52 protein-coding genes (2 of these 52 only partly in view) are annotated in these 57,307 nt (G+C 72.4%); 37 read left to right on the top strand and 15 right to left on the bottom strand.

Annotation, left to right across the window (positions count from 1 at the left end; genetic code table 11):
- Window positions 1-329: the 5' end (the start) of a thioredoxin-like domain-containing protein gene (locus tag CHB94_RS08545; RefSeq protein ID WP_089336144.1), read on the bottom strand. 448 nt of this gene lie to the left of the window's left edge; only the first 329 of its 777 coding nucleotides appear in the window; its start codon is at window positions 327-329; its stop codon lies off the left edge, out of view.
- 162 nt (window positions 330-491) lie between these two features.
- Here CHB94_RS08545 and argS point away from each other — a divergent pair, with 162 nt between their 5' ends.
- The 24 genes from argS to CHB94_RS08425 all read left to right on the top strand — a co-directional run bounded on the left by argS (window position 492) and on the right by CHB94_RS08425 (window position 24,804).
- Window positions 492-2,153, top strand: a complete 1,662-nt coding sequence (gene argS, locus CHB94_RS08540) for an arginine--tRNA ligase (protein ID WP_089336143.1) — start codon at window positions 492-494, stop codon at window positions 2,151-2,153.
- A gap of 58 nt (window positions 2,154-2,211) precedes the next feature.
- Window positions 2,212-3,705: a diaminopimelate decarboxylase gene (gene lysA / locus CHB94_RS08535; RefSeq protein WP_089336142.1), complete on the top strand. Its 1,494-nt coding sequence runs from the start codon at window positions 2,212-2,214 to the stop codon at window positions 3,703-3,705.
- Window positions 3,706-3,778: 73 nt separating this feature from the next.
- Window positions 3,779-5,077: a homoserine dehydrogenase gene (locus CHB94_RS08530; RefSeq protein ID WP_089336141.1), complete on the top strand. Its 1,299-nt coding sequence runs from the start codon at window positions 3,779-3,781 to the stop codon at window positions 5,075-5,077.
- Window positions 5,074-6,153 (top strand): threonine synthase, encoded by a 1,080-nt coding sequence (gene thrC / locus CHB94_RS08525; RefSeq protein ID WP_217899227.1) that lies wholly within the window; start codon window positions 5,074-5,076, stop codon window positions 6,151-6,153. Before CHB94_RS08530 ends, thrC begins: the two co-directional genes overlap by 4 nt.
- Window positions 6,154-6,320: 167 nt before the next feature.
- Entirely contained in the window at window positions 6,321-7,244 is a 924-nt protein-coding gene (gene thrB / locus CHB94_RS08520) for a homoserine kinase (RefSeq protein ID WP_254920502.1), read from the top strand.
- A gap of 240 nt (window positions 7,245-7,484) precedes the next feature.
- Complete coding sequence (gene rho / locus CHB94_RS08515; RefSeq protein ID WP_089336139.1) at window positions 7,485-9,671, top strand: transcription termination factor Rho; 2,187 nt, start codon at window positions 7,485-7,487, stop codon at window positions 9,669-9,671.
- Window positions 9,672-9,890: 219 nt separating this feature from the next.
- Window positions 9,891-10,127, top strand: a complete 237-nt coding sequence (rpmE, locus tag CHB94_RS08510) for a 50S ribosomal protein L31 (RefSeq protein WP_089336138.1) — start codon at window positions 9,891-9,893, stop codon at window positions 10,125-10,127.
- A gap of 85 nt (window positions 10,128-10,212) precedes the next feature.
- The gene (gene prfA / locus CHB94_RS08505; RefSeq protein WP_254920501.1) at window positions 10,213-11,277 is read left to right on the top strand and encodes a peptide chain release factor 1; all 1,065 of its coding nucleotides are present in this window, start codon (window positions 10,213-10,215) and stop codon (window positions 11,275-11,277) included.
- Window positions 11,274-12,140 carry a peptide chain release factor N(5)-glutamine methyltransferase gene (prmC, locus tag CHB94_RS08500; protein ID WP_089336136.1) on the top strand — a complete coding sequence of 289 codons (867 nt, stop codon included), beginning with the start codon at window positions 11,274-11,276 and terminating at the stop codon, window positions 12,138-12,140. The genes prfA and prmC overlap by 4 nt, the downstream gene beginning before the upstream one ends.
- A gap of 148 nt (window positions 12,141-12,288) precedes the next feature.
- The gene (locus CHB94_RS08495; protein ID WP_254920500.1) at window positions 12,289-12,945 is read left to right on the top strand and encodes an L-threonylcarbamoyladenylate synthase; all 657 of its coding nucleotides are present in this window, start codon (window positions 12,289-12,291) and stop codon (window positions 12,943-12,945) included.
- A 168-nt stretch (window positions 12,946-13,113) separates the two neighbouring features.
- The gene (glyA, locus tag CHB94_RS08490; RefSeq protein ID WP_089336135.1) at window positions 13,114-14,409 is read left to right on the top strand and encodes a serine hydroxymethyltransferase; all 1,296 of its coding nucleotides are present in this window, start codon (window positions 13,114-13,116) and stop codon (window positions 14,407-14,409) included.
- 4 nt (window positions 14,410-14,413) lie between these two features.
- Window positions 14,414-15,667 (top strand): glycosyltransferase family 4 protein, encoded by a 1,254-nt coding sequence (locus CHB94_RS08485; RefSeq protein WP_089336134.1) that lies wholly within the window; start codon window positions 14,414-14,416, stop codon window positions 15,665-15,667.
- Entirely contained in the window at window positions 15,664-16,146 is a 483-nt protein-coding gene (locus tag CHB94_RS08480) for a Cg1360 family ATP-synthase-associated protein (RefSeq protein ID WP_089336133.1), read from the top strand. The genes CHB94_RS08485 and CHB94_RS08480 overlap by 4 nt, the downstream gene beginning before the upstream one ends.
- 16 nt (window positions 16,147-16,162) lie before the next feature.
- Window positions 16,163-16,489 (top strand): AtpZ/AtpI family protein, encoded by a 327-nt coding sequence (locus CHB94_RS08475; RefSeq protein WP_089336184.1) that lies wholly within the window; start codon window positions 16,163-16,165, stop codon window positions 16,487-16,489.
- Window positions 16,486-17,310: a F0F1 ATP synthase subunit A gene (gene atpB / locus CHB94_RS08470; RefSeq protein ID WP_089336132.1), complete on the top strand. Its 825-nt coding sequence runs from the start codon at window positions 16,486-16,488 to the stop codon at window positions 17,308-17,310. The genes CHB94_RS08475 and atpB overlap by 4 nt, the downstream gene beginning before the upstream one ends.
- A 94-nt stretch (window positions 17,311-17,404) precedes the next feature.
- Entirely contained in the window at window positions 17,405-17,632 is a 228-nt protein-coding gene (gene atpE / locus CHB94_RS08465) for an ATP synthase F0 subunit C (RefSeq protein ID WP_014742489.1), read from the top strand.
- A gap of 51 nt (window positions 17,633-17,683) precedes the next feature.
- Window positions 17,684-18,247: a F0F1 ATP synthase subunit B gene (locus CHB94_RS08460; RefSeq protein WP_089336131.1), complete on the top strand. Its 564-nt coding sequence runs from the start codon at window positions 17,684-17,686 to the stop codon at window positions 18,245-18,247.
- Window positions 18,247-19,119, top strand: a complete 873-nt coding sequence (locus CHB94_RS08455; RefSeq protein ID WP_089336130.1) for a F0F1 ATP synthase subunit delta — start codon at window positions 18,247-18,249, stop codon at window positions 19,117-19,119. The genes CHB94_RS08460 and CHB94_RS08455 overlap by 1 nt, the downstream gene beginning before the upstream one ends.
- Before the next feature lie 55 nt (window positions 19,120-19,174).
- Entirely contained in the window at window positions 19,175-20,812 is a 1,638-nt protein-coding gene (atpA, locus tag CHB94_RS08450; RefSeq protein ID WP_089336129.1) for a F0F1 ATP synthase subunit alpha, read from the top strand.
- Window positions 20,813-20,815: 3 nt separating this feature from the next.
- The gene (locus CHB94_RS08445) at window positions 20,816-21,790 is read left to right on the top strand and encodes a F0F1 ATP synthase subunit gamma (RefSeq protein WP_089336128.1); all 975 of its coding nucleotides are present in this window, start codon (window positions 20,816-20,818) and stop codon (window positions 21,788-21,790) included.
- Between the two features lie 57 nt (window positions 21,791-21,847).
- The gene (gene atpD / locus CHB94_RS08440) at window positions 21,848-23,290 is read left to right on the top strand and encodes a F0F1 ATP synthase subunit beta (RefSeq protein ID WP_089336127.1); all 1,443 of its coding nucleotides are present in this window, start codon (window positions 21,848-21,850) and stop codon (window positions 23,288-23,290) included.
- A gap of 303 nt (window positions 23,291-23,593) precedes the next feature.
- Window positions 23,594-23,776: a hypothetical protein gene (locus CHB94_RS08435; protein WP_089336126.1), complete on the top strand. Its 183-nt coding sequence runs from the start codon at window positions 23,594-23,596 to the stop codon at window positions 23,774-23,776.
- A gap of 187 nt (window positions 23,777-23,963) precedes the next feature.
- Window positions 23,964-24,353, top strand: coding sequence for a F0F1 ATP synthase subunit epsilon (locus tag CHB94_RS08430; protein ID WP_089336125.1), 390 nt, complete (start codon window positions 23,964-23,966; stop codon window positions 24,351-24,353).
- A 49-nt stretch (window positions 24,354-24,402) separates the two neighbouring features.
- Window positions 24,403-24,804, top strand: a complete 402-nt coding sequence (locus CHB94_RS08425) for a DUF2550 domain-containing protein (protein WP_089336124.1) — start codon at window positions 24,403-24,405, stop codon at window positions 24,802-24,804.
- A gap of 95 nt (window positions 24,805-24,899) precedes the next feature.
- Here the strand turns inward: CHB94_RS08425 and CHB94_RS08420 are convergent, their stop codons facing one another.
- A complete protein-coding gene (locus CHB94_RS08420; RefSeq protein WP_089336123.1) occupies window positions 24,900-25,505 on the bottom strand; it encodes a cob(I)yrinic acid a,c-diamide adenosyltransferase in 606 nt (201 codons plus the stop codon).
- Window positions 25,506-25,575: 70 nt separating this feature from the next.
- Here CHB94_RS08420 and murA point away from each other — a divergent pair, with 70 nt between their 5' ends.
- Entirely contained in the window at window positions 25,576-26,850 is a 1,275-nt protein-coding gene (gene murA / locus CHB94_RS08415) for a UDP-N-acetylglucosamine 1-carboxyvinyltransferase (RefSeq protein ID WP_089336122.1), read from the top strand.
- Between the two features lie 55 nt (window positions 26,851-26,905).
- Here murA and CHB94_RS08410 read toward each other — a convergent pair whose 3' ends face one another.
- Window positions 26,906-27,247, bottom strand: a complete 342-nt coding sequence (locus CHB94_RS08410; RefSeq protein WP_089336183.1) for a hypothetical protein — start codon at window positions 27,245-27,247, stop codon at window positions 26,906-26,908.
- A 171-nt stretch (window positions 27,248-27,418) separates the two neighbouring features.
- Between CHB94_RS08410 and CHB94_RS08405 the strand changes: the two genes are divergently transcribed.
- Window positions 27,419-29,473 carry a protein meaA gene (locus CHB94_RS08405; protein ID WP_089336121.1) on the top strand — a complete coding sequence of 685 codons (2,055 nt, stop codon included), beginning with the start codon at window positions 27,419-27,421 and terminating at the stop codon, window positions 29,471-29,473.
- 6 nt (window positions 29,474-29,479) lie between these two features.
- Here CHB94_RS08405 and CHB94_RS08400 read toward each other — a convergent pair whose 3' ends face one another.
- Window positions 29,480-30,193 carry a YqjF family protein gene (locus CHB94_RS08400; RefSeq protein WP_089336120.1) on the bottom strand — a complete coding sequence of 238 codons (714 nt, stop codon included), beginning with the start codon at window positions 30,191-30,193 and terminating at the stop codon, window positions 29,480-29,482.
- Window positions 30,194-30,265: 72 nt separating this feature from the next.
- On the opposite strand from CHB94_RS08400, the gene CHB94_RS08395 reads away from it, so the two are divergent.
- Window positions 30,266-31,039, top strand: coding sequence for an enoyl-CoA hydratase-related protein (locus CHB94_RS08395; RefSeq protein WP_089336119.1), 774 nt, complete (start codon window positions 30,266-30,268; stop codon window positions 31,037-31,039).
- 321 nt (window positions 31,040-31,360) lie between these two features.
- On the top strand, window positions 31,361-32,713 hold the full coding sequence (locus CHB94_RS08390; RefSeq protein WP_089336118.1) for a dicarboxylate/amino acid:cation symporter: 1,353 nt from the start codon (window positions 31,361-31,363) through the stop codon (window positions 32,711-32,713).
- A 63-nt stretch (window positions 32,714-32,776) separates the two neighbouring features.
- On the opposite strand, the gene CHB94_RS08385 is transcribed toward CHB94_RS08390, so the two are convergent.
- The gene (locus CHB94_RS08385; RefSeq protein WP_089336117.1) at window positions 32,777-33,634 is read right to left on the bottom strand and encodes a hypothetical protein; all 858 of its coding nucleotides are present in this window, start codon (window positions 33,632-33,634) and stop codon (window positions 32,777-32,779) included.
- Window positions 33,635-33,691: 57 nt separating this feature from the next.
- On the opposite strand from CHB94_RS08385, the gene nucS reads away from it, so the two are divergent.
- The 3 genes from nucS (at window position 33,692) to CHB94_RS08370 (ending at window position 36,557) form a co-directional block, all read left to right on the top strand.
- Window positions 33,692-34,363: an endonuclease NucS gene (gene nucS / locus CHB94_RS08380; RefSeq protein WP_089336116.1), complete on the top strand. Its 672-nt coding sequence runs from the start codon at window positions 33,692-33,694 to the stop codon at window positions 34,361-34,363.
- Window positions 34,364-34,467: 104 nt separating this feature from the next.
- Window positions 34,468-36,249 carry a 3-hydroxyacyl-CoA dehydrogenase family protein gene (locus CHB94_RS08375; RefSeq protein ID WP_089336115.1) on the top strand — a complete coding sequence of 594 codons (1,782 nt, stop codon included), beginning with the start codon at window positions 34,468-34,470 and terminating at the stop codon, window positions 36,247-36,249.
- A gap of 2 nt (window positions 36,250-36,251) precedes the next feature.
- Complete coding sequence (locus CHB94_RS08370) at window positions 36,252-36,557, top strand: Rv1322 family protein (protein ID WP_089336114.1); 306 nt, start codon at window positions 36,252-36,254, stop codon at window positions 36,555-36,557.
- A 161-nt stretch (window positions 36,558-36,718) separates the two neighbouring features.
- Here CHB94_RS08370 and CHB94_RS26085 read toward each other — a convergent pair whose 3' ends face one another.
- The 4 genes from CHB94_RS26085 to mce form a co-directional block, all read right to left on the bottom strand.
- The gene (locus CHB94_RS26085; protein WP_254920499.1) at window positions 36,719-38,041 is read right to left on the bottom strand and encodes a class F sortase; all 1,323 of its coding nucleotides are present in this window, start codon (window positions 38,039-38,041) and stop codon (window positions 36,719-36,721) included.
- A gap of 110 nt (window positions 38,042-38,151) precedes the next feature.
- The gene (locus tag CHB94_RS08355) at window positions 38,152-39,309 is read right to left on the bottom strand and encodes a coiled-coil domain-containing protein (protein ID WP_089336113.1); all 1,158 of its coding nucleotides are present in this window, start codon (window positions 39,307-39,309) and stop codon (window positions 38,152-38,154) included.
- A gap of 226 nt (window positions 39,310-39,535) precedes the next feature.
- On the bottom strand, window positions 39,536-40,867 hold the full coding sequence (gene ccrA / locus CHB94_RS08350) for a crotonyl-CoA carboxylase/reductase (RefSeq protein ID WP_089336112.1): 1,332 nt from the start codon (window positions 40,865-40,867) through the stop codon (window positions 39,536-39,538).
- A 96-nt stretch (window positions 40,868-40,963) separates the two neighbouring features.
- Window positions 40,964-41,422, bottom strand: coding sequence for a methylmalonyl-CoA epimerase (mce, locus tag CHB94_RS08345; protein WP_089336111.1), 459 nt, complete (start codon window positions 41,420-41,422; stop codon window positions 40,964-40,966).
- Between the two features lie 193 nt (window positions 41,423-41,615).
- On the opposite strand from mce, the gene CHB94_RS08340 reads away from it, so the two are divergent.
- Genes CHB94_RS08340 through CHB94_RS08330 form a run of 3 tightly spaced genes read left to right on the top strand, consistent with a single transcriptional unit; the run spans window position 41,616 to window position 45,353 of the window.
- Complete coding sequence (locus CHB94_RS08340) at window positions 41,616-42,818, top strand: acetyl-CoA C-acetyltransferase (RefSeq protein WP_089336110.1); 1,203 nt, start codon at window positions 41,616-41,618, stop codon at window positions 42,816-42,818.
- A complete protein-coding gene (gene meaB / locus CHB94_RS08335) occupies window positions 42,815-43,846 on the top strand; it encodes a methylmalonyl Co-A mutase-associated GTPase MeaB (RefSeq protein ID WP_089336109.1) in 1,032 nt (343 codons plus the stop codon). The genes CHB94_RS08340 and meaB overlap by 4 nt, the downstream gene beginning before the upstream one ends.
- A gap of 37 nt (window positions 43,847-43,883) precedes the next feature.
- Entirely contained in the window at window positions 43,884-45,353 is a 1,470-nt protein-coding gene (locus tag CHB94_RS08330) for a phytoene desaturase family protein (protein ID WP_089336108.1), read from the top strand.
- 115 nt (window positions 45,354-45,468) lie between these two features.
- Here the strand turns inward: CHB94_RS08330 and CHB94_RS08325 are convergent, their stop codons facing one another.
- Window positions 45,469-46,002 (bottom strand): C40 family peptidase, encoded by a 534-nt coding sequence (locus tag CHB94_RS08325; protein ID WP_089336107.1) that lies wholly within the window; start codon window positions 46,000-46,002, stop codon window positions 45,469-45,471.
- Window positions 46,003-46,445: 443 nt separating this feature from the next.
- Here CHB94_RS08325 and CHB94_RS08320 point away from each other — a divergent pair, with 443 nt between their 5' ends.
- The 3 genes from CHB94_RS08320 (at window position 46,446) to CHB94_RS08310 (ending at window position 49,867) form a co-directional block, all read left to right on the top strand.
- Entirely contained in the window at window positions 46,446-46,970 is a 525-nt protein-coding gene (locus CHB94_RS08320) for a MarR family winged helix-turn-helix transcriptional regulator (RefSeq protein ID WP_089336106.1), read from the top strand.
- A gap of 37 nt (window positions 46,971-47,007) precedes the next feature.
- Window positions 47,008-48,687 carry a coenzyme B12-dependent isobutyryl-CoA mutase large subunit gene (icmA, locus tag CHB94_RS08315; RefSeq protein ID WP_089336105.1) on the top strand — a complete coding sequence of 560 codons (1,680 nt, stop codon included), beginning with the start codon at window positions 47,008-47,010 and terminating at the stop codon, window positions 48,685-48,687.
- Window positions 48,688-48,898: 211 nt separating this feature from the next.
- On the top strand, window positions 48,899-49,867 hold the full coding sequence (locus CHB94_RS08310) for a tetratricopeptide repeat protein (protein ID WP_089336104.1): 969 nt from the start codon (window positions 48,899-48,901) through the stop codon (window positions 49,865-49,867).
- Window positions 49,868-49,927: 60 nt separating this feature from the next.
- Here the strand turns inward: CHB94_RS08310 and CHB94_RS08305 are convergent, their stop codons facing one another.
- The 5 genes from CHB94_RS08305 to treS all read right to left on the bottom strand — a co-directional run.
- Window positions 49,928-51,301, bottom strand: a complete 1,374-nt coding sequence (locus CHB94_RS08305) for a neutral zinc metallopeptidase (protein WP_254920498.1) — start codon at window positions 51,299-51,301, stop codon at window positions 49,928-49,930.
- Between the two features lie 129 nt (window positions 51,302-51,430).
- Window positions 51,431-52,822: a neutral zinc metallopeptidase gene (locus CHB94_RS08300; RefSeq protein ID WP_089336103.1), complete on the bottom strand. Its 1,392-nt coding sequence runs from the start codon at window positions 52,820-52,822 to the stop codon at window positions 51,431-51,433.
- Between the two features lie 145 nt (window positions 52,823-52,967).
- Window positions 52,968-55,799, bottom strand: a complete 2,832-nt coding sequence (glgB, locus tag CHB94_RS08295) for a 1,4-alpha-glucan branching protein GlgB (RefSeq protein ID WP_089336102.1) — start codon at window positions 55,797-55,799, stop codon at window positions 52,968-52,970.
- A 47-nt stretch (window positions 55,800-55,846) separates the two neighbouring features.
- Entirely contained in the window at window positions 55,847-57,217 is a 1,371-nt protein-coding gene (locus tag CHB94_RS08290) for a maltokinase N-terminal cap-like domain-containing protein (protein WP_089336101.1), read from the bottom strand.
- Window positions 57,217-57,307, bottom strand: partial view of a maltose alpha-D-glucosyltransferase gene (gene treS, locus CHB94_RS08285; RefSeq protein WP_254920497.1) — the end only. Its footprint extends 1,766 nt past the window's final position; the window shows 91 of its 1,857 coding nt (coding positions 1,767-1,857); its start codon lies beyond the right edge, outside the window; the stop codon is at window positions 57,217-57,219. The genes CHB94_RS08290 and treS overlap by 1 nt, the downstream gene beginning before the upstream one ends.

The following is a 57,307-nucleotide window of genomic DNA, read 5'->3' as shown; positions in this document are numbered from 1 at the left end:
TCGTGGGGACCGCCCACCGGCGGCGACTCGGTGTAGTCGACCTCGGTCGTCACGTGCTCCTGGCCGGCCGCGTAGTCGAAGGTCTGGACGCCGTCGATCTCGTCGATCGACTGGACCTCGTCCTCCTTGGACCTGTTCACCTGGATCACCGCGTAGGTGATGACGGCGGCGGCGAACACGACCACGGCCACCGCCGCGGCGATCAGGCCCCAGGGCCGCTGCGGGGCGACGACGTTGGCCGCGGGCCGGGTGCGCCCGCCCTTGCCGGCCGGCGCCCGCTTGCCGGCAGGCCTGCCGTTGCCGGTCGCGGGCTTGCGGTCCTTGGCCAAGGCCTCTCCTCGATGCTGGGTTCCTGGGGTACGGCTGCCGGACACGGGCAGCCCGTCGCCGTGCGAGTCTAGGTCGGCTCCCTGTGCGACCCCTGGGAGCGTGTGGTGGCTGGGACGAGGCGGGCCGGCGAGGCGCGTGCAGCCGGTCAGTACGCTCGTCCGGTGACACCTGAGCAGCTGCGTGACGTCGTCCGGACCGTCGTGGCCGCGGCCGTCGACCGTGGCGCGCTCGCGGTCGAGGTACCCGACGAGGTCGTCGTCGAGCGGCCCAAGAACCGGGCGCACGGCGACTACGCCACCAACGTCGCCCTGCGGCTGGCCAAGGCCGCCGGCCGGCCGCCCCGTGAGGTCGCCGGGCTGCTCGCGACCGACCTCGCCGCGCAGCCGGGCATCGCCGCCGTCGACGTCGCGGGTCCCGGCTTCCTCAACCTCACCCTCGCCGAGGGCGCGCTCGGGCGGATCGCCGTCCAGGCGGTGACGGCCGGGGCCGCGTACGGGCGGACCGACGTCCTGGCCGGACAGCGGCTCAACCTCGAGTTCGTCTCCGCCAACCCCACCGGGCCGGTCACCCTGGGCTCCACCCGGTGGGCAGCGGTGGGGGACGCCCTCGCCCGGCTGCTGGAGGCCAGCGGCGCCAGCGTCAGCCGGGAGTACTACGTCAACGACGCCGGCGCGCAGATCGAGCGGTTCGGGCGGAGCCTGCAGGCCGTCGCGCTGGGTCGGCCCGTGCCCGAGGACGGTTACCAGGGCGACTACGTCGAGACGGTCGGCCGGCAGGTGGTCGACGCCGTTCCGGGTCTGCTGGACCTGCCGGAGGACGAGCAGGTGCGAATCTTCGCCGAGCGCGGCGTCGAGGCCATGGTCGCGGACATCCGCGCCACCCTCGACGGCTTCGGCGTCCACTTCGACACGTTCTTCTCCGAGAAGACGCTGCACGAGTCCGGCGCGCTGGAGAAGGCGGTAGCCCAGCTGCGGGAGCAGGGGCACGTCTTCGAGGCCGACGGTGCGGTCTGGTTGCGGACGACGGACTTCGGTGACGACAAGGACCGTGTGCTGGTCAAGGCCGACGGCGAGCCCACCTACTTCGCCGCCGACTGCGCCTACTACCTCGACAAGCGGGCCCGTGGCTTCGACCGGGTCGTGATCATGCTGGGCGCCGACCACTCCGGCTACGTCGGCCGGTACAAGGCGCTGGTCGCCGCGGCCGGTGACGACCCGGCGACGCACCTGGAGATCCTCATCGGACAGCTGGTCAACCTGGTGCGCGACGGCGAACCGGTCCGGATGAGCAAGCGCAAGGGCAACTTCGTGCTGCTCACCGACCTCGTGGACGCCGTCGGCACCGACGCGGCCCGCTATGCCCTCGCCCGGGCCTCGGTCGACCAGCAGATCGACATCGACGCGGACCTCTGGAGCCGGCGGACCAACGACAACCCGGTCTTCTACGTCCAGTACGCGCACGCCCGGATCTCCTCGGTGCTGCGCAACGCCGCCGACCTCGGGCTCGCCCTCGGGGAGGCCGGTGACGTCGACGTCGCCCAGCTCGCGCACGAGCGGGAGAGCGACCTGCTGCGGGCGATCGGCGAGTTCCCGCGGGTGCTCACCGCCGCGGCCGAGCTGCGGGCGCCGCACCGGGTGGCCCGCTACCTCGAGGAGCTGGCCGGCACCTACCACCGCTTCTACGACTCCTGCCGGGTCCTGCCGCGCGGGGACGAGGAGGCGACCGCGCTGACCACCGCCCGGTTGTGGCTCTGCGCGGCGACCGCGACGGTGCTCCGCAACGGCCTCGACGTCCTGGGTGTGTCCGCCCCGGAGCGGATGTGAGGGCGCGACCGGCGGGGCTGCCGGGCAGGAACCGTCGGATCGACGTCCTGGAGTTGCTGTGAGAGCGCACCCGGCCGGCCCTCTCCACGGGAACATCCAGCAGCCGAGCGCCGCGGGTGCGCCGCCGAGCGACCTCGGTGCGCTGGACCCGCACGTCTGGCCGCGTTCTGCCGAGCGGATCGACGGGGAGCTGCACCTGGGCGGGCTGCCGGTCACCGACCTGGCCCGCACGCACGGCACCCCGCTGTTCGTGCTGGACGAGGACGACTTCCGCGGCCGGGCCGCGGATTTCGCGAGCGCCTTCACCGACGCCGACGTGCACTACGCCTCGAAGGCGTTCCTCTGCGGCCAGGTGGCGCGCTGGATCGCCGACGACGGCCTGCACCTGGACGCCTGCAGCGGCAACGAGCTCTCCCTCGCCCTGGCCGCCGGCTTCCCGGCCGGGCGGATCGCGCTGCACGGCAACAACAAGTCGCTGGTGGAGCTGCAGCTGGCCGTCGACGCGGGCATCGCGCACGTCGTCGTCGACTCCTTCGACGAGATCGACCGGCTGGTGCCGCTCGCCGCCGCCCGCGTCGCCGCCGGTGGCACGCCGGTCCCGCTGCTCATCCGCGCCACCGTCGGCATCGAGGCGCACACCCACGAGTTCATCGCCACCGCCCACGAGGACCAGAAGTTCGGCTTCTCCCTCGCGACGGGCGACGCCCTGACCGCCGCGGTCCGGGTGATCCGGGAGCCGGCGCTGCACCTGGCCGGGCTGCACAGTCACATCGGTTCCCAGATCTTCGACACCGCCGGCTTCGAGGCCGCGGCACACCGGGTGGTCGGGCTGCTGGGTCAGGTGCACCAGGCCACCGGGGAGGTGCTCGACGAGCTCAACCTGGGCGGCGGTTTCGGCATCGCCTACCTCGCCGAGGACGACCCGGTCAGCCCCCGGGACGTCGCCGGGAAGCTGCGCACCGTCATCGCCGCCGAGTGCGCCCAGCTCGGCCTGCCGGTGCCCCGGCTGGCCGTCGAGCCCGGTCGCGCGATCGCCGGCCCCGGCACGGTGACCCTGTACGAGATCGGCACCATCAAGCCGGTCCGCCTGGGCGCCAGCGGCGCGCCCGGCACGCCGCTCGTGCGCAACTACGTGTCCGTGGACGGCGGGATGAGCGACAACATCCGCACCGCCCTCTACGACGCGAACTACACCTGCGTCCTGGCCAACCGGATCTCCGACGCTCCTCCGGCGCTGTGCCGGGTGGTGGGCAAGCACTGCGAGAGCGGCGACATCCTCGTCCGCGATCTCTGGCTGCCCTCGGACGTGCAGCCGGGGGATCTCCTCGCGGTCGCCGCCACCGGGGCCTACTGCTGGTCGATGGCCAGCAACTACAACTACCTGCTCAAGCCGCCGGTGGTCGCCGTGCGGGGCGGTTCGGCCGCCGAGATCATCCGGCGGCAGACACTGTCGGACGTGTTCGCGCTCGACGCCGTCCTGGCCGGCGAGGCGGCTCCGTCACCGGCGCCGTCCCAGCCGGCACCCGAGCACCCGGTCGGAGCGCAGAGGTGAACGAGCTGGCGAATTCCCCCGAGTACAGAGCACTGCCGGGCACGAGGCCGACGAGCCCCGGCGAGGAGGACTCGTGACCAAGCCCCTGAAGGTGGCCCTGCTCGGCTGCGGGACCGTCGGCAGCGCCGTCCTGCGGTTGATCTCGGAGCAGGCCGACGACCTCACCGCCCGCGTCGGCCGGCCGGTCGAGGTGGCCGGTATCGCGGTGCGGCGGCCGGCCCACCACCCCGACGTCCCGCAGCACCTGCTCACCACGGACGCGGAGGCGCTGGTCGCCCGCGACGACGTCGACCTCGTCGTCGAGGTGATCGGCGGGATCGAGCCGGCCCGGACGCTGATCCTCGCCGCGCTCGAGGCCGGCAAGTCCGTCGTCAGCGCCAACAAGGCGCTGCTGGCCGACGACGGCCCGCTGCTGCACGCCGCCGCCGCGAAGGCCGGCGTCGACCTCTACTACGAGGCCGCGGTGGCCGGCGCCATTCCGCTGTTGCGTCCCCTCCGCGAGTCGCTGGCCGGCGACCAGTTGCGCCGGGTCGTCGGCATCGTGAACGGCACGACCAACTACATCCTCTCGCGGATGGCCGAGACCGGTGCGGGGTTCGCCGAGGCGCTGGCCGAGGCCACCGACCTGGGGTACGCCGAGGCGGACCCGACGGCCGACATCGACGGGTTCGACGCGGCGGCCAAGGCGGCGATCCTCGCCTCGCTCGCGTTCCACACGCCGGTGTCGGCCATCGACGTCTACCGCGAGGGCATCTCCGCGGTCTCCGCCAGCGACGTCGCACGCGCCGCGGAGATCGGCTGCACGGTCAAGCTGCTGGCCATCTGCGAGCGGGTGGAGAACGGGAACGAGGACGGCGACTCGGTGGCCGTCCGGGTGCACCCCGCGATGATCCCGACGACGCACCCGCTGGCGTCGGTCGGAGGCGCGTTCAACGCGGTGTACGTCGAGGCCGAGGCCGCCGGGCAGCTGATGTTCTACGGCCAGGGTGCCGGGGGAGAGCCTACCGCCAGCGCCGTCCTCGGCGACCTCGTCGCCGTCGCGCGCAACCGGCTGGCCGGGGCCTCCGGTCAGGGGCCCACCGGCTACGCCAACCTGGCCGTCCGGCCGATCGCCGACACCCCGACCCGCTACCACGTGAGCCTGGACGTGGCTGACCGGCCCGGTGTCCTGGCGACGGTCGCGCACGAGTTCGCGCGGCACGAGGTCAGCATCGCCACCGTTCGCCAGGACGGGCACGGCGACGCCGCCACCCTCGTCATCGTCACCCACAGCGCCCCCGACGCCGCGCTCTCTGCCACCATCGCCGCGCTGCGGGACATGCCCGTCGTCCGGGGCGTCACGAGCGTGCTGCGAGTGGAGGGGTTGTCATGACGGTAGGCGTGCGGGGAGTGATCTCCCCGGGATGGCCCGGGCTGATCGAGGCCTATCGGTCGCGGTTGCCGGTCAGCGACGACACCCCGGTGGTGACCCTGCACGAGGGCGCGACCCCGCTGCTGCCCGCCCCGGAGCTCTCCCGTCGCACCGGGTGCGAGGTCTTCCTCAAGGTCGAGGGCGCCAACCCCACCGGTTCCTTCAAGGACCGCGGCATGACGATGGCGATCACCAAGGCCGTCGAGGAGGGCTCGAAGGCGGTCATCTGCGCCTCGACGGGCAACACCAGTGCGAGCGCCGCGGCCTACGCCGCCCGTGCCGGGATCACCTGCGCCGTGCTGGTCCCGCAGGGGAAGATCGCCATGGGGAAGCTCGCGCAGGCGCTGGTGCACGGCGCGAAGCTCCTGCAGGTCGAGGGCAACTTCGACGACTGCCTGACGCTGGCCAGCAAGCTCGCGATCGACTACCCGGTGAGCCTGGTCAACAGCGTCAACCAGTACCGCATCGAGGGTCAGAAGACGGCGTCGTTCGAGATCGTCGACGTCCTCGGGGACGCCCCGGACATCCACTGCCTGCCCGTCGGCAACGCCGGGAACATCACCGCCTACTGGCAGGGCTACCGCGAGTACGCCGCCGACGGCACCGCCGCCCGCACGCCACGCATGTGGGGGTTCCAGGCCGCCGGGGCAGCGCCGATCGTCACCGGCCAGGTCGTGGAGAACCCCAGCACGATCGCGACCGCCATCCGCATCGGAAACCCGGCATCCTGGACCAAGGCCCTGGCTGCCCGCGACGAGTCCGGCGGGCGCATCGACGCCGTCACCGACCGGGCGATCCTGTCCGCCTACCGGCTGCTGGCCCGCAGCGAGGCCGTCTTCGTCGAGCCGGCGTCCGCGGCCTCGGTGGCAGGCCTCCTGCAGGTCGCCGCCGCCGGTGAGCTGGAACCCGGTCAGCGCGTGGTCTGCACCGTCACGGGGAACGGCCTCAAGGACCCGGAATGGGCGATCTCGGGAGCCCCCGCCCCCGTGACGATCCCGGTCGACGCCGGGGCGGCCGCGGCGCAGCTCGGTCTATGACAGGACCACTGGAAGGACCCCGTCCTCCCCACCGCTCGCAAGTTCGCGGCGGCGCCCCGGACGAGGCCACCCGACGCTCGGAGAAGGACCGCCTGCCCACCACCACTCGCAGGCTCGCGGCGGAACCCTGCAGGCAGCCGGCCCCGGACGCGGTCGGCACGGTACGGGTGCGCGTCCCGGCGACGAGCGCTAACCTCGGCCCGGCCTTCGACTGCGCCGGCCTCGCGCTGACCTGCCACGACGTCCTCGACTTCACCGTCACCGGCTCCGGACTGGAGGTGGTGGTCTCCGGTGTCGGTGCCGGCGAGCTGCCGGCGGGCGAGTCCCACCTCGTCGTCCGTGCCTTCCGGGCGGCGTGCGCGGAACTGGACTGGACGCCGCCGGGTCTGCGGTTGGTCGCGGAGAACGGCATCCCGCAGGGGCGGGGGATGGGCTCGTCCGCGGCCGCTGTCGTCGCCGGCGTCGTCGGCGCATGGTCGCTGTGCCCGGACGCCCACCGGATCGACCTCGACGCCGTCCTGCGGCTGGCCACCGAGCTCGAGGGGCACCCGGACAACGTCGCGCCCTGCCTGCTGGGGGGAGCCACCCTGTCGTGGATGGAACCAGGGGGTGCACGCGCGGCCCGGCTGGACGTCGATCCCTCCGTCTCCCCGGTCGTCCTCGTCCCGTCCGGCACCTTGTCCACGCACGTGGCCCGCGGGCTGCTGCCCGACGCCGTTCCGCACGCCGACGCGGCGCACGCGGCAGGACGGGCCGCACTCCTCGTCCACGCGCTCACCCGCGAGCCGGAGCTGCTGCTGGCGGCGACGGAGGACCGGCTGCACCAGCGGCAACGGACCGCGGCGATGCCCGAGTCGCTGGCACTGGTCGACCGGCTGCGCGAGCGAGGGCTGGCCGCGGTGGTCTCGGGCGCCGGGCCGAGCGTCCTCGTCCTCGCCCGGCCGTCCCGCGACGGGAGCGAGCCGACCGATGCCGACCACCTGCGGGCCATCGACGACCTCAGCCCGCCGGACTGGGCGGTCCTTCCCCTGCAGGTCGACCCCGACGGTGCCCGTGTGTTCCATGGGAACGCTCAGGTATCGTCTCGGTAACGAGGAACACGCTGGAACCCACCGGTGTTGTCGAGTCCGTGAGCTGCGTCTAGGCTCACGGCGTAGCCGCCCACTCGGGCGCGCCTCGCGCGGGGCCGAAGCAGACGATCTCTTCGCCGCTGATCCGCCTCGCAATTTTCGTCCCGTTCCCTCGTGCGTTCCCGCCTCCGGGCCGGACCTCCAGGGGCCGGGGGACCCCTGCGCCGGTAGGCGCAGGTCACCGCAGGGAAGGACCTGTACGTGAGTGAAACCACCGACCTCGTCGTGACCGGTACGCAGGATGCTGCCGGCCCGACCGAGGCGACTGCCGCTTCTGGGACGACGGGCAGCCCCCGTCGCCGCGGCACCGGACTGGCCGGGATGCTGCTGCCCGAGCTGCAGCGGCTCGCCGGCGAGCTGGGCATCTCCGGCACCGGTCGGATGCGCAAGGGCGACCTCGTCGCCGCCATCTCCGCTCGCCAGGTCGGCGGCGGGTCCGCTGCGGCGGGCGCCCCGACCAACGACGCCCCGGCTGCTGAAGGCACCCCTGCTCCTGGCGGCTCTCCTGCTGCCGGCGGCGCCCCGGAGGCCCGCGGTATCGCCGCCTCCTCCGCTCCGCTCGAGGCTCCCATCAGCGGCGGCGCGAACGGCGGTCCGCTGACCGGCGCCACCGAGCGCCCGTCACGCCCCGTGCGCTCGCGCCGTGGCGCCAGTCGGCCGGCCGGTTCGCCGGCGGCCGACTCGGCCGCAGCCGGTGAGCGTGCGACCGAGACAGCGCCCGTGACGGACACCGCGTCGTCCGTCACCGACACTGCGTCGCCCTCGACCGACACCGCGTCGCCCTCGACCGACACCGCGTCGTCCGTCACCGACACCGCGCCGCCCTCGACCGACACCGCGCCCGACGAGGGTGAGCAGCGCACCGACGGCGACCGGCCCCAGCGCAACCGCGACCGCGGCCGCAACCGCGCTGACCGTGACGGCAGCTCCCGTGAGGGTGGCAACAACCGTGACGGCGGCGTCCGTGACGGCGGTGCCCGCGAGGGCGCCGGTGCCCGTGACGGCGGGAACAACCGTGACGGCAACCGGGGCCCCGACCGCGGCGACCGCAACGATCGCACTGGGCGGCCGGAGAACCGGAACGACAGCCGCAACGACAGCCGCAACGACGGCCGGAACAACCAGAGCGATGACGACGACGACGACTTCGAGGGTGGCCGCGGCCGTCGCGGGCGTCGCTACCGTGACCGCAACAAGCGCGGCGGCGGACGCGAGCGCTTCGACCAGGGCGAGCCGACCGTCAGCGAGGACGACGTCCTGCTGCCCGTCGCCGGCATCCTCGACGTGCTCGACAACTACGCCTTCGTCCGGACGTCGGGTTACCTGACCGGGCCGAACGACGTCTACGTCTCGCTGTCGCAGGTGCGCCGATACGGTCTGCGTCGCGGTGACGCCATCACCGGTGCTGTCCGGCAGCCCCGCGACGGCGAGCGCAAGGACAAGTACAACGCGCTGGTCCGGCTCGACACCGTCAACGGGCTCGACCCCGAGCAGGCCAAGCGCCGGCCGGAGTTCACCAAGCTGACGCCGCTCTACCCGCAGGAGCGGCTGCGGCTGGAGACCGAGGCGCACGTCCTGACCACCCGGGTCATCGACCTCGTCATGCCGATCGGCAAGGGGCAGCGCGCGCTGATCGTGTCGCCGCCCAAGGCCGGCAAGACGATGGTGCTGCAGTCGCTCGCCAACGCGATCACCACGAACAACCCCGAGTGCCACCTCATGGTCGTCCTCGTCGACGAGCGGCCCGAGGAGGTCACCGACATGCAGCGCTCGGTGAAGGGCGAGGTCATCGCCTCGACCTTCGACCGGCCGCCGTCGGACCACACCACGGTCGCGGAGCTCTCCATCGAGCGGGCCAAGCGCCTGGTCGAGATGGGCCACGACGTGGTCGTCCTGCTGGACTCGATCACCCGCCTGGGCCGCGCCTACAACCTGGCGGCCCCCGCCAGCGGGCGGATCCTCTCCGGTGGTGTCGACTCCACGGCGCTCTACCCGCCCAAGCGCTTCCTCGGCGCGGCCCGCAACATCGAGAACGGCGGCTCGCTCACGATCATCGCCTCGGCGCTGGTCGAGACCGGCTCCACGATGGACACGGTCATCTTCGAGGAGTTCAAGGGCACCGGTAACGCCGAGATCAAGCTCGACCGCCGCCTGGCGGACAAGCGGGTCTTCCCGGCGGTCGACGTGAACGCGTCGGGTACCCGCAAGGAAGAGATCTTGATGAACCCCGACGAGCTGGCCATCGTCATCAAGCTCCGCCGGGTGCTCGCCGCGCTGGAGCCCCAGCAGGCGCTGGAGCTCCTCCTGGACAAGCTGAAGAAGACGCGCAACAACGTCGAGTTCCTGATGCAGATCCAGAAGACGACGCTGGGGCCCGGCAACGAGTAAGGACCCCCTGCCCCCCGCGGCTCGTAAGACGACCCCCCTGCCCCCCACCACTCGCACGCTCGTGGCGGGCCCCTGCAGGGGGGCCGACGGGGGCGGGCGGTGGGCCGGTCTCCCGATCTGGGAGACTGGCCGACCGAGCCCCGCTGCGCGGCCGGAATCTTCGGCCGGCCGCCGGCGTTCCACCCCCCGAACGACCCAGACTTTCGCAGAAGAGGCGATATGAAGCCCGACATCCACCCGGCCTACAACGTCACCACCGTGACCTGCGGCTGCGGCAACACGTTCCAGACCCGCAGCACGTCGCCGACCGGTCAGCTGACGGTCGAGGTCTGCTCGGCGTGCCACCCCTTCTACACCGGCAAGCAGAAGATCCTGGACACCGGTGGCCGCGTCGCCCGCTTCGAGAAGCGGTTCGGCAAGCGCGCCGCCGCCGGTTCCGAGACCGCCGGCAAGTAGCTCCTCCGACGGCGCCCGCGCCCGCCCCTCCGGGGGTGGGGCGGGCGCCGTCGTCATGTCCGCGTCCCGAGAGAGGAGTCCTCCGGTGAGCTCGCCCGACCGGTTGTCCGTCCTGCTCGACGAGCACGCCTCCCTGGAGCGGGAGCTCGCCGACCCCGCGGTGCACGCCGACCAGTCGCGCGCCCGTCGGCTGAGCCGCCGCTACGCCCAGCTGGCACCGCTCGTCGAGACCGCCCGGGCGCTCGACGAGGCCCGTGGCGACCTGGGCACGGCGCGGGAGCTGGCCGGCGAGGACGCCTCCTTCGCCGCCGAGGCCACGGCTCTGGAGTCGCAGATCGAGGAGCTGACCGGCCGGCTGCAGGAGCAGCTGCTGCCCAAGGATCCCGACGACGACAAGGACGTCATCCTCGAGATCAAGGCGGGGGAGGGCGGCGCGGAGTCGGCCCTGTTCGCCGGCGACCTGCTGCGGATGTATCTGCGCTACGCCGAGCGCCGCGGCTGGTCCACCGAGATCCTCGACGCCGTGGACGCCGAGCTCGGGGGGTACAAGGACGTCGCCGTCGCGATCAAGTCGCGGACGGACGAGGGGATCTGGGCGCGGCTGAAGTTCGAGGGCGGGGTGCACCGCGTGCAGCGCGTCCCGGTCACCGAGAGCCAGGGCCGCATCCACACGTCCGCGGCGGGCGTGCTCGTGCTGCCGGAGGCCGAGGAGGTCGACGTCACCGTCGACCCGAACGACCTGCGCATCGACGTCTTCCGCTCCTCCGGGCCCGGCGGGCAGAGCGTCAACACGACCGACTCCGCGGTCCGCATCACCCACCTGCCCAGCGGGATCGTGGTCAGCTCGCAGAACGAGAAGAGCCAGCTGCAGAACCGGGAGTCGGCGCTGCGGGTGCTGCGTTCCCGGCTGCTGGCCGCCGCCCGGGAGGAGGCTGCTGCCGCGGCGAGTGACCAGCGGCGCAGCCAGGTGCGGACGATGGACCGCAGCGAGCGGGTGCGGACGTACAACTTCCCCGAGAACCGCATCGCCGACCACCGGGTCGGCTACAAGGCGCACAACCTGGACCAGGTGATCGACGGCGATCTCGACGCGGTCATCGACGCGCTCACCGCGGCGCACACCGCCGAGCTGCTGGCGGCCGGCTCCTGAACGTCCGGTCCCTGCTCACCGACGCCGCGAATCGACTCGCGGACGCCGGGGTCGAGTCACCCCGGGTGGACGCCGAGCTGCTGCTGGCGACGGTCCTCGGGGTGTCCCGCGGTCGCCTGCTGACGCTGATCGACGTGCCGGACGACGTCTCCGTCCGGTTCGCCACCCTGCTGGATCAGCGCGCCGACCGGGTACCCCTGCAGCACCTCACCGGGCGCGCCCCCTTCCGTTTCCTGGAGCTCGCCGTCGGGCCCGGGGTCTTCGTGCCCCGCCCGGAGACCGAGCAGCTGACCGGCTGGGCGCTCGAGCGGCTGGCCGGTCTGGACGGGCCGATCGTCGTCGACCTGGGCAGTGGTTCGGGCGCCATCGCGCTGTCGATCGCGCACGAGCACCCGGGCGCGCGGGTCACGGCCGTCGAGCGCGATCGCGGCGCGATCGAGTGGACCCGGCACAACGCGCTGTCCCGGGTGGCCGCGGGTGACACGCCCGTCGGGGTCGTGGAGGGCGACATGACCGACCCGGCGCTGCTCTCGGAGCTCGACGGCCGGGTCACGGTCGTCGTGTCCAATCCGCCCTACGTACCGGACGACGCCGTGCTGCCGCGCGAGGTGGCCGACCACGACCCGCCGCTCGCACTCTGGGGCGGACCGGACGGGCTCGACGTCGTCCGCGGGATGCTGACCGTCGCCGCGCGGCTGCTGCATCCCGGCGGGTGGCTCGGCATCGAGCACGCCGACCAGCAGGGCGGCTCCCTCCCGGCGCTCGTCCGCGCGCACGGCGCATTCGCGGATGTCGAGGACCATCCCGACCTCGCCGGCCGGCCGCGTTTCACGACCGCCCGCCGACGCCCGGCGACGGGATAGCGTGCGCCGATCGGCCGGCGCTGCTGGCCCGGCGCCTGACCGGCAGCGATCGGCGGGGCGCGCGGACCTGACCGACGAGTGCGCCCGGGCACCGCTCGGCGTAGGTGCCTCGGGGCGCGCCGGCGTCCGGGTGACAGACTCGCCGTCCGTGGCGACACCATCGACCCCGACGACCTACGACTGCTCCGACCCCGCCGCGCGCGCCGCCGGCCTCGACGCCGCGACCGCTGCCATCGCGCGCGGCGAGCTGGTGCTGCTGCCCACCGACACCGTCTACGGCGTGGCGGCCGACGCCTTCACGCCCGCAGCCGTCACCGGGCTGCTGGCCGCCAAGAACCGCGGCCGCACCATGCCCGTCCCGGTGCTGATCGGTGAGGCGTCCACCCTGGCGGGGCTGGTGGTGAACCTGCCGCCGGTCGCCCACGAGCTCGCGCAGGCGTTCTGGCCCGGCGGTCTGACCCTGGTGCTCGAGCACGCGCCGTCCCTGGCCTGGGACCTCGGCGACGCCGAGGGCACGGTGGCCGTCCGGCTGCCCGACGACGAGGTCGCACGGGACCTGCTCCGGCGGACCGGGCCGCTCGCCGTCTCCAGCGCCAACCGCTCCGGCCGGCCCGCTGCCACCACGGCGCAGGAGGCGGAGGAGCAGCTCGGCGCGCACGCCGCCGTCGTCCTCGACGGCGGATCGCGCGACGCTTCGGCGGCGAGCACCATCGTCGACTGCACCGGGCCGGTTCCGCGGGTCCTGCGAGTGGGCGCGATCCCCGTCGACCGCCTGCGCGAGATCGCTCCCGACCTGACCGATTGACAGACCGGCCACGGAGGGTCGCGCCGAGTGGGGCCCGGAGAGCTCCGCACAGGCGCGACGCAGCGGCTCAGCGCAACGGACGCGGCACGTGGTCGCGGTGCAGCCCGGAAGGGCTGCAGTGTCATAGTGGGGCGACCGCCGCCCCGAGCCATCTGGAGCGCCCCCGAGATGAGCACCCCCTACTGGGGCCCGGACTTCGACGCCCTGGCCGCCTTCGACCCGGACATCGCCGGAGTCGTCGTCGACGAGCTGGATCGCCTCCGCGGGGGCCTGCAGCTGATCGCGAGCGAGAACTTCACCAGCCCTGCGGTGCTCGCGGCGCTGGGCAGCACCCTGTCGAACAAGTACGCCGAGGGCTATCCGGGACGCCGCTACTACGGCGGGTGCGAGGTCGTGGACCGGGCCGAGGAGATCGGCATCGCCCGGGGCAAGGAGCTCTTCGGCGCCGAGCACGTGAACCTGCAGCCGCACTCCGGCGCCAGCGCGAACCTGGCGGCCTACGGCGCGTTCCTGAAGCCCGGCGACACCCTGCTGGGGATGGCGCTCCCGCACGGCGGTCACCTGACCCACGGCACCAAGGTGTCCTTCTCCGGCAAGTGGTTCGACGCGGTGCAGTACGGAGTCCGGCCGGACACCGAGCACATCGACTACGACCAGGTCCGGGACCTCGCCCGCGAGCACCGGCCGAAGCTGATCGTCTGCGGCGGCTCGGCGATCCCGCGGCTGATCGACTTCGCCGCCTTCCGGGAGATCGCCGACGAGGTCGGCGCGATCCTCATGGTCGACGCGGCCCACTTCATCGGCCTGGTCGCCGGCAAGGCCATCCCGAGCCCGGTGCCCTACGCCGACGTCGTCACCTTCACCACGCACAAGGTGCTCCGCGGCCCGCGCGGCGGCGCGATCGTCTGCAAGGCGGAGCACGCCAAGGCCATCGACAAGGCCGCGTTCCCGATGATGCAGGGCGGCCCGCTGATGCACGCGGTCGCGGCCAAGGCGGTGAACCTCAAGGAGTGCCTGCAGCCCGAGTACCGGACCTACGCCCGCCAGGTGATCGCGAACGCGCAGGCGCTCAGCGACGGCCTGGCGGCGGAGGGGCTGCGGCCCGTCGCCGGTGGGACCGACACCCACCTGGCTCTCCTCGACCTGCAGGCGACCGGCGTGACCGGTGCAGACGCGGAGCAGCGCTGCGACGCCGCCGGCATCGTGCTGAACAAGAACGCCATCCCGTTCGACCCGCAGCCGGCCTCGATCGCCTCGGGCATCCGGGTCGGCAGCCCGGCGGTCACCACCCAGGGCATGGCCGAGGACGACATGAAGGCGATCGCCTCCCTCATCGGGACCGCCCTCCGTGACGCCGACGGCAGCCGTACCGCCGAGGTGGCCGCCGGCGTGCGGGAGCTCGTCGGGGCACATCCGGCGTACCCGGCTCCGCGTTCGTCCTCCCCGCCCCAGTCCGCCGACTGATCCCGTGCGCGAGTACGTCGTCGTCCTCCTCACCGCCGCGCTGGTCACCTTCCTGACCACCCCGGTGGTGCGGATGATCGCCGTCCGCGCGCGGATGATGGCCGCCCCACGGGAGCGGGACGTGCACGTCATCCCGACCCCCCGGGGCGGTGGCGTCGCGATGTACCTCGGCGTGGCGGCGTCCATCCTGGTGGCCACGCGGCTGCCTGCCCTGCAGCGGACGTTCGACGACTCCCAGACCATCGCGGTGCTCGTCGCCGGGGGGCTGATCTGCCTGCTCGGTGTCCTGGACGACCGGTGGGGCCTCGATGCCCTGACGAAACTCACCGGTCAGATCGCCGCCGCCGGGGTGATGGTGCTGCTCGGCGTCCAGCTGGCGTTCCTGTTCCTGCCGTTCGCCGACATCGGCACGATCTCCCTCGGCCCCGACGTCGGCGTGCCGCTCACCATCGTGCTCACCGTCGCCACCGTCAACGCGCTCAACTTCATCGACGGGCTCGACGGGCTGGCTGCGGGTGTCTCGGCGATCGCGGCGCTGGCGTTCTTCGCCTACAGCTACCACCTGGGCGTCGTCGGCTACGACGACGTGGCCAGCGCCCCCGCGCTGATCACCGCCGTGCTGGCGGGCGCCTGCCTCGGGTTCCTGCCGCACAACTTCAGCCCCGCCCGGATCTTCATGGGGGACTCCGGCTCGATGCTGGTCGGGCTCATGCTGTCCGCCGCGGCGGTGACCGCGACCGGGGGAGTGGACCCGCAGTCCTTCGACTCCGCGGCGACCCTGCTCCCGCTCGCCCTGCCCCTGCTGGTGCCGATCGCCATCCTCTTCATCCCGTTCGTCGACCTGCTGATGGCGGTCGTGCGGCGCACGCGCAAGGGCCAGTCCCCGTTCTCGCCGGACAAGATGCACCTGCACCACCGGTTGCTCTCCATCGGCCACTCGCACCGGCGCGCGGTCCTGGTCATGTACTTCTGGGCGGCGTTGCTGTCCTTCGGCGCCGTCGCGCTCTCCATCACCGGTGGTCGGGTGGAGCTGCTCGTCGCCATCGCCGTCCTGCTCGTGGTGGGCGTCGTGGTCGTCCTCAGCCCCCGGGCCCGGCGGGCGGCGCGAGAGGCGCGGGCAGCCGAGCTCGCCGCTCAGCGCGAGCGGAGCCGGGCCGAGCACCCCACCGCCCGTGCGGTGCGGGCGCGGGCGGCGGTACAGGCACCCCGTCGCGGTCCCGACCAGCGGCCCGCAGGTGCGGAGCAGGTGCTGCGATGACGACCTCGGGAAAGCGGCCCCCGCGCAGCGACGCGCCCTGGGACCTCTCCTTCCTGCGCATCGGAATCGTGGCTACTGCCGCGACGGCGGCGGTCGCGGCTCTTGTCACCGGCCTCCTGGCCGGATGGGGCGACGCCGTGGGGGTGCTCGCCGGCGCAGCCGTCGTCACGGCGTTCTTCACCGTTTCCGGCCTGGTCATCGCCTGGGCCGGGCGGATCGACGACACGTTCACCCTGCCGGCCGCTCTCGGCATGTTCTTCGTCAAGGCGGTGATCCTCTTCCCGCTGCTCAACGCACTGCCCGAGGACGGGTGGCTGGACCGGCGGACCTTCGCGTTGACCGTCGTGGTGGGCGCCTTGCTCTGGAGCGGGGTGCAACTGCGCTGGGTCTGGACCCGTCAGCTGTACTACGTGCCGCCTCCGGCGCCGCCCGCGTCCGCGTCCAGCGCGGACCCGGAAAGACCCGCGCCCGGTGGCTGAGATAGTGTCCCGAGCGATGGCCGAGGACAGCCCTGCTCGCGGGGACTCTCGACCTCGACCTGCACGTCCGCCCGGGCAGGGCAGTGGTGCCGAGACCGGCTATGCGGTCATCGGCACGATGATCTCCGGGATGGCCGTGTGGGGCGGGGTCGGGTGGCTGCTCGACCAGTGGTGGGACACGCGAGTGTTCTTCCCGGTCGGCGTCATCCTCGGCATGGCGGTGGCCATCTATCTGGTGGTCGCCCGGTACGGCGCCGTCGCCCCGCCATCAGGGCCACAGCGCAACGGTAGGACCCCGGGCGGACGACGGAGCCGGCCCAGGACGCAGAAGGGACAACGGTGACCTCCAGCGCCCCCGCGCTCGGCGGCGTGCTCGCCGCCGAAGGATCCGGCGACGGCTTCCAGGCCCCTGGCCTCGGTGAGTTCTATCCCGAGGTGATCGCCAGTTTCTCGCTGCTCGGCATCGACTTCGAGATCACCCGGATCACGCTCATCCTCTGGGTGGCGACCCTGGCGATGATCGCCTTCCTCGTGGCCGCGGTCCGCAACCCGCAGATCGTGCCCGGCAGGCTGCAGTTCGTCGGGGAGTCGGGTTACTCGCTGGTCCGCGACGGCATCGCTCGTGACGTCGTCGGGCCCAAGGGTCTGCCGTTTGCGCCCTTCCTCGCCGCGCTTTTCTTCTTCATCCTCGCGAACAACCTGATGGCGATCATCCCGTTCGCCCAGATCTCGCCGATGTCGAAGTTCGCCTTCCCGCTGGTGCTCGCGGCCATCTGCTGGGTGCTCTACATCTGGATCGGCATCCGCGAGCAGGGCGCCGGCAAGTACTTCAAGGACATCCTGTTCCTGCCGGGCGTCCCCAAGCTGATGTACATCCTGGTGACGCCGATCGAGATCCTGCAGAACTTCGTGGTCCGCCCGTTCACCCTGGCGGTCCGGCTCTTCGCCAACATGTTCGCCGGCCACATGCTGCTGGTGGTCTTCTCCCTCGGTGCGGTCTACCTCTTCAGCCGGGACAACTTCTCGATCGTCTTCGGTCCGATCTCAGCGCTGATGGCCATCGTGATGACCTTCTTCGAGCTTCTGGTCATCTTCCTGCAGGCCTACGTCTTCACGGTCCTCATGGGGACCTACCTCAACGGGTCGATCGAGGCCGAGCACTGAGCCGACCCTTCGGACTGCACCACCTGCACCACCCGAACGACCCCGCCAGCCGCCCGGCAGCCGCCGGGCGACGACACAGGAGGAACACCACGCAATGGACGTTCTGGCAGAACTGACCGGCAGCATCGGCTCGGTCGGCTACGGCCTCGCCGCCATCGGCCCTGGTATCGGTGTGGGCATCGTCTGGGCGGCCTACATCCAGGCCACCGCCCGGCAGCCCGAGTCCGCCGGCCTGACCCGTACCTACGCCTTCCTCGGCTTCGCCCTGTCCGAGGCGCTGGCCCTGATCGGCTTCGTCGTTCCCTTCGTCTTCGGCACCTGATCCGTATTCACCTGATACGGATCACCGACTCCAGACAGGGACACTGAGAGCATGAGCATTCTCGCTGCGGAGAGCGCCAATCCGCTCCTCCCACCGGTGGGCGAGATCATCATCGGCCTGATCGCCTTCGCGATCGTGCTGCTGGTGATGTTCAAATTCGTCGCGCCGCGTTTCGAGCAGGTCTTCCGCGCCCGCCGCGAGGCGATCGAAGGCGGCATCGAGCGGGCCGAAGCCATGCAGGCCGAGGCGCAGGCCGCGCTGGAGCAGTACCGGGCCCAGCTGGCCGAGGCGCGCAGCGAGGCCGCGCAGATCCGCGACCAGGCCCGCGCCGAGGGGCAGCAGATCCTCGAGGAGCTGCGGGCCCAGGCGCAGGAGGAGTCGGCGCGCATCGTCGCCCGCGGCGAGGAGCAGCTGGCCACCGCCCGGCAGCAGGTCGTCAACGAGCTGCGTGGCCAGATCGGCACGCTGGCCGTCCAGCTCGCCGGCCAGGTCGTGGGCGAGTCGCTCGCCGACGACGCCCGGCGCAGCGGCACGGTCGACCGCTTCCTCGCCGAGCTCGACGGCATGGCGGCGGCCGGTGACGGCGCCGTCGGCGCACGGAAGAGCACCCGTTGATGGAGGCCTCCAGCCGAGCGGCGCTCGTCGAGGCGCGCGCGCGCCTCGACGAGCTCACTCGGCCTGCCTCGGGTGTCATCGAGAAGACCAAGGACCGGCTGACCGGGCACGCCCGTGCCGTCTCGGCCCCCGAGCAGCTCGCCCTCGCTGACGAGCTGTTCGCCGTCGCGCGGGTGCTGAACGGTCAGCTGACGTTGCGCCGGGCGCTGTCCGACCCGGCCGGCAAGCCGGCGGAACGGGCCGGTCTGGCCCGGCGGCTCTTCGGGTCCAAGGTGTCGGACGTCGCGCTCGATCTGATCGAGACCGTCGCACGCCAGCGCTGGTCACGCCCGATCGATCTGGTCGACGCCTTCACCGAGCTCGCCACCGAGGCGTCGCTGGACGCTGCGGACGCGCGCGGCGAGCTCGACGGCGTGGAGGACGAGCTCTTCCGGTTCGGCCGGATCGTGGGCGGAGACCGCGAGCTGGCCCGCATCCTCAACGACCGCAAGGCTCCGGCCGAGGGAAAGGCCGCGTTGCTGGACCGGCTGCTCTCCGGCCGGGTCAGTCCGGTCACCGAGCAACTGCTGCGCAACGTGCTCACCGGTCCGCACGCCGGCAGCGCGGAGATCGCGGTCGAACGGCTCTCCGAGGCGGCCAGCCGGCGCCGCGGCCGGTCGGTGGCCCGCGTGACCACCGCCGTGGCGCTCACGCCTGACCAGGAGCGGCAGTTGGCCGATGTGCTCAGCCGGCTCTACGGGCGCACCATCGGGTTGCAGGTCACCGTGGACCCGAGCGTGCTCGGCGGCCTGATCGTCCAGGTGGGCGACGAGGTCATCGACGGCAGCATCGCCCACCGCCTGGAAGCCGCCGAACGGCGACTGGCCGGCTGACCGCCCCCATCGACCGACCCACCCCCGACACGACCCGCAGGGAAGAGGACGACCCATGGCCGAGCTGACGATCTCCGCAGACGAGATCCGCAGTGCCATCCAGACGTACGTCACCGAGTTCAGCCCCGACATCTCCCGCGAGGAGGTCGGCACCGTCACCGAGGCCGGCGACGGCATCGCCCGTGTCGAAGGCCTGCCCTCGGTCATGACCAACGAGCTGCTCGAGTTCGAGAGCGGTGTCCGTGGCCTGGCGCTGAACCTCGACGTGCGCGAGGTCGGCGTCGTGATCCTGGGTGACTTCTCCGGGATCGAGGAGGGCCAGCAGGTCCGCCGTACCGGCGAGGTCCTCTCCGTGCCGGTCGGGGACGGCTACCTCGGCCGGGTCGTCGACCCGCTGGGCAACCCGATCGACGGTGCCGGCCCGATCGAGACCAGCGGCCGTCGGGCGCTGGAGCTCCAGGCACCCACCGTGGTCCAGCGCCAGTCGGTGCACGAGCCCCTGCAGACCGGCATCAAGGCGATCGACGCGATGACGCCGATCGGCCGCGGTCAGCGTCAGCTGGTCATCGGTGACCGCCAGACCGGCAAGACCGCGATCATCACCGACACGATCATCAACCAGAAGCAGGCCTGGGAGACCGGCGACCCGGCGCAGCAGGTCCGCTGCATCTACGTCGCGGTCGGCCAGAAGGGCTCCACGATCGCCGCGATCCGCGCCTCTCTCGAGGAGGCCGGCGCCATGGCGTACACGACCATCGTCGCCGCGCCGGCGTCGGAGGCCGCGGGCTTCAAGTACATCGCCCCCTACACCGGCTCGGCCATCGGCCAGCACTGGATGTACCAGGGCAAGCACGTCCTCATCGTGTTCGACGACCTCTCCAAGCAGGCCGAGGCCTACCGCGCGGTGTCGCTGCTGCTGCGGCGCCCGCCGGGCCGCGAGGCCTACCCGGGTGACGTCTTCTACCTGCACTCCCGCCTGCTGGAGCGCTGCGCGAAGCTCTCCGACGAGCTGGGCGCGGGCTCGATGACCGGCCTGCCGCTCATCGAGACCAAGGGCAACGACGTGTCGGCCTACATCCCGACCAACGTCATCTCGATCACCGACGGGCAGATCTTCCTCGAGACGGGCCTGTTCAACTCCGGCGTCCGCCCGGCCATCAACGTCGGCATCTCGGTATCGCGGGTCGGTGGCTCGGCGCAGATCAAGGCCATGAAGTCGGTGGCCGGCCGCCTGCGCCTGGACCTCGCCCAGTTCCGTGAGCTGGAGGCCTTCGCGTCCTTCTCCTCCGATCTGGACGCCTCCAGCCGCGCGACGCTGGACCGCGGGATGCGGCTGGTCGAGCTGCTCAAGCAGGGCCAGTACTCGCCGTTCCCGGTCGAGCGCGAGGTCGTGTCGCTGTGGCTGGGCACCACCGGCAAGCTGGACAAGGTCCCGGTGAGGGAGGTCCGCCGCTTCGAGTCGGAGTTCCTCGACTACATCGCGCGTGGCGACAACGTCATCTTCGACACCATCCGGACGACGAAGAAGCTCGAGGACGACACCATCCAGAGCCTGGAGAGGGCCGTCGATGCCTTCTACGGCGAGTTCACGACGTCGGACGGCGGGTCGCTTGTGATCAACGAGCCCGAGGCTGAGGCCATGGACGCCTCGGAGCGGGGTCAGGAGCGCGTCCAGGTCAAGCGGGGCAGCTGACCGATGGCCGCTTCCCTCCGCGCGCTGCGGCGCCGCATCCGCTCCACCCAGTCGACGAAGAAGATCTTCTCGGCCCAGGAGCTGATTGCCGGCGCCCGCATCGTGCGCGCCCAGGCCCGGGTGGAGGCGTCCAAGCCCTACGCCCGGGAGATCACGCGGGTGCTCTCCGCGCTGGCCTCATCAGCGTCCCTGGACCACCCACTGCTGACCGAGCGGCAGAACCCGCAGCGCGCGGCGGTCCTGGTGATCACCTCCGACCGTGGGTTCGCCGGCTCGTACAACGTCAACGTGCTGCGGCGCACCGAGGAACTGCTCTCGCTGCTGCGGCAGGAGGGCAAGGAGCCGGTCCTCTACGTCGTCGGACGGAAGGGGGAAACCTACTACTCCTTCCGTCACCGCGAGATGGCCGACACCTTCACCGGGTTCTCCGAGCAGCCGAACTACACCGACGCCCAGGCAGTGGGACAGGAGCTCATCGCCGCCTTCACCGCTGGTGAGGACGACGAGGACGGTGACGCCGGCGCCGACGGCATCTTCGGCGTGGACGAGCTGCACATCGTCTACACCGAGTTCCGCTCGCTGCTCTCCCAGGTCCCGGTCGCGAAGCGGATGGCTCCGCTGGAGGTCGAGGAGGTCGAGGAGTTCGACTACGAGCGAGAGGACCGCGAACACGGTGCCGGAGGCAACGACTCCGGCGTCCCGACGTCCTACGAGTTCGAGCCGTCGGCCGAGGGGCTGCTCGACGCGCTGTTGCCGAAGTACGTCACCACGCGCATCTACGCGGCGATGCTCGAGGCCGCAGCGTCGGAGTCGGCCTCGCGCCGTCGCGCGATGAAGTCTGCCTCCGACAACGCCGAGGAGCTCGCCAAGAACCTGTCGCGGCAGGCCAACCAGGCCCGTCAGGCCGAGATCACCCAGGAGATCAGCGAGATCGTCGGCGGGGCCGACGCGCTGGTCAAGGCCGGCGCCGGCGACTGACATGCACCACCAGACGACGCAAGACCACCGCAGCCCGAGGGCAGGAGAGCAGTACAGATGACCGTCACCGAGGACCGTCCGACCACCCAGCAGACGCGGGCCACAGGCCGTGTCGTGCGGGTCACCGGGCCGGTCGTCGACGTCGAGTTCCCGCGCGACGCGATGCCCGACCTGTTCAACGCCCTGAAGGTCGAGGTCACCCTGGCCGACCTGGGCAAGACCCTCACCCTCGAGGTTGCCCAGCACCTGGGCGAGAGCGTCGTCCGCACCATCTCCATGGCGCCGACCGACGGCCTCGTCCGCGGCGCCGAGGTCAGGGACACCGGGGAGTCCATCACCGTCCCGGTCGGTGACGTGACCAAGGGGCACGTGTTCAACGCCCTCGGCGAGTGCCTCGACCAGCCCGGCTACGCCGAGGACGCCCTGCACTGGTCGATCCACCGGCACGCGCCGCGCTTCGACCAGCTCGAGGGTCGCACGGAGCTGATGGAGACCGGGATCAAGGTCATCGACCTGCTGACGCCGTACGTCAAGGGCGGGAAGATCGGCCTGTTCGGTGGTGCCGGCGTCGGCAAGACCGTGCTGATCCAGGAGATGATCCGCCGGGTCGCCCAGGAGTTCGGTGGTGTGTCGGTGTTCGCCGGTGTCGGCGAGCGCACCCGTGAGGGCAACGACCTCATCACGGAGATGACCGAGTCCGGCGTCATCGAGTCCACCGCGCTGGTCTTCGGTCAGATGGACGAGCCGCCGGGCACGCGTCTACGGGTGGCGCTGTCGGCGCTGACCATGGCCGAGTACTTCCGGGACGAGCAGAACCAGGACGTGCTGCTTTTCATCGACAACATCTTCCGGTTCACCCAGGCCGGGTCCGAGGTCTCCACGCTGCTCGGCCGCATGCCGTCCGCGGTGGGCTACCAGCCGACCCTGGCCGACGAGATGGGTGAGCTGCAGGAGCGGATCACCTCGACGCGGGGCCGGTCCATCACCTCCCTGCAGGCCATCTACGTGCCCGCAGACGACATCACCGACCCGGCGCCGCACACCACGTTCGCCCACCTGGACGCGACGACGGTGCTCTCGCGGCCGATCTCGGAGAAGGGCATCTACCCGGCCGTCGACCCGCTGGACTCCACCAGCCGGATCCTCGACCCGCAGTACGTCGGCCAGGAGCACTACGACATCGCCCGCGAGGTGCAGCGGATCCTGCAGCGCTACCAGGAGCTGCAGGACATCATCGCGATCCTCGGCATCGACGAGCTCGGCGAAGAGGACAAGGTCACCGTCAACCGCGCCCGGCGCATCGAGCGGTTCCTCTCGCAGAACATGTTCGTCGCCGAGGCGTTCACCGGTCAGCCGGGCTCCTTCGTGCCGCTGTCGGAGACGCTGCAGGCGTTCAAGGCGCTGACCGTGGGCGAGTACGACCACGTGCCCGAGCAGGCCTTCTTCATGTGCGGTGGCCTCGACGACCTCGAGCGCAACGCGGAGAAGCTCAGGAAGTAGAAGGACCCCCCACGGCCGCCCTGCAGGGTCCCGCCGCGAGCTTGCGAGCGGTGGAGGGCAGGGCGGACCTTCAACTGAAGGGTGGCCGTTCCAGTCCGGCGACGGCCGGGCCCTCCTCGGAGGGCCCGGCCGTTCGCCGTTCCGCTCCGGTCCCTCCGCGCGGCCGCCGGTGTGCCCACGATCGGGGGACATCACGGTCACCCGTGTAGGTGGATCGGCGCTACTGTCCCTCCTGGTCAGCGCGCCCGACGCCGACCATCCGACAGATGAGCCCGACCAGCGGGCACCGTGACGAGGATCGACGTGGACGCGAACGACGCGACATCCCGCAGCGGCGAGGCCGGCTGGAGCTGGCCGCCGTACGCGCCGTGGGAGCCGGCCGAGGGGGAGCGTTTCGACGTCGACGAGTGGGCGCCCGCCTCGACGGTCCGGCGTCCGTGGGTCCGGGTCGGCCGATGGACTCTCCTGTACCGCCGCTGCGTCTGAAGGAGGCCCGCCTCCCACCCCTCACAGGCTCGGGGCACGTCAGGAGAGGGCCGGCCCGGTAACGGGGCCGGGGGCTGGGCAGGCACGTCGACGACGCGCCGCTAGAGTGAGCAGCACCCGTCGCCGCGTCCCTGGACCGGCGAACCCCCGTACCGCACCGCCCCGCCGGTGGATCCCGAGGAGTGTCGTGGCGACCCTGCAGGTCGAGTTGGTGGCCGTCGAGCGGAAGATCTGGTCCGGCGAGGCCACCATGGTCATCGCCCGCACGACTGAGGGCGAGCTGGGTGTGCTGCCCGGCCACGCCCCGCTGCTGGGCGAGCTGGCCGGGGGTGGGGTGGTCACCATCCGCACCGCGTCCGGTGAGGACGTCGTCGTGGCGGCCCACGGCGGGTTCCTGTCGGTGACCGACCGCGGCGTCTCCATTCTCGCCGAGACCGCCGAGATCGCGAGCGAGATCGATGTCGAGCGGGCCCGTGAGGCCCTGCGTCGGGCCGAGGACGCCGGTGATGACCCGGAGGCGCTCGAGGCCGCGCGTCGCGCCCAGTCCCGCCTGCGGGCCGCCGGCGAGAGCGCCTGAGCTCCTGATCCGCTCCTGATCGACGAGTTCCACCGCAACCGGTCGCGCCGTGACCACTGTCCTGCTGGTCCTGCTCGCCACTGTCCTCGTGGTGCTCGTCGTGGCGTTCCTGCTCCGCCGCCGCTTCCTGCTGTCCGGCCTCGGCGCGGTGACGATGTGGCTGCGTCCGATCGGCTCGCCGCGATGGTCGGTGGGCGTCGCCTGGTACGGCGGTGACGTCCTGCTCTGGTACCGAGCACTCTCCCTGGCCGTGCGACCGCAGGAACGCCTCTGCCGCGCCGAGCTCCGGGTGGAGTCCCGCCGCGGCCCGGCACGGGACGACCTGGCTCTCCCCTCCGACGTCGTCGTCCTCGCCATCACCGGTCCGGAGGGGCCACGCGAGCTCGCCATGGAGCCCTCGACCGTGACCGGCTTCCTGTCCTGGGTGGAGTCGGCCCCGCCGGGCAGCTGAGAAAGGACCCGTGTCCCCTCAGGCCCCGTCCCGCCGCTCACCCCGAGCGTGCGACGGGTGAGGAGGACGGGGTCCTCGACTCGTAGGGGCCGCTCTCAATCGGTGCTCGTCCCGCGCTGGGCATGAGCCCCGCTGTGCGCCCCGGGTTCCCACAGGATGTCGCCGCCGGGATTCGCGACGCGCGCCAGGATGAACAGCAGGTCCGAGAGCCGGTTCAGGTAGCGGGCCGTCTCGGGGTTGGTGCGCTCGCCGTCCACCTCGAGTAGTGCCCAGACGCTGCGCTCGGCCCGCCGCGTCACCACCCGAGCCTGGTGCAACAGCGCCGCCGCGGGAGTGCCGCCGGGGAGGATGAAGCTGGCCAGCTTCGGCAGCGACTCGTTGTACTCGTCGCAGGCCGCCTCGAGTCGTTCGGTGTAGGCCGCGGTCACCCGGAGCGGCGGGAACTGCGGGTCCGGGGTGATCGGGGTGCAGAGGTCGGCCCCGACGTCGAAGAGGTCGTTCTGGATGCTGCGCAGCAGGCCGGCGACGGCGGGTTGTGGTGCGCCGAGTGCCAGTGCGGTGCCGAGCACGCTGTTGGCCTCGTCGACGTCGGCGTAGGCGACCAGTCGCGGATCGGTCTTGGCCACCCGGCTCATGTCGCCGAGGTGGGTCTGTCCGGCGTCGCCGGTCTTGGTGTAGATGCGGGTCAGCCGGACTGTCATGCCCGGCAGCCTAGGGCGCTGCGACCGCGGTCGCGACGAGCACGCAGAGTGCCCGCCGTAGGGTGGCCGGATGGAGTGCTTCGAGGTGACCGGCGGCGCGGTCCTGAACGGCCACGTGCGGGTCACGGGGGCGAAGAACAGCGCGCTCAAGCTCATGGCAGCCGCGCTGCTGGCGCCCGGGCGGGCCACCATCGACGAGGTCCCCGACATCCTCGACGTCTCGATCATGAGCGAGGTGCTGCGCCGCCTCGGCTGCGACGTCGACTACGAGCGCACCGGGAACGGGGGCGGCGGTGGGCGCGTCACCATCGACGTCCCCGAGAAGCCCTCGACCGAGACCGACTACGACCTCGTTCGCCGGATGCGCGCCTCGATCAGCGTCCTGGGCCCGCTGGTGGCGCGGTGCGGCAGTGCGCGGGTGGCGCTGCCCGGCGGTGACGCGATCGGCTCCCGCGGCCTGGACATGCACATCTCGGGCCTCGAGCGGCTGGGCGCCACGATCGTCAGCGAGCACGGGTTCCTGGTCGCCACGGCTCCCCGGCTGGCCGGGACGTCGATCTGGCTGGACTTCCCCTCCGTCGGCGCCACCGAGAACCTGGTGATGGCGGCGGTCCTCGCTGCCGGGACGACCGTCATCGACAACGCCGCCCGCGAGCCGGAGATCGTCGACCTCTGCTCGATGCTGGGCGCGATGGGGGCCCGGATCGACGGTGCGGGCACGTCGACGATCACTGTCGAGGGCGTCGAGACGCTGGCGCCGGTGAGCTACACCACCGTGCCCGACCGGATCGTGGCCGGCACATGGGCCGTCGGCGCGGTGATGACCCGCGGGGACGTCGTCATCGAACGAGCCGTCGCCGCGCACCTGTCCGTGGCTCTGGACAAGCTGACCGACGTCGGCGCGACCGTGGAGGCCCGTCCGGACGGCATCCGGGTGGCCATGACCGAACGTCCTCGGAGCGTCGACGTCGTCACCCTGCCCTTCCCCGGGTTCCCGACCGACCTCCAGCCCATGGCGGTGGCACTCGCGGCTGTGTCCACCGGGACGGCGCTGATCACGGAGAACGTGTTCGAGGGCCGGTTCATGTTCGTCAACGAGTTGGTGCGGCTCGGCGCGGACGTGCGCATCGACGGTCACCATGCCGTCGTCCGCGGCCGGGAGCGGCTCTCCAGCGCTCCGGTCGTCGCCACCGACATCAGGGCCGGCGCCGGGCTGGTCCTCGCCGGCCTGGTCTCCGACGGCGTCACCCAGGTCCAGGAGGTGCACCACGTCGACCGCGGCTACCCCGACTTCGTCGACCAGCTGCGGAGCCTCGGGGCGAAGGTCGAACGGACCCAGCAATAGGCCCTCGCGCGAGGGCCCGGGCCGAGCGACGTTCGGGGGGCACGAGGGCCCGTCTTCAGTTCCCGGGGAAGATCGCGGCCAGCGACCGGGCGCGGGCGGCGTCCTCCGGGAAGACCAGGACGTCGGCCCGGTGCGGCGCCGGGCAGCGGACGGTGGACCGGATGCCTGCGTCGGAGAGCACCGCGCGCAGCGCCAGCGCGGATTCGCGGCGCGAGAGGGTGGCCACCAGCGTGAGCAGGCCGTCGTCGGCGGGCGGTGTGGCCGTACGCCGGACCCTGTCCCTGCCGTAGCCGGTACCGAAGGCCCAGCGCATGAACAGCGCGAGCAGGCCCAGGACGACGAACGCGATCACCGGGCCCACGAGGTAGTGCAGGCTGCTCCCCGCCCCGATCGGCATGCCGTCCTCCCATCGACCGCCCACCGGCCCCGTCCAGTGGCTCGCCCCGAGCATGCGAGGGGGAGGGGGACGGGGTGCTTCCGTCGTCCGAGTGTGCCACCGGTCATAGTCGGCTGCGGGTCCCCGACGCGGGGCTGCTACCGGCGGGTAACCGCCCTACACTCCGCCGGTATGCCGTTCCCTTCGAAGCCGTTGGAGCGCGACCGCCCCTGGGTCATGCGCACCTACGCCGGCCACTCCTCGCCGGCCGAGTCCAACGCCCTGTACCGCCGCAACCTGGCGAAGGGGCAGACCGGCCTCTCGGTCGCCTTCGACCTGCCGACGCAGACCGGGTACGACCCCGACGACGAGCTCGCCGTCGGTGAGGTCGGCAAGGTCGGCGTGCCGGTCACCCACATCGGCGACATGCGTGCGCTCTTCGACGGCATCCCGCTCGACGAGATGAACACGTCGATGACCATCAACGCGACCGCGATGTGGCTGCTCGCGCTGTACCAGGTGGTCGCCATCGAACAAGCAGAGGGCACGGGCGCTGATCCGGACGTTGTCCTGCGCCGGCTCGCGGGGACGACGCAGAACGACATCATCAAGGAGTACCTGTCGCGGGGGACCTACGTCTTCCCGCCCGCTCCGTCGATGCGGCTGATCACCGACATGGTCGCCTACACGGTGACGACCATGCCGAAGTGGAACCCGATCAACATCTGCAGCTACCACCTGCAGGAGGCCGGGGCCACGCCGGAGCAGGAGATCGCCTACGCCATCAGCACCGCCATCGCCGTCCTGGACTCCGTCCGCGACTCCGGTCAGGTGCCGCAGGAGAAGTTCGGCGAGGTCGTCGCGCGGATCTCCTTCTTCGTCAACGCGGGCGTCCGCTTCGTCGAGGAGATGTGCAAGATGCGGGCCTTCACCCAGCTCTGGGACGAGCTGACGAAGGAGCGCTACGGCGTCGAGGACCCCAAGCACCGCCGCTTCCGCTACGGCGTCCAGGTCAACTCCCTGGGCCTGACCGAGGCCCAGCCGGAGAACAACGTCCAGCGGATCGTGCTCGAGATGCTCGCGGTCACGCTCTCCCGCGACGCCCGCGCCCGCGCGGTGCAGCTGCCCGCCTGGAACGAGGCCCTCGGCCTGCCCCGGCCGTGGGACCAGCAGTGGTCGCTGCGGCTCCAGCAGGTGCTGGCCTACGAGACCGACCTGCTCGAGTACGAGGACCTCTTCACGGGCTCGGTGGTCGTCGAGAAGAAGGTCTCGGAGATCCTCGAGGGGGCCCGCGCCGAGATCGCGCGGGTGCAGGAGATGGGCGGCGCCGTCGCGGCCGTCGAGTCCGGCTACATGAAGGGCCAGCTCGTCGGCTCGCTGGCCGAGCGGCGCCGCAAGATGGAGAGCGGCGAGGACGTGGTCGTCGGTGTCAACAAGTTCGACACCACCGAACCCAATCCGCTGACCGCCGACCTGGACACCGCGATCATGACGGTCGACCCGGCCGTCGAGGCCGCCGCCCAGGAGGCGGTGCGGAAGTGGCGGGCCGACCGGGATCCCGCGCCGGTGGAGAAGGCGCTCGATGCCCTGCGCACGGCCGCCGCCTCGGACACGAACCTGATGCCCGCCACACTGGAGTGCGCCCGCGCGGGCGTCACGACGGGGGAGTGGGCCGGAGTGCTGCGGGAGGTGTTCGGCGAGTACCGGGCGCCCACCGGCGTCTCGGCGGCGACCGGCGGTGGCGAGGCCGACGCGAGCCTCACCGAAGTCCGCGAACGGGTCCGGGCGACCGGTGAGGAGCTGGGCGGGCGGCTGCGCTTCCTGGTCGGCAAGCCCGGTCTGGACGGGCACTCCAACGGCGCCGAGCAGATCGCCGTGCGGGCCCGCGACGTCGGCTTCGAGGTCGTCTACCAGGGCATCCGGCTCACGCCCGCGCAGATCGTCTCGGCCGCGGTCGAGGAGGACGTCCACGTCGTCGGCCTGTCGGTGCTGTCCGGTTCCCACCTGCAGGTCGTGCCCGCGGTCCTCCAGGGCCTGAAGGATGCCGGGCTCGACGACGTCCCGGTGGTGGTGGGCGGGATCATCCCCGACAGCGACGCCCGCCGGCTGCGCGAGCAGGGGGTGGCACGGGTCTTCACGCCGAAGGATTTCGGGCTGACCGAGATCATGGGTCAGATCGTGGACGTGATCCGCGAGGCGAACGACCTGGCCGCCCACCTCGACGGGAAGGTGCCGGCCCCGGCCTGATCCGGCTCAGGCCGGCGGGCCGATGCGGACGCCGTCGACGCCGGGTGAGAACAGCACGCTGACCGGCGGGCCGGACACCTCCGGGAGCCCCGCGACCGCGAGGAGGTCGGTGTCCCAGTGGACCAGCTCCGCGGCGTGCAGCGGCCACGGCCGGTGCTCGACCGCCGCGTACACCGTGCGGGTCGGGACCCGGTGGTGCATGCCCCAGCGGGCGGTCACGAAGAGTTCCAGCGGGTCGGGCTCCTGCCGGGGCCCGACCCGCAGGTCGATCGACGCGTGCGCCCTCCCGGTCCGCCGGTCGAGGTGATAGCTGCAGCGGTCTCCCACGTGCCGCACGTGGACCTGCGCCCACGAGTAGGGCAGGCCCGCCGTCCGCGCGGTCAACGCGGGTAGGAGGCGGCCGGCGTCCAGGGACAGGAAGACGACGCCGCGTCGTCCGTCCTCGTCGACCGAGTACAGCCGGACGTTGGCCTGGCCGAACGACCCCAGCCATGGCAGCGGCGGCCCGCCCAGTGGCGCCGTGTGGGCCATGCGCAGGGCGATCAGGCCCGCGAACGTCCGACCGTCGAGCAGGTCGGGCCGGGTGCCGGGGGGCAGCAGCGGTGCGGCGACCTCGGGGCGGATCACCCAGTGCAGGAAGGCGACGTCCCGCCAGTCCTGACGCAGGAGCGCCGGGCGGGCCGACCGTGGCGGGGCTGCGGTGACCGGTTCGCGCTGCACGCCGGGAGAATGCCCCGGGCGCCGGGGCATGACGCGTTGCTACCGGTGGTCGGACGTGGTGGGGTCGGCGGCATGAGTACTTCCGGTGCACCGCGGGTCGAGCGCGACGGTGACGTCCTCCGCATCACGATGGTGCGCGCGGCGCGCCGCAACGCCCTCTCCCGGGAGCATCTGACGCAGTTGCTGGCCGCCGTCACCGAAGCCGGATCGAGCGACGCGACCGGGATCGTGCTCGCCGCCGAGGGCCCGGTCTTCAGCGCCGGCCACGACTTCGCCGACGTCGCCGGCGCCTCGCTGCCCGAGGTGCGCAGCCTGCTGGCGCTGTGCACCGAGCTGATGCAGACGATCCAGGACGTGCCGCAGGTGGTCCTGGCCCGCGTCCACGCACTGGCCACGGCGGCGGGCTGCCAGCTGGTGGCCTCCTGCGACCTGGCCGTCGCGGCGGAGTCGGCGGGGTTCGCCGCCCCCGGCGGCAAGGGGGGCTGGTTCTGCCACACGCCGATGGTGGCGATCGCCCGCAACGTCGGCCGCAAGCGGGCCATGGAGCTGGCGCTGACCGGCGACGTCATCGACGCCGCGACCGCTCAGGACTGGGGCCTGGTCAACCGGGTCGTGCCCGACGACGACCTCGACAAGGCCGTCGACGACCTGATGGCCCGGGCCACCCGTGGCTCACGGGCCAGCAAGGCGTGGGGCAAGCAGACGATGTACGCCCAGCTCGACCGCCCCGAGCGGGACGCATACACGACCGCCATCGAGGTGATGGCCGCCGCCAGCCAGATCCCGGGGGCGCGTGAGGGGATGGCCGCGTTCCTCGAGAAGCGCCATCCGGTCTGGACCGACTGACGAAGGACCCCTGGAAGGACTCCGCCCACCTCACCGCTCGCACGCTCGCGGTGAGCCTCGGGACGGGGCCACAGGCCTTCGCGAGCTCAGGGCGGGACCCGGACGGGCCGGACCCCTACGGGGCCGCGGTGAGTCCGCTCACAGCCGGGATGATCGTCGGTGGGCGCCGGCATTGATCCTCTCGTGCAGAACCTGTGGGGCCTGACGCGCCGGCGTGCCCTTGACTTCGGCCGGGTGACGACCGCGGCCTGTTGAGCGCCGCTCGGTCTCCCCGTTCCCGTCCCGTCGTCGTTCTTGCACCCATTCGCGAAAGGCACCCTCGTGCTCGCTCGTCTCCGCCGTGTCCCGTTCGCGGCGCAGGTCCTCCTCGCCCTCGTGCTGGGCGTGGTCCTGGGCCTCGTCGCCCGTGAGATGGGTCCGGTCGGACCCGAAGAACCCAACTGGCTGACCAGCACCCTGCAGACCATCGGCACCACCTTCGTCACGCTGCTGAAGGCGTTGGTCCCGCCGCTGATCGTCACCGCGGTGATCGTCAGCATCGCCAATCTCAAGCAGGTCTCCAACGCCGCCCGGCTGGCCGGTCAGACCCTGCTCTGGTTCGGGATCACCGCCCTGATCGCCGTCGCGATCGGCATCGGCCTCGGCCTGCTCACCGAGCCGGGCCGCAACAGCTCCGTCGATGCCGCCAGCCAGGCCGCTCCCGAGAAGACCGGTGGCTGGTTCGACTTCCTCACCGGAATCGTGCCGGGCAACGTCCTCGGGCTGCAGTCGTCGGCCGAGGGTGCGCTGTCCTTCAACGTGCTGCAGCTGATCGTCATCTCGGCCGCCATCGGCATCGCGGCCCTCAAGGTCGGCGAGGCCGCCGAGCCGTTCCTGGGCTTCGTCCGCTCGGCCCTGGCGATCGTGCAGAAGGTGCTGTGGTGGGTCATCCTGCTGGCGCCGCTGGGCACCGTGGGCCTGATCGGCAACGCCGTCGCCAGCTACGGCTGGGAGTCGCTCGGCTCGCTGGGTGTCTTCGCCGGCGCCGTCTACGTCGGGCTGGCCCTCGTGCTGTTCGTCGTCTACCCGGTGCTCCTGCGGCTGCACGGCCTCTCGCCGCTGCGGTACTTCGCGGGCGCCTGGCCGGCCATCCAGCTGGCCTTCGTCTCCCGCTCCTCGATCGGCACCCTGCCGGTGACCGAGCGGGTGACCGAGCAGAACCTGGGCGTCCCGCGCTCCTACGCCTCCTTCGCCGTCCCGCTCGGGGCGACGACCAAGATGGACGGCTGCGCGGCGATCTACCCGGCGCTCGCGGCGATCTTCGTGGCTCAGTTCTTCGGCGTGGACCTGGCGGTCACCGACTACCTGCTGATCGCGCTGGTGTCGGTCATCGGCTCGGCGGCCACCGCCGGGACGACCGGCGCGGTGGTCATGCTGACCCTGACGCTGTCCACCCTCGGCCTCCCGCTGGCCGGCGTCGGCCTGCTGCTGGCCGTCGACCCGATCCTGGACATGGGCCGGACCGCGGTCAACGTCGCGGGGCAGGCGCTGGTGCCGACGATCGTGGCCAAGCGCGAGGGCATCCTCGACATCGAGCGGTACCGGTCGACCTCCACGATCGAGCCGCTGGCCCGGGTCGAGGAGCGTGGCGGTGTGGACACCGACCTGCGCCGTCCGGAGCCCGCGACGGTGTAGTTCCACACCACGACGACCGGCCCGGTCCTCCCTGTGGAGGGCCGGGCCGCTCGTCGTCCCGGATCAGCGGGCCAGGTCCGCGCAGCTGGTCTCGTCGGGCAGCAGCGGGCGGAAGGAGACCGACCACCGCATGCCGTTCGCCGTGGTCCACGGCGTCGCGGCGTTGGCCGAGCGGGCTGCCTCCAGGACCGCCCGGGCCTCCTCGCCGGTGGCCGTCACGCAGGTGACGTCCGGCGGGCCGCCGGTCGTCTCGCCCGGCAGCGGCGGGCCGGGCCACGGGGCATGCGGCTGGGCGAGCCCGTCCCCGCGATCGACCCACGGGGAGACGACGGCCGAGACGACGTCGGCCGCGTAGGGCCCGGTGCCTGCACCGAGGTCGGTCAGGGAGCTCAGGAGATCGATGAGCTTCCCGCGGGCCTTCTCCTGCTCGCCGGTGAGCCCACTGCCTCCGGGGGTGTCCCACAACGCGTAGGCCTCGCGCACGTAGGTGTCCGCGGCGGTCACGACCGTGAACCGGGTGGTCGGTGCGTCGGCGATCGGGGGGAGCCCCAGATCGAAGGTGTCGGCGACCCCGGCGGCCATGGCGCGGTCCACGAGGCCCTGCACCTCGCTCCGCGCGATCTGCTGCACCTGCAGGTTGGGCAGCGCCGGGCCCGGATGGACCTCGATGACGGGGCCTTCGGTGATCACCCGCCCGTCGGCGTAGACGCTCACGAGGGGCAGCCGCGCAGCGAGCATCGACGGCGTGGCATAGCCACCGGTGTGCTCCACGCGGAGGACGAGGCCCTCGGTCGCCGCTGCCTGGGACGACGAGGGCGCAGGGGTGCCGGGGGCCGCCACCCCGCCGCGCTCCGCGCACGCCGGGAGCCCCAGGAGCAGGGCGGCCGTGAGCACCGGCCGGACCACTCTCATGATCGTCATGCCACCACCACGACGGGGCCGCGGAGACGGTTCCCGCGCCCGGTAGCGTCGGCGCCCGTGCGTCTGGTCCTTGCCCGCTGCTCCGTCGACTACATCGGGCGGCTCACCGCCCACCTGCCCATGGCGACCCGCCTGCTGCTGGTCAAGGCGGACGGCTCGGTGTCCATCCACGCCGACGACCGCGCCTACAAGCCGCTGAACTGGATGAGCCCACCCTGCACGCTCAAGGACGAGCTGGTGGACGGCTCGGGCACCTGGACGGTCACGAACAAGGCCGGCGAGCAGCTGATCATCACCATCGAGGCCGTGGAGCACGATCACTCCGCCGACCTCGGGGTCGACCCCGGTCTGCAGAAGGACGGCGTCGAGGCCGAGCTCCAGCGGTTGCTCGCGCTGCACGTGGAGACCTTCGGGCCGGGGTGGTCGCTGGTGCGCCGCGAGTACCCGACCGCCATCGGGCCGGTCGACCTGCTCTGCCGCGACGCCTCCGGCGCCGTGGTGGCCGTCGAGATCAAGCGGCGCGGCGAGATCGACGGCGTGGAGCAGCTCACCCGCTACCTGGAGCTGCTCAACCGGGATCCGCTGCTCGCCCCGGTCAAGGGCGTGTTCGCCGCGCAGGAGATCAAGCCCCAGGCGCGGGTGCTCGCTCAGGATCGCGGCATCGACTGCGTCACCGTCGACTACGCCGTCCTCAAGGGCACCGACGACCCCTCCGAGCGGCTGTTCTGACAGGCCGACGCCGACCTGAAGTTACCGACCGGTAGACCCGCGCAGCGGTGGTTCGCCCGGGGTGAGAGACTCACCCGCGATCACCGGTGTGAGGAGATGAGCTCGTGGCCAGGGAACTGAACGAGGTCGGCGTCGTGGGGCTGGGCACCATGGGTGCCGGCATCGCCGAGGTGCTCGCGCGGGCGGGCCTCTCGGTCACCGCCGTGGAGGTCACCGAGGACGCGCTGGCCCGGGGACGCGGCCACGTCGAGCAGTCCACCGACCGGGCCGTGAGCCGCGGCAAGCTCGACCCGGCCGACCGGGACGCGATCTTCGAGCGGATCCGCTTCACCTGCTCGATGGAGGACCTCGCGAACGCCGAGCTCGTCATCGAGGCCGTGCCCGAGCGCATGGAGCTCAAGGCCGAGGTCTTCGCCGAGCTGGACAAGATCTGCCCGCCGGACACGATCCTGGCGACCAACACCTCGAGCCTGTCGGTGACCGAGCTCTCCGTGGCCACCGGCCGGCCGAGCAAGGTCATCGGGATGCACTTCTTCAACCCGGCGCCGGTCATGAAGCTGGTGGAGGTGGTGCGCACCGTCGTCACCGAGCAGTCGGTCGTGGACGACGTCGAGGCGCTGGCCGAGCGGCTCGGCAAGGTCGACGTGACCATCGGCGACAAGGCCGGGTTCATCGCCAACGCACTGCTGTTCGGCTACCTCAACCACGCGGTCTCCATGTTCGAGAACCGCTACGCCACCCGTGAGGACATCGACGCCGCCATGCGGCTGGGCTGTGGCCTGCCCATGGGCCCGCTCGCGCTGATGGACCTCATCGGCATCGACACCGCCTACGAGATCCTCGACACGATGTACAAGCAGTCGCGCAACCGGCTGCACGCCCCGAGCCCGGTCATCAAGCAGATGATGACCGCGGGCCTGCTCGGCCGGAAGTCCGGCCGCGGCTTCTACACCTACGCAGAGCCCGGCTCGGCCGAGGTCGTCGACGACGCCGCGACCCCAGCCGCCGGGGGAGCCGCGGAGGGCGCCCGGCCGGTGCGGGCCGTGGGCGTCATCGGTTCGGGCACCATGGCCACCGGGATCCTCGAGGTCGTCGCCAAGGGCGGCTACGACGTGCGCTTCGTCGCCCGCACCCCGGAGAAGGTCGAGGCCGCCACGTTGGCCCTCACCAAGTCGCTGGAGAAGCAGGTGGTGCGCGGCCGCCTCGACGAGACCGCCCGGGACGAGATCCTCGCCCGGGTCACCGGCACCACGTCGCTGGACGAGCTGGCCGACCGCGACCTGATCATCGAGGCCGTCGTCGAGTCGCTGTCGGTGAAGGAGGCGCTCTTCGCCAACCTCGGTGAGATCGCCAAGCCGGGCGCGGTGCTCGCGACCACCACGTCCAGCCTGCCGGTCATCGAGTGCGCCAAGGCCAGCGGCCGCCCGGCCGACGTGGTCGGCATGCACTTCTTCAACCCGGCGCAGGTCATGAAGCTGGTCGAGGTCGTCTCCACCATCTCGACCGCGCCGGACGTCGCGGCCACCGCGCACGCGGTCAGCGCGCAGCTGGGCAAGCACGCGGTGTCCTGCACCGACCGCGCCGGCTTCATCGTGAATGCGCTGCTGTTCCCGTACCTCAACGACGCGGTGAAGATGCTGGAGGCGCACTACGCGACCGCCGACGACATCGACGCCGCCATGAAGGTGGGCTGCGGCTACCCCATGGGGCCCTTCGAGCTGCTCGACGTCGTGGGCCTGGACGTGTCGCTGGCCATCGAGCGCGAGCTCTACACCGAGTTCCGCGAGCCCGGGTTCGCGCCGGCCCCGCTCCTGGAGCACCTGGTGACCGCCGGCTACCTCGGCCGCAAGACCGGCCGCGGGTTCCGGGACTACGCCGCTCGCTGACGGTGCCCCGTCGGCGACCACGGGCCGGGTCCCGCCCCTCGGGGCCGGACCCGGCCCGTCGCGTCGAGACCGTCGAGGAGGCCGCCGACGGTGACTGGGTGGTCCGCCCGCTCACCGGGGCCGCGACGGGCAAGACCTACCGCTGCCCGGGCTGTGACCAGGAGATCCGGCCGGGTACCCCGCACGTCGTCACCTGGCCCGCCTACGCCCGTGACTCCGACCTCGACCCCTGGGACACCGAGTCCGCCGCAGACCGGCGCCGGCACTGGCACGCGACCTGCTGGCGGGCGCGGGACCGGCGCCGGTAAGGACCCCCCTGCCCCCCACCGGAGAAGGACCCCGTCCTGCCCACCCTTCGCACGCTCAGGGCGGGGCCCGGGACGGGGCCGGCGGCGGGCCCCTGCAGGGGGGGCCGTCCTGCCGCCCGCCCTTGCATGCTCGCGTGGGCCCCTGCAGCGGGGCCGTTGCATCACCTCGCCCGGGCGAAGACGATCACGTTGTCCTCGTAGCTGCCCCGCGACCGGTCGAAGGCGCCGCCGCAGGTGATCAGCCGCAGCTCGGCTCCTGAGGTGGGTGCGTAGACCTCGGCGGCCGGGAAGTCGCTCTTGGCGCGGTGGACGACGCGCGTGACGGTGAACCGGGCCGTGCTCCCGTCGGCGCGCCCGACCAGGACCTCCTCGCCGGGGTCGAGGTCGGCGATGCCGGCGAACGCGGCGGGCGAGCCGGCCCAGTCCACGTGCCCGGCGAGCACCGCAGGACCGGTTCCCCCGGGAACCGGGCCGCCGGTGTACCAGCCGGCGGTCGCTGGATCCGCGGGCGGCACCAGCGCACCGGAGGCGTCCAGCCCCGCGCCGGTGAGCGGGGCGTCCACGCCCACGGAGGGGATCAGGACGCGGACGGGTGCGGTCTGCTGCTGGGGAGCGGGAGCGAGGACGACGGGCCCCGTCGTCGCATGGGCGCTGGTTCCCGGCGTCGAGAACCCCACGGTCACGGCGAGACCGGTGACCGCGAGGACGACGCGTCCCCGGCGGCCGGCTGCGCCCAGCACCGCCACGAGTGCCGTGGCGAGCGGCAGGGCGAGCGGCAGGGCGGGTGCTGCACCCGGGAGAGGACCGGTGCCCGCCTCCACACCACCGGCCGGAACCACGGACGGCCCGGCGGCGTCGAGTACCGGCCGGACGGTCAGGCCACCCTCCGGGCGGTCGAGCACGATCAGCGTGACCACCGAGCCCGCGACGAACGACATCGGCACCTCGGCCGCCGCGACGCCGCCTCCGCCGACGGTCAGGGTCGCCGCCCCGGCCGGGACCGTGCGTGCTTCTCCGCCGGCACCGAAGGGCAGCCCCGTGGCCAGTGACGGCCCGCCGCGCACCGCGACGTCCAGGGCCGGGATCTCGGCGGCCGCCGCCAGGACGCGGACGCGTGCGGAGCCGGGCGGGGGAGCGGAGAGGTCGTCGGTGAGCGAGTGCAGAGCGAGGTCGGCGAACCGGCCGCCGAGGGTCACCGTCCCGGCCGCTCCGGCGGCCACCTCGACGCGGGCCGACAGCACCGGCGGGACGGTGCGCTCACTGCCCGCGGCACGCACGCTCACGGCGTACGCGCCGGGAACGAGCTCGACGACGTCGCTGACCGTGCCGTAGGAGAGCCCGGCGACGAGGTCGGGTCCCGGATGGGTCAGCGGTTCTCCGGAGCCGGGGGCCACGGGGGCGACGGCGACGTCCACGGCCGGCGTGTCAGGGGAGAGGTGCGCCACGCGCAGGCGCCCGGCCTCCTCGGCCGCTGCCGGAGGCATGCCGAGGGACCACACGAGCGCCCCCAGCACGACGACGAACAGCCCGCGGCGGCCCCTCTGCAGGGTCCCGCCACGAGCTCGCGAGTGGCGGGGGGTAGGGGGGCCCTCTATCAGTGACGCCCCTGGCCGACCGGCTGGTCGATGGCCTGGGTCGGCGGCCCCTGGACCGGAGCCGGGGACGCACCCGGCCGCGGCGGCATCGGGAGCTGACGCGTCGCGGCCGGCTCCGGGCGGGTGGGCTGCCGCGCCGCGGCCGCCTCGCCCTCGCCCCTGGGGGCGGACGACGGCGTGGCATGCGTGGGCGTGGCCTGCGCCGCCGGCTGAGGGCGTCGCTCGGTCTCTCGTACGGCGGCAGCCTGCGACGCGGCGACGCTGGTGCCCGAGCCCGAGCCGGTCGGGGATGCCTGGCTCCGGGTCGGAGCCGGTGCCGGCTGGGGAGCGGTCTCCTGTGGAGCGGTCTGCTGCGGGCGGTCGCTGAGCTCCGGAAGGCTGCTGAGCAGCTGGCGGGCCTGCAGTAGCCGGCCGGTGAGCTCGTCGCGCACGTCGCGGATGGCCTCGGCCTTCGCCTCCGCCTCGGCGACGAGCTGCGCCGCGTGCTGCTCGGCTGCGGCGATCCGCTGGCGGGCGGCCTGCGTGGAGACGCGTTCGCGCTCTTCCTCCGCCGCGGCCGCCTCGGCTCGCCGAGCGCGCTGGGCGATGTCGAAGTCCTCCTCGACCTTGGCCCGGCGCGCCTGGGACTCGGCATCGAGCCGGGCCACCCGCTCCTGTGCCTTGGCGACGAGCTCGTCGGCGCGCTGCTGCGCCTTCTGGGCGATCTGCTCGGCGTTCTGCCGGGCCTCCGCGAGCATCCGCTCGACCTCGGCCTGCCCGGCGGCGTGCCGCTCGAGCAGCGCGCGCTCCTCGGCGGCGGTCTGCTCGCGGACCGCCTGCGCGTCCAGCTCGGCCGCGCGGCGGATCTCCCCTGCTTCCTCCTCGGCGAGCTGCAGCATGTGCTGGATGCGCTCGCTGATGTTCTCGAAGGTGGGGGCCGACGCCGAGGCGGCCTTGCGCCGGAGCGACTCGATCTCACCGTGCAGCGCGGAGAGCTGGCCGGCGAGGTCGGCGGAGCGGCTGACGGCCGCATCACGATCGGCGAGGGCGATCCGGAAGTCGGCCTCGAGCCGCTCGATGGTGTCGGCCACCTGACTGCGGTCGTAGCCCCGCAGCACCACGTCGAACGAGTGCTGGGCCTCGTGAGTCGGCAGCAAATCGCGGCGGGGATCGCTCATGTCGTCATCCTCGCAGAAGGTCAGTGGCTAGTCAGCGTGTCGGGGGGACAACCGGGGCCGGTGGGACGGCTGTGCCGTGGGACGGGGCCCCGTCCCACGGCACGGCCGAGCGGACTGTCGGCGGCCCTCCTGCGGGGCCCCGCCGGACTCCTTCTCGGTGGGGGTAGGGGCCCCGTCCGGAGCCTCACCCTGAGCGTGCGAAGGGTGAGGAGGGCAGGGTCCTCTCTCAGATGCCGCGGAAACGGTTGATGGCCTCGATGTGCTGCTCGCGCTTCTCCGGGTTCCGCACGCCGAGACCCTCCTCGGGGGCGAGGGTCAGGACGCCGACCTTGCCCTGGTGGGCATTGCGGTGGACGTCCAGGGCGGCCTGGCCGACCTCGTCCATCGGGTAGACCTTCGACAGCGTCGGGTGGATGAGGCCCTTGTCGATGAGCCGGTTGGCCTCCCACGCCTCCTTGTAGTTGGCGAAGTGCGAGCCGATGATCCGCTTGAGGTTCATCCAGAGGTAGCGGTTGTCGTAGGAGTGCATGTACCCGCTGGTGGAGGCGCAGGTGACGATCGTGCCGCCCTTCTTGGCGACGTAGACGCTGGCGCCGAAGGTCTCCCGCCCGGGGTGCTCGAAGACGATGTCGACGTCCTCCCCGCCGGTCAGCTCCCGGATCTTCTTGCCCAGGCGCTGCCACTCCTTGGGGTCCTGGGTGTGCTCGTCCTTCCAGAACGCGTAGCCCTCGGCGGAGCGGTCGATGATGAGTTCGGCGCCCATCCTGCGGACGATCTCGGCCTTCTCCGGGCTGCTCACGACGCAGATCGGGATCGCGCCGCCGCCCAGCGCCATCTGGGTGGCGTAGGAGCCCAGCCCGCCCGACGCGCCCCAGATCAGGACCGTGTCGCCCTGCTTCATGTTGGCGCCGTTGTGGCTGACCAGCTGCCGGTAGGCGGTGGAGTTGACCAGCCCCGGTGCGGCGGCCTCCTCCCAGGACAGATGGCCCGGCTTGGGCATCAGCTGGTTGCTCTTGACCAGGGCCAGCTCCGCGAGGCCGCCGAAGTTGGTCTCGAAGCCCCAGATCCGCTGCTGCGGGTCCATCATCGTGTCGTCGTGGCCGGCCGGGTCCTCCAGCTCGACCGACAGGCAGTGCGCGACCACCTCGTCGCCGGGCTTCCACTTGTTCACCCCCGGCCCGACCCGCAGGACGACGCCGGCCAGGTCGGAGCCGACCACGTGGTAGGGCAGGTCGTGGCGCTTGGTGAGCTCCGACACGCGGCCGTAGCGCTCCAGGAAGCCGAAGGTCGACACCGGCTCGAAGATCGACGTCCAGACGGTGTTGTAGTTCACCGACGACGCCATCACCGCGACGATCGCCTCGCCGGGGCCCAGCTCCGGGGTGGCGACCTCCTCGACGTGGAGCGACTTGCGCGGGTCCTTCTCCTTGGTCGGCATGCCCGCGAACATGTCCTGCTCGTCCTTGCGGACCAGGACGGCGCGGTAGGACTCCGGCACGGCCAGCCCTCCCACGGCGTCCAGCTGATCGCTGAGGATGGCGTCCCTGATCTCGTTCACGCGTTCTCCCGGGTCGTGGGTGGCCGTCGTCGGCCGGCTCGGAGGCGGTGCGGGTGGCGCGATGTTACCGATCGGTAACCCGCGGGTCGAGTGCGGTCAGTGGATGGGGGTGGCGGCCGGCTCGACCAGCTCCACCAGGACGCCACCGGCGTCCTTGGGATGCACGAAGTTCACCCGGCTCCCGGCGGTCCCGCGCTTGGGGACGTCGTAGAGGAGGCGCAGCCCGCGCTCGCGCAGCGTGGCGCTGACCGCCTCGACGTCCTCCACCCGGAAGGCCAGCTGCTGGAGGCCCGGGCCGGACCGGCCGATGAACTTCGCGATCGTCGACTCCGGCGTCAGCGGGGCGAGGAGCTGGATGCGGGTTGCGCCGTCGCCGACGGCCAGCATGGCCTCGCGGACGCCCTGCTCCTCGTTGGTCTCCTCGTGCACCGAGTGCACGCCGAAGGCCTGCGCGTAGAAGGCGATCGCCTCGTCCAGGTCCGGGACGGCGATGCCCACGTGGTCGATCGTGGTGAACAGCTCGCCGGGCAGCCCGGCATGCGTCTCATTGGTCACGCGCGCATCCTGCCGCCAAGACGTCTGAGACGACACATCGATGTGGCCGGGGTCACGCTCGCCGGCATTTCGTGCCTGGTCGCTCGTTGCACGTGTCGTCCTATCCTGATGGGCAGTCCGATTCCGCGCGGTTGCGCGGTCTGCCCTGTTGACACGGTCGCCAGCGTCGGCGGCCCGGCACTGGAGGCCCGTCATGAGCCAGCCCGCCCGCCCCCGCTCGGTCATCGTCAGCGGCGCCCGCACCCCGATGGGCCGTCTCCTCGGCTCCCTGAAGGACTTCTCCGCGGCCGACCTCGGCGGCATCGCGATCAAGGCCGCGCTGGAGCGGGCCGGGATCTCCGGCGCCCAGGTCGACTACGTGATCATGGGCCAGGTCATCCAGGCCGGCGCCGGCCAGAACCCGGCCCGCCCGGCCGCGGTCGCCGGCGGCATCCCCATGTCGGTGCCGTCGTTCACGCTGAACAAGGTCTGCCTGTCCGGCATCGACGCCATCGCCCTGGCCGACCAGCTGATCCGCGCCGGTGAGTTCGACGTCGTCGTGGCCGGTGGCATGGAGTCCATGACGCAGGCGCCGCACCTCCTCGCCAACTCGCGCACCGGCACGAAGTACGGCGACACCACGCTCATCGACTCCATGGCCCACGACGGGCTCTCCGACACCTTCGACCAGGTGGCGATGGGCGTGCTGACCGAGCAGGCCAACAGCCGCTACGGCCTCACCCGCGAGGAGCAGGACGCCTTCGCCGCGACGTCGCACCAGCGGGCGGCCGCGGCGGCGAAGAACGGCCTGTTCGACGACGAGATCACCCCGGTGCTCATCCCGCAGCGCAAGGGTGACCCCATCGAGTTCCGCGACGACGAGGGCATCCGCGCCGACACGACCGTCGACAGCCTGTCGAAGCTCAAGCCGGCGTTCGGCAAGGACGGCACGATCACCGCGGGCACCGCCTCGCAGATCTCCGACGGCGCCTGCGCGGTCGTCGTGATGAGCGCGGAGAAGGCCGCGGAGCTGGGGCTGACCCCGATCGCCGAGATCGGGGCGCACGGCGTCGTCGCTGGGCCGGACGCGACCCTGCAGAGCCAGCCGTCCCGGGCGATCGCCAAGGCCTGCGAGCGCGAAGGCATCGACCCCCAGGACCTCGACCTGGTGGAGCTCAACGAGGCGTTCGCCGCAGTCGGCATCGTCTCCACCCGCGAGCTGGGCATCGACCCCGAGAAGGTGAACGTCAACGGCGGCGCCATCGCGCTGGGCCACCCGATCGGCATGAGCGGTGCGCGCATCGTGCTGCACGCGGCGCTGGAGCTCGGTCGCCGTGGGGGCGGCGTGGCCGCCGCGGCGCTGTGCGGCGGCGGTGGTCAGGGCGACGCCCTGATCCTGCACGTTCCCGCTCGTTGACCGACCTCGCCGCCGGGACCGCCGTCCAGACGCCGGCCGGTCCCGCCCCGACCGGGCGGCGCGGTCGGCGGGCGGACGACGTCCCGACCCTGGTCGAGCGCGCCCGCGAGGGTGACGCGCGCTCGGTGGCGCGGTTGATCTCGCTGGTCGAGGACGCCAGCCCCGTCCTGCGCGAGGTCGCCGCGGCACTGGCCCCCCACACGGGGCGGGCGCAGGTGATCGGCCTGACCGGGTCCCCGGGTGTCGGCAAGTCGACGTCGACGACGGCGCTGGTCCGCGCGCTCCGTGCGGCGGGCAAGCGCGTGGGGGTGCTCGCCGTCGACCCGTCGTCCCCCTTCTCCGGCGGGGCGCTGCTGGGCGACCGGGTGCGGATGCAGGACCACGCGGGGGACCCCGGTGTCTACATCCGGTCGATGGCCTCCCGCGGGCACCTCGGCGGCCTCGCCTGGTCGACGCCGCAGGCGCTGCGGGTGCTCGATGCCGCCGGCTGCGACGTCGTGCTGATCGAGACGGTGGGCGTCGGGCAGTCGGAGCTCGAGATCGCCTCCCTGGCCGACACCACGCTCGTCCTGGTGGCGCCGGGGATGGGTGACGGCATCCAGGCGGCCAAGGCGGGGATCCTCGAGGTCGCCGACGTGTTCGTCGTCAACAAGGCCGACCGGGACGGCGCCGACCAGACCGTGCGCGACCTCCGCTACATGCTGTCCCTGGGCGGCCGGCACAGCGAGGGGGGCCACTGGCGGCCGCCGATCTGCAAGACCGTGGCCTCCCGCGAGACCGACAACGGCATCGACGAGGTCGTGGCGAAGATCGAGGCGCACCGTCAGTGGCTGGAGTCCTCCGGCGAGGGGCACCGGCGGCGCAGCGAGCGTGCGGCCCGCGAGATCGAGGCCATCGCGCTGGCCTCGCTGCGCGAGCGGATGGGTGACGTCCGCGGCTCGGCCGCGCTGGGTGCGCTCGCCGACCGGGTGGTGGCGGGCGAGTCCGACCCCTACCGGGCCGCGGACGAACTGCTCGACCAGCTCTGAACGCGCAGCCCAGCCCCCGGGCGGCCAGGATGGTCGGGTGAACGGGAAGCCGGACGCCGTCGTCGTCGGAGCGGGGCCCAACGGACTGGCCGCGGCCCTGCGCCTGTCCGCCGCGGGCCTCCGGGTCCAGGTCGTCGAGGTGGCCGAGCGCCCCGGGGGCGGGATGCGCACCGAGCAGCTCATGCGCCCCGGCTACTTCCACGACGTCTGCTCGATCGTGCAGCCGATGGCCGAGGCGGCGCCCTTCTTCCGGGAGTTCGACCTGGAGAGCCGCGGTGTCCGGCTCGTGCACCCGGAGATCAACTTCGCCCATCCGCTCGACGGCGGGCGGGCGTCGGTCTCGCGACGGTCACTGGAGGAGACGGCGGCGGGGCTGGGGAAGGATGCGGCGGCCTACCGTCGGCTGTTCGGGCCGCTGGTCGAGCACGGCACCGACGTCGTCGACTTCTTCCTCACCAGCCGGCTGCGCCGGGCTCCTACCCGGAGCGTCCCGCAGATCGTTCATTTCGGGCTCAACGGGCTGCCCAACGTGCGCTGGCTGGCGCACCGGTACTTCGACACCGAGGAGGCGCGCGCCCTGGTGGGCGGGGCGGCGGCGCACGGCATGCTCGACCTCAGTCAGCCGCTGACCTCCGCGCTGGGGATGCTGCTCACGATGCTGAGCCACCACGTCGGCTGGCCGCTGATCGAGGGCGGGTCGCAGAAGCTGGCCGACGCGATGGTCACCGCGCTGGAGGAGCAGGGTGGCGAGGTGGTGACCGGCCACCACGTCACCGACCTGCGCGAGTTCGACGGCGTCCCCGCGGTGTTGCTCAACACGACGCCCGAGGCCTTCGTCTCCATGGCCGGTGACCGGGTCCACGAGGGGTACCGACGCTGGGTGTCGCGGTACCGCCACGGTGCCGGCGTCTTCAAGATCGACTGGATCCTGTCCGAGCCGGTGCCGTGGACCAACCCCGACGTCCGGCGGGCCGGGACGATCCACGTCGCCGGCAACCTGGACGAGACGATCGCCGGCGAGCGGGCGCCCAACCAGGGGCAGCTGACCGACCGCCCCTACGTGCTCGCGGTGCAGCCCACGGTGCCCGACCCCACCCGAGCGCCCGAGGGCGGCCACATCCTCTGGGCCTACGTGCACGTGCCGCACGGTGCGGACGTGGACATGACCGAGGCGATCGAGAACCAGATCGAGCGGTTCGCACCCGGGTTCCGCGACACGATCGTGGAGCGGTACACGAAGGACGCCGTCGCCATGGAGCGGTGGAACCCCAGCTACCTGGGTGGGGACATCTCCAACGGGCAAGCCACCCTCGCTCAGATGCTCGCCCGGCCGGTGCCTCGGTGGAACACCTACAAGACACCGGCCAAGGGCGTCTACCTGGCCTCGGCTGCCACCCCGCCCGGGCCCGCGGTGCACGGTGCCTGCGGGGACAACGCCGCGCGGGTGGCGCTGCGCGAGGTCTTCGGTGTCCGGCACGTGCCGCCGCTGCGCCCCGCCCTGCGCTGATCGGGCCACAGCGGCCCGGTCCCGAGGCTCGCGGCCCCGTCCAGAGGCTCGCGCCGAGCGTGCGAGGCGTGAGGGGGAAGGGGTTCTTCTACGGTGAGGAGGACCGGGTCCTCTCTCAGGCGATCCGTCGGGCGAAGTTGTAACCCTCCATGTCCACCGTGCGCTGGCTGACGCCGGTCTCTTCGCTGCCGGCGTCCACCATCTGGCCGTCCCCGACGTAGATCCGCACGTGGCTGACCGGCTCGTAGAAGAAGACCAGGTCGCCAGGCTGCAGGTCGGCTCGCGCGACCGGGGTGCCCATCTCCGACTGGCTCCGGCTGGAGTGCGGCAGCTCGATGCCCGCGGCCCGGTAGGCGTACTGCGTCAGCCCCGAGCAGTCGTAGCTGTCCGGCCCCGTCGCGCCGTACTCGTAGGACTTCCCGACCTCTGCGCGGGCAGTGTCGACGGCGGTCCGCGCAGCGGCGCTCGGCGCCGGGGCGGAGCTGCTCGACGACGACGACGCGGGCTCGGCGGCGGCGGTACCCGGCGCCACCACGATCGCGAGTGAGGCGGCCGTGCCGGCGAGCAGGCCGGTGCCGAGCCGACGCAGCGGCCGGTGTCCGGGGGTGCAGAGCTTGTGGGCGTCCGGGGTCGGGCGAGTGGTCACCATCGGTGGCGGCTCTCCTTCCGTTCGTCCGCCGCGGCCGGTCGCGGGCACGGCGCGGCACACCTGCGCTGGGGATGGAATGCGGTGCGGGTGCGTGCGGCCGGCTCGCCGGGCGGGCCCTCGCGGGCACACCGCTCCGCGGCTGCGGCGGTACCGATCCGGGGCCACCCTCGTCGGGCGACGACCACCCGGCCGGCTCGTCCACCGTAGGAACGCTCCGTGGTGGACCACAACCGCGCGGTCGCCAAATCGAGAGGTCGACCCGTCGACATGTCGCCGGAGGCCCCGTCATCAGCGGGCATGCAGGCGTCGTGTGGAACCGATCACTTCTCGGGCCGGGACCGCGTCCGCATGCCGACGAGCGCGGGATGCGACGGCCTCGACCCCCCTGATGCGCACGAGGGCGGGACACGAGGCAGAGGGACTGCGCCGGTAGCGTCGAGGCCATGGTGCGACCGCTCGGGCTGCCCTTCGATCCCATCGAGCGCGCCGGGCAGACCTGGGAGGAGCGCTTCGGTCCCGCGTCGGCGATGCGCGCCGCGACGTCGGTGTTCCGTGTCCAGCAGATCCTGCTGGCCCGCTTCGACGAGGCGGTCAAGCCGCACGGGCTGACCTTCGCCCGCTACGAGGTGCTGGTCCTGCTCACGTTCAGCCGTACCGGGGAGCTGCCGCTCAAGGTCATCGGCAGCCGGCTGATGGTGCACCCGACCAGCGTCACCAACGCCATCGACCGGCTCGTGGCGGCCGGATACGTGCGGCGGCGGCCGAATCCCGACGACGGGCGGGGCGTGCTGGCCGGCATCACCGACGCCGGGCGGGAGGTGGTCGGGACGGCGACCGCCGCCCTCACGGCCCTCGACTTCGGGCTCGGCGACCTGTCCGAGCAGGAGCGGGCCGCTCTCTTCGCCATCCTCCGCCGGGTCCGCCTGGGCGCCGGTGACGTGGAGGGAGGGGGCGCGAACGCCGAATGATCGACGGAAGATAGTTGGACGTCCTACTATCGATGCCATGGGACAGGACGCCGGGCAGCGGTGGCAGCAGCGGTACGACGCGGCGCTGGCCGCGGGCAGGGTGCGCGATGCCGACTTCACGACCCTCTCGGGCGTGGAGGTGGCCCCGGTCTACGGCCCGGCGGACGAGTCCGCCGTCCCCGGGTTCGAGCGCATCGGCTATCCGGGTGAGTTCCCCTTCACGCGCGGGCTGCACGCCACCGGCTACCGCGGGCGGGCGTGGACCATCCGCCAGTTCGCCGGCTTCGGGAACGCCCGGCAGACCAACGAGCGGTACCGCATGATCCTGGCCGAGGGTGGGGGAGGTCTCTCGGTCGCCTTCGACATGCCGACCCTCATGGGCCGCGACTCCGACGACCCGCGGGCACTGGGGGAGGTCGGCCACTGCGGCGTCGCCATCGACACCGCGGCCGACATGGACGTTCTCTTCGACGGCATCCCGCTCGACGAGACGACGACGTCGATGACGATCAGCGGTCCCGCCGTCCCCGTGTTCTGCATGTACCTGGTCGCCGCCGAGCGGCAGGGCGTCGACATCGGGAAGCTCAACGGCACGCTGCAGACCGACATCTTCAAGGAGTACATCGCGCAGAAGGAGTGGCTCTTCGCCCCTGAGCCGCACCTGCGCCTCATCGGTGACCTGATGGCCTACTGCGCCGAGAACATCCCGGCCTACAAGCCGATCTCGGTGTCCGGCTACCACATCCGCGAGGCCGGCTCGACGGCCGCGCAGGAGCTCGCGTTCACCCTCGCCGACGGCTTCGCCTACGTGGAGCTCGGGCTCTCCCGCGGGCTGGACATCGAGCAGTTCGCCCCCGGGTTGTCGTTCTTCTTCGACGCGCACATCGACTTCTTCGAAGAGATCGCGAAGTTCCGGGCGGCCCGCCGGATCTGGGCCCGGTGGCTGCGCGACGTCTACGGGGCGACCACCGAGAAGGCGCAGCAGCTGCGGTTCCACACCCAGACGGCCGGGGTGAGCCTCACCGCCCAGCAGCCGGACAACAACATCACCCGGACGGCGATCGAGGCCCTGGCCGCGGTCCTGGGCGGCACCCAGTCCCTGCACACCAACGCCCTCGACGAGGTCCTGGCCCTGCCGAGTGCCAAGGCCGCGCAGATCGCGCTGCGCACCCAGCAGGTCATCGCCGAGGAGACCGGCGTGATGAACGTGGCCGACCCACTGGGCGGCGCCTGGTACGTGGAGGCGCTCACCGACGAGCTGGAGCGGCAGGCGGAGGCCATCTTCAGCCGGATCCGGGACATGGGCACCGACGGCACGATGACCTCGGGCATCCTGCGCGGGATCGAGGACGGCTGGTTCACCGGGGAGATCGCCGAGGCCGCGTTCGTCTACCAGCGGGCGCTGGAGAAGGGCGACAAGAAGGTCGTCGGCGTCAACACGCTGACCGGGTCGGTGGACGCCCACGACAAGCTGGACATCCTGCGGGTCAGCCACCAGGTGGAGACCGACCAGAAGGCCGAGCTCCGTTCCCGGAAGCGGGCCCGCGACGACGACGCCGCGCGCGCCGCCGTCGCCCGGATGGTCGAGGTCAGCCGGACCGACGCGAACATGGTCCCGGCGATGCTGGACGCCGTCCGTGCCGAGGCGACCCTCGGCGAGATCTGCGACGCGCTGCGCACCGAGTGGGGGAGCTACACCGAGCCCGCAAGGTTCTGACGGCCTGGCCGAGCGGGGCCCGGAGGGTCCCCGAGGCCGGGCCGGGATGTCGCGCTGCGAATCCGGGGACGGCACCCGGCCGCGGTACGGAACGCGGGCCGCCCCGACGAGTCGGGCCCGGAGGGGCCGGCGAGAAGGGCCGGGAAGCGCTCCGCGCAGGTCGGGGACGCCCCCTGGCCGCGGTCGCAGCCCGGAGGGCGACAATGGACACATGCAGCCGAACCGTCCTGGACGTCCGGATCCCCGCGCCGCGGCCCAGCAGGCCCAGATGGCCGCCGCGATGGCCGGTGCCGTCGACCTCGCCGCCGTCAAGGCGCGCTCGGAGGCCGCCGCCCGCGCACAGGCCGCCCCACCGCCCAGCGCGAGTGCGCCGGCCGGTGCACCCGGCGCGGCGGTCGTCGACGTCACCGAGGCCACGTTCCAGGCAGAGGTGCTCGACCGCTCCTTCCAGGTGCCCGTCGTCCTCGACCTGTGGGCCGAGTGGTGCGGGCCCTGCAAGCAGCTCTCCCCGGTGCTCGAGCGGCTGGCCGCCGAGGGCGGCGGTTCCTGGGTGCTGGCCAAGGTCGACGTCGACGCCAACCCGGCGCTGGCCCAGGGCCTGCGGGTCCAGGGCATCCCCGCGGTCAAGGCCGTCTGGCAGGGGCAGCTCGTCGCCGAGTTCAGCGGCGCGATCCCCGAGGAGCAGGCCCGGCAGTTCGTCGACGAGCTGGTGCGGGCGACCACCGGCGGCGTCGTCCCCGGGGCGGAGCCGGACGCCGCCGGCGGCGAGGAGGACCCGCGGCTGGATGCGGCCGAGGCCGCGCTGGAGCGGGGGGACCTCGCCGGTGCGGAGGCTGCCTACCGGGCGATCCTCGACGCCGAGCCCGACCACCCGGTGGCCGGCCTGGCCCTGCGCCAGGTGCAGCTGTTCCGCCGCGCCGACGAGGCCGGCCCCGACGCGCTCGCCACGGCCGACGCCGCCCCCGACGACGTCGCGGCGCAGACGCGGGCAGCGGACTTCCTGCTGGGCACCGGCAATGTCGAGGCCGCCTTCGACCGGCTGCTCGACGTGGTCCGGCGCACCTCCGGCGAGGACCGCGATCGGGCACGCACCCACCTGGTGGAGCTGTTCGCGGTGGTCGGTGACGAGGACCCGCGGGTCGGCGCGGCCCGGCGCCAGCTCATGGCCGCCCTGTTCTGAAGAAGGACCCCGTCCTCCCCACCCTCCGCGAGCTCGCGAGCGGTGAGGGGGACCGGGTCCTCACTCGACGTCGCAGGCGCTGACGCCCTCGACGAAGCCGGCGCGGAAGAGATCGACGAGCTGGAAGCCGGAGAGGTCGGCCGCTCCCAGGACCTCCTCCTCGACGCCGTACACGAGCAGGAACAGCACGCTCTCGTCGAGGTCTCCGGGCGAGGCGAGCACACCTGGGACCTGGCGCTGGTAGACCGCCGCGCTGAACCAGCCGGTGAGGCAGACCGCGGAGCGCAGGGCGTCGGGGTCGGCTGGATCCAGGCCGAGCTGGCCCCGTGCGGCCAGGGCGTAGGGGATGGCGATCCCGGTGGCCACGGCGTAGTCGCCGATCCGGTAGACGTCCTGCGTCAGGTCTCGCTCGTCGTAGCCGACGAGGTTGCCCTCCTCGCAGTACACGAGGTCCCGGTCGTCGGGTGCGCAGTCCGGGGCGGTGCCGGCGAAGGGCTCGACCGCCGGTGGGTCGAACGATTCGCCGAAGACGTCGGTGAAGGCCTCCTCCCAGAACGCCGGTAGCGCCTCCTCGACGTAGCCGATCAGATCGCGGTAGGGCGCGTTGCCCTGCCGCTGGAAGTCCTCGTCGGTGACGAATTGCCCCTGGGTGAAGATGCGGTCGGGGCCGAAGTTGTCCCGGCAGGCGGTGGGTCCGTCGTCGAACCCTTCCTGGAATGCCGATGCGCGGTCGAAGTAGGAGCCGTGCGCGGACTCCCCGGCCGAGCTGGTGCCCACGGGGTCACGAAGCTGGAAGTAGCCGCGCAGCAGCTCGTCGAGCTCCGGCTCGCGCAGCCGGGATCGGGCGGCCTCGCCGTCGGCCACCCAGCGCGTCCAGCTGCCGGCCAGACAGTCGGCCTGTGTCTCGGTGGTGATCGAGGAGGCGGGCAGGCCGACCCTTCCCTGGACGGCGTGCCCGAACTCGTGCGCCATCACCAGCGCCGGGATGAAGCGGCCGAACTGCCCGGCCAGCTCGCCGAGGAACGCGCGGTCGTAGCTGATCGAGTCGCTGTTCGGTGCGTTCGGCGACTGGCAGTAGAAGGCGTTGTTCTCGAGCTCGCGGGGATCGGATCCGCACCCCACACCCTGCGGGTACTCCGCCGGGTCCACGTTGCCGGGGTCCACGCTGAAGTAGCCGCCCTGCAGGGGCGCGAAGGCCCCGCCGAACACCTCCGGGAAGACCTCGGACCAGTAGTCCTCCAGGTCGGCGAGCGCGGCTGCGGCCAGCTGGTCGACCTCGCCGCCGTCCGCGCCGACGACGGCGTCGCTCCCTCCGCCGGGTGGGGGCGCCTGGCGGGCCTCCGGCCGGCCGATGACGATCGTGGCGCAGCCGGTCAGCCCGACGGTCGTGAGCGCCAGGACGGCGGCCATCAGGCGGCGCAGGGGACGAGCCATGTCGGGTGCATCGGCGATCCGATGGCGCGGCAAACCCCGATGCCCGTCGGCCCCGTCCAGAGGCTCGCGCCGAGCGTGCGAGGCGTGAGTGGGACGGGTCCTCTTACAGTGAGAGGGACGGGGTCCTTCTCAGCGCTTGAGCTCGCAGGCGTCCCCGCCCTCGAGGAAGCCCGTGCGGAAGGCCCCGACGAGCTCGAACCCCGACGCGTCGAGGTTCGGGAAGACCTGGTCGTCGACGCCGTAGGTCAGCAGGAACTGCACGGCCTCGTCGACGTCGCCGGGGCTGATGCTCCCGCCGACGACGTCGACGAAGGCGTTGTCGTACCACTGGGCCTCGTACCAACCGGTCAGGCAGACGGCCGAGCGGGTGGCCGCCCCGTCGTCGATCGACAGCCCCGCCTGATCGCGCACCGCGAGGCTGTACGGCAGGGCCATCGCGGTCGCGAGCGCGAAGTCCCCGATCTCCTCGTACGCGGGTGAGGCCAGATCCGTCACATCGATGTAGACGGTGGAGTTCGACGGGCAGTACCCGAGGTCGCGGTCGTCGAGGCCCGCACAGTCCGGTGCCGTGCCTTGGAACCCCTCGACCGTCGGGGGTTCGAAATCGGTGCCGAAAGCCGTCGGGAACACCTCCGACCAGAACTCCGGCAGGGTGATCCCCACCCACTCGAGGATCAGGTCGAACTCGGCGTTGCCCTGGCTGGCGTACTCCTGGTCGTCCGTGAACGCGGCAGCGGTGAACAGCCGGTCCTCCCCGAAGTCGTCGCGGCAGGGCCCGACCCCGCCGTCGAAGCCCTCGTAAAAGGCCGACACCCGGTCGAAGTAGGAGCCGTGCGCCTGGGTGTCGTCCGGGTCGCTGCCGACGTCGTCCCGGAGCAGGAGGAACCCGCGGACCACGTCGTCGAGCTCCGGCGTCCGGATGGACACGTGCGTGGCTTCTCCGGCGGCGACCCAGCCGGTCCAGGCCCCGGCGAGACAGTCGGCCTGGGTCTCGTCCTGGATCCCCCGCCCGGAGAACCCGAACCGGCCCTGCATAGCGTGCCCGAACTCGTGGGCCATGACGACCGGCACCAGGAAGCGCCCGTACTCCCCGGCGAGTTCCTCCAGGAGGTCCCGGTCGTAGGCGATGAGGTCGCAGGCCGGGTCGTAGAACGCGTTGCCGGCCACGGAGTCGGGGGAGGTGGGCGAGCCCTCGCAGCCGATGCCGGTCTCGGGGTAGGCGTCCTCGTCGACGGCTTCGGAATCGACGGAGAAGTAGCCGCCCTCCAGCGGGACGTACTCCTCCCCGTAGAACTCCGGATAGGCCGACGCCCAGAAGGTGTCGAGGTCGGCGAGCGCGTTCCGCGCGAACTGGTCGATCGGCTCGTCGCCGACCCCGGTGATCGGGAACTCCTCGGCCGAGACGTCGACCGGTTCGCCGGGCCCGGGGGAGGCCCGGCCCACGACCACGTCGGCGGAACAACCGGAGAGCAGCACACCGACGACGAGGGTGGACAGGGCGCGGCGCAGTAGCGGCGTCATCCAGGTCGCCCCCTCGTCCGGCGAGCCAGGCCCTCCTGGGACGACCCGGCGCGAGCGGCAGCCGACCCAGGATGCCCCGTCCGGTGGGTCCGCGGGGCGCTCCGGCGCGCCGACGGCACCGGAGCCCCCGCGGGCTGCCCGCTGCTCAGCCCTCGTGCACGAACCAGACGGTGGCCAGCGGGGGAGCGGCCACGGTCGCCGAGTACGGCTGGCCGTGCCACGGCTCCGCGACCGCCTCCACTCCGCCCAGGTTGCCCACCCCGGATCCTCCGTAGCCCTCGGCGTCGGTGTTCAGCACCTCGCGCCAGAACCCTGCACGGGGCAGCCCGATCCGGTACCCGTGGTGGGCGGCGCCGGAGAAGTTGACCACGCACGCCAGGGCCGAGCCGGCCGCCGCCTGCTCCTCCGCCGCAGGCTCGTCCACGGTGTCCCGAGCGGTGTCCTCACCAGCGGGGCGCCCACCTGCTGGGGGGAGGCCGGCGCCCGCCTCGGCCGGTTTCCCGTACCGCAGGAACGACAGCACGTTGCCGGTGGCGTCGTTGGCGTCGATCCACTGGAACCCGGCCGGGTCGACGTCCAGCGACCACAGGGCGTCGAGTTCCTTGTAGCGGCTGTTGAGGTCGGTGACCAGCTGCAGCATGCCGCGGTGGGCCGGGTCCTCCAGGTGCCACCAGTCGAGGGAGCGGCTCTCGGCCCACTCGGCGTCCTGGGCGAACTCCGAGCCCATGAACAGCAGCTGCTTGCCGGGGTGGGCCCACATGTAGGCGAGGTAGGCCCGCAGGTTGGCCAGCTGCTGCCAGCGGTCCCCGGGCATCTTCCGGAGCAGCGAGCCCTTGCCGTACACGACCTCGTCGTGGCTGATCGGCAGCACGTAGTTCTCGGAGTAGGCGTAGTGCATCGAGAACGTGAGCTGGCCGTGGTGGTAGCTCCGGTGGACCGGCTCCTTCTCCACGTAGGCCAGCGAGTCGTGCATCCAGCCCATGTTCCACTTGAAGCCGAAGCCCAGGCCGCCGAGGTGGGTGGGGCGGGTGACGCCGGGCCACGCCGTCGACTCCTCGGCGATGGTGACCACGCCCGGCACCTCGCGGTAGACGGTGGCGTTCATCTCCTGCAGGAACGCCACCGCCTCGAGGTTCTCCCGGCCGCCGTACTTGTTGGGCGCCCACTCCGAGCGGGAGTAGTCCAGGTAGAGCATCGAGGCGACCGCGTCGACCCGGATGCCGTCGACGTGGAACTCCTTGGCCCAGTACAGCGCGTTGGCGACCAGGAAGTTGCGCACCTCGGACCGGCCGAAGTCGAAGACGTAGGTGCCCCAGTCCAGCTGCTCGCCGCGGCGCGGGTCGCCGTGCTCGTACAGCGGGGTGCCGTCGAAGCGGGCCAGCGCCCACTCGTCCTTGGGGAAGTGCGCGGGGACCCAGTCGACGATGACCCCGATACCGGCCTGGTGCGCGCGGTCGATCAGGTAGCGCAGGTCGTCGGGGCTGCCGTACCGCGAGGTCGGGGCGTAGTAGGAGGTGACCTGGTAGCCCCACGAGCCCCCGAAGGGGTGCTCGGCGAGGGGCATGAACTCGATGTGGGTGAACCCGGCCGCCACCACGTAGTCGATGAGCTCGTCGGCCAACTCGCGGTAGGACAGGCCCTGGCGCCAGGACCCGGCGTGCACCTCGTAGACGCTCATCGGCCGCTCGTGCCAGCCGGTGGCGGCACGGTCGGCCAGCCAGGCGTCGTCGCCCCACTCGTAGGTCGACTCGGTGACGATCGAGGCGTTGAGCGGGGGCACCTCGGTGGCGAACGCCAGCGGGTCGGCCTTCTCCCGCCATGTGCCGTCGGCTCCCAGGACGTGGAAGCGGTAGCGGCTGCCGGCCTGCACCCCCGGGATGAAGATCTCCCAGACCCCGGTCGAGCCCAGCGACCGCATCGGGTAGGCGCGGGCCTCCCAGTAGTCGAAGTCGCCGGTCACCTTCACGCCACGGGCGTTGGGCGCCCACACCGCGAAGGAGACGCCCTCGACCGTTCCACGGGGGGTGTCGTACCGGCGGACATGGGCGCCCAGCACCTCCCAGAGCCGCTCGTGCCGGCCCTCGCGGATGAGGTGGCGGTCCAGCTCACCGAGGGTGGGCAGCCAGCGGTAGGGATCGTCGACGGTGGAGGTGTTCTGGCCGCCCTCGCCGTCGCTGTAGACGACCTCGACCCGGTAGTCACCGGGCTGCGCCGGCAGCTGCGCCTCGTAGATGCCGCCGCCGTGCACCTGGCGCGCGGCGTAGCGGGTGCCGTCCTCGTCGACGACGGCGACGGCGACGGCGTCCGGCCGCAGCGTGCGCACCACCCAGCCGGCACCGGTCCGGTGCGTGCCCAGGACACCGTGCGGATCGTGGGACCAGCCCTCGACGACCGCCCGCAGCTCGTCCTCGGAGACCTCGCGCACCTCGCCGGAGGGAGCCGCCTGGCCGGTCTCGGCCTGGGTCTCCGCCGGGGCGGTGCTCGCGTCGGAGGGATCGTCTCGCGGTGCGCCCTCGGGAGTGCCGCCCTCGCCGGGCGCCTGCGGCGTGCTCGGCTCCGCCGGATCCGGGGAGGGCGGTGCAGGCTGCTCGGCCGGCGCGCCCGTCGGGTCGCCCGGCTCCGCGATGGGTGCGGGCGCGACCACCGGGTTGGCCGTGGCGGGATTGTCCTCGGTGCTCGGGTCCGGGTTCACCTTCTTGGCCGCGGCCCGCTTCGTGGCCGGCGCCTTCGTGGCCGGCGCCTTCGCGGCCGGCGCCTTCTTCGCCGCCGGAGCCTTCTTGGCGGCCGCCGTCTTGGTGGGGGCCTTCTTGGCGGCGGCGCGCTTCGTCGCCTTCTTGGCCGGTGCCGCGTTCACGATGGGCTCGCTGCCCGCGGCGGCCTCGGCCGCTGCCACCCTCTCGTCCACGGCACGCTGGAGGTCGTCCTTGTCGGCCACCGGCGTGGTCCCGGGGGCGGTGCCTCGGTCGTCGGTCCTCATCGTCTCGCCGTCCTCTTGGCTCGGTCGTCGTGCGGGGAGCGGGTGCGTCACTCGCGGCCGGTCAGCCGGGACAGTGAGTTCAGCGGGATCATCAGCCAGTGCGGACGGTTCCGTGCCTCGTAGACGCACTCGTAAACGGCCTTGTCGGCCTCGAACGCACGAAGGAGTGGTGATTCGGCGCACGGGTCCAGTCCGCTGGCGGCGGAGTAGCCGCTGCAGTACGCCGCCCGGTTACGGGTCGCCCACTCCTGGGCGCGGTAGGCGCGCTGCGGGTCGTCGGGTTGTTCGACCAGCATGTGTCGAGCCGCGTAGTCGAAGCTGCGCAGCATGCCGGCCACGTCGCGCAGCGGGCTGTCCAGCTGGCGGCGGGCGGCCAGCGGCCGGGCCGGCTCGCCCTCGAAGTCCAGCACGATCCAGCCGGTCGCGGTGCGGAGCACCTGCCCCAGGTGGAGGTCCCCGTGCACCCGCTGCCGGACGACCGGCTCGCGGCTCTCGGCGACGGCGGCGTACAGGGCGCGCAGCCCGTCGGCGTGCTCGGCCAGCGGGGGGACGACCTCGATCGCCGCGGTCAGCCGCTCGGTCATCTGACCGGCGACCGTGCCGTACCAGTCCTCGTCGGCCGGCTCGGTCGGCAGCACCTTCGCCATGTCGGCGTGCACCGACGCGGTCGCCGCGCCCAGCCGCTCGCTGTCGGCGGCGAAGTCGCCCCCCACCTCGTCGGCGTGCAGGTCCCCCTCGGCGTAGAGGTCGCGGACGCTGGCGGTGGCCAGCCGCCAGCCGTCGCTGGCGTTGGGCACGAAGGTCTGCAGCATGGCGACGGTGGCCGGAGGGTTCGCCGGGTCGGCGTCGTCGATCTCGATGTGCCCGAGCAGCGGCGCGATGTGCTCGTTGTCGGTGCGGCGCAGCGCGTCGTGGATCTCGACGTCGGGGTTGAGGCCGGGCTCGAGCCGCCGGAACAGCTTGAGGATGGCCTCCTGCCCGTAGATCAGCGACGTGTTGCTCTGCTCGCCGGAGACGATGTCCCCGGGCAGCCCCTCGGGGATGTAGGCGCCGCCGGCCGGGTGGAAGTGCATCGGCCCGACCGTCGAGGCGTTCACCAGGTGGGTGAGCCACGGGACGGTGGCCTCCCGGTCACGCATAGCGTCGTAGGCGTAGGCCTCCCGGCCCTCGTGCGGCACTGCGCCGATGAAGGCCGAGGAGAGCTCCTCCACCATGTGGTCCCGCCAGGACAGCGGTACGAGGTAGGTGTCGCTCTGCCCGTCGGTGTAGGTCACCCGTACCCGGTGCACCGAGAGGGTGGGGGTCCCGCGGTCGAGGAAGAAGCCGCTCTCCTGGACGTCGGCCCACTCCCTGCCCTTGCTCCCGAACCATCGCTGGTGCGGCATCCAGTCGCGCAGCAGGTCGCTCACGGTGGTCATCAGGCTCCTCCTGAGCGGTCGAGCGGGGCGTCGTCGCCGGTCCGGGTGTCGCTGTCGCCCGGGATCTCCTCGGCCGCGCTCACCACGCCG

This window comes from Blastococcus mobilis, from assembly GCF_900188025.1.
GTDB classification, from domain to species: domain Bacteria; phylum Actinomycetota; class Actinomycetes; order Mycobacteriales; family Geodermatophilaceae; genus Blastococcus_B; species Blastococcus_B mobilis.
The sequence above is the reverse complement of the archived record's forward strand: the minus strand, read 5'-3'. Positions and strand labels throughout refer to the sequence as shown.

What these genes read in the sequence shown, in the direction of transcription:
- CHB94_RS08385 (WP_089336117.1), bottom strand. Translation starts at nt 33,634, where the DNA reads ATGACGATCATGAGAGTGGTCCGGCCGGTGCTCACGGCCGCCCTGCTC.
- murA (WP_089336122.1), top strand. Translation starts at nt 25,576, where the DNA reads ATGGAGTGCTTCGAGGTGACCGGCGGCGCGGTCCTGAACGGCCACGTG.
- CHB94_RS08480 (WP_089336133.1), top strand. Translation starts at nt 15,664, where the DNA reads ATGACGACCTCGGGAAAGCGGCCCCCGCGCAGCGACGCGCCCTGGGAC.
- thrC (WP_217899227.1), top strand. Translation starts at nt 5,074, where the DNA reads ATGACGGTAGGCGTGCGGGGAGTGATCTCCCCGGGATGGCCCGGGCTG.
- CHB94_RS08460 (WP_089336131.1), top strand. Translation starts at nt 17,684, where the DNA reads ATGAGCATTCTCGCTGCGGAGAGCGCCAATCCGCTCCTCCCACCGGTG.
- CHB94_RS08290 (WP_089336101.1), bottom strand. Translation starts at nt 57,217, where the DNA reads ATGACCACCGTGAGCGACCTGCTGCGCGACTGGATGCCGCACCAGCGA.
- CHB94_RS08475 (WP_089336184.1), top strand. Translation starts at nt 16,163, where the DNA reads ATGGCCGAGGACAGCCCTGCTCGCGGGGACTCTCGACCTCGACCTGCA.
- CHB94_RS08455 (WP_089336130.1), top strand. Translation starts at nt 18,247, where the DNA reads ATGGAGGCCTCCAGCCGAGCGGCGCTCGTCGAGGCGCGCGCGCGCCTC.
- CHB94_RS08310 (WP_089336104.1), top strand. Translation starts at nt 48,899, where the DNA reads ATGCAGCCGAACCGTCCTGGACGTCCGGATCCCCGCGCCGCGGCCCAG.
- atpD (WP_089336127.1), top strand. Translation starts at nt 21,848, where the DNA reads ATGACCGTCACCGAGGACCGTCCGACCACCCAGCAGACGCGGGCCACA.
- CHB94_RS08395 (WP_089336119.1), top strand. Translation starts at nt 30,266, where the DNA reads ATGAGTACTTCCGGTGCACCGCGGGTCGAGCGCGACGGTGACGTCCTC.
- atpA (WP_089336129.1), top strand. Translation starts at nt 19,175, where the DNA reads ATGGCCGAGCTGACGATCTCCGCAGACGAGATCCGCAGTGCCATCCAG.
- CHB94_RS08445 (WP_089336128.1), top strand. Translation starts at nt 20,816, where the DNA reads ATGGCCGCTTCCCTCCGCGCGCTGCGGCGCCGCATCCGCTCCACCCAG.
- CHB94_RS08410 (WP_089336183.1), bottom strand. Translation starts at nt 27,247, where the DNA reads ATGCCGATCGGGGCGGGGAGCAGCCTGCACTACCTCGTGGGCCCGGTG.
- CHB94_RS26085 (WP_254920499.1), bottom strand. Translation starts at nt 38,041, where the DNA reads ATGCCTCCGGCAGCGGCCGAGGAGGCCGGGCGCCTGCGCGTGGCGCAC.
- CHB94_RS08340 (WP_089336110.1), top strand. Translation starts at nt 41,616, where the DNA reads ATGAGCCAGCCCGCCCGCCCCCGCTCGGTCATCGTCAGCGGCGCCCGC.
- rpmE (WP_089336138.1), top strand. Translation starts at nt 9,891, where the DNA reads ATGAAGCCCGACATCCACCCGGCCTACAACGTCACCACCGTGACCTGC.
- CHB94_RS08355 (WP_089336113.1), bottom strand. Translation starts at nt 39,309, where the DNA reads ATGAGCGATCCCCGCCGCGATTTGCTGCCGACTCACGAGGCCCAGCAC.
- CHB94_RS08305 (WP_254920498.1), bottom strand. Translation starts at nt 51,301, where the DNA reads ATGGCTCGTCCCCTGCGCCGCCTGATGGCCGCCGTCCTGGCGCTCACG.
- glyA (WP_089336135.1), top strand. Translation starts at nt 13,114, where the DNA reads ATGAGCACCCCCTACTGGGGCCCGGACTTCGACGCCCTGGCCGCCTTC.
- CHB94_RS08420 (WP_089336123.1), bottom strand. Translation starts at nt 25,505, where the DNA reads ATGACAGTCCGGCTGACCCGCATCTACACCAAGACCGGCGACGCCGGA.
- CHB94_RS08325 (WP_089336107.1), bottom strand. Translation starts at nt 46,002, where the DNA reads ATGGTGACCACTCGCCCGACCCCGGACGCCCACAAGCTCTGCACCCCC.
- glgB (WP_089336102.1), bottom strand. Translation starts at nt 55,799, where the DNA reads ATGAGGACCGACGACCGAGGCACCGCCCCCGGGACCACGCCGGTGGCC.
- CHB94_RS08405 (WP_089336121.1), top strand. Translation starts at nt 27,419, where the DNA reads ATGCCGTTCCCTTCGAAGCCGTTGGAGCGCGACCGCCCCTGGGTCATG.
- CHB94_RS08300 (WP_089336103.1), bottom strand. Translation starts at nt 52,822, where the DNA reads ATGACGCCGCTACTGCGCCGCGCCCTGTCCACCCTCGTCGTCGGTGTG.
- icmA (WP_089336105.1), top strand. Translation starts at nt 47,008, where the DNA reads ATGGGACAGGACGCCGGGCAGCGGTGGCAGCAGCGGTACGACGCGGCG.
- atpE (WP_014742489.1), top strand. Translation starts at nt 17,405, where the DNA reads ATGGACGTTCTGGCAGAACTGACCGGCAGCATCGGCTCGGTCGGCTAC.
- CHB94_RS08320 (WP_089336106.1), top strand. Translation starts at nt 46,446, where the DNA reads ATGGTGCGACCGCTCGGGCTGCCCTTCGATCCCATCGAGCGCGCCGGG.